Source organism: Pseudarthrobacter sp. Pseusp20 (assembly GCF_059492155.1).
This window is the reverse complement of the sequence record NZ_CP168521.1, coordinates 3,238,075-3,293,867: the sequence shown is the minus strand read 5'-3', so window position 1 is coordinate 3,293,867 and position 55,793 is coordinate 3,238,075. Positions and strand designations below refer to the sequence as shown.

57 protein-coding genes and 1 riboswitch (2 of these 58 only partly in view) are annotated in these 55,793 nt (G+C 66.9%); of the genes, 32 read left to right on the top strand and 25 right to left on the bottom strand.

The features are described from left to right. Nucleotides 1–1,477, top strand: the 3' portion of a protein-coding gene (locus ACEN9K_RS15170; RefSeq protein WP_018768612.1) for a dipeptide ABC transporter ATP-binding protein. Its footprint begins 230 nt before the window's first position; 1,477 of the gene's 1,707 nt are visible here — the last part of the coding sequence; its start codon lies beyond the left edge, outside the window; it ends in the stop codon at nt 1,475–1,477. 58 nt (nt 1,478–1,535) lie between these two features. On the opposite strand, the gene ACEN9K_RS15165 is transcribed toward ACEN9K_RS15170, so the two are convergent. Then, on the bottom strand, nt 1,536–2,399 hold the full coding sequence (locus tag ACEN9K_RS15165; RefSeq protein WP_495634610.1) for an SGNH/GDSL hydrolase family protein: 864 nt from the start codon (nt 2,397–2,399) through the stop codon (nt 1,536–1,538). A 268-nt stretch (nt 2,400–2,667) separates the two neighbouring features. Between ACEN9K_RS15165 and typA the strand changes: the two genes are divergently transcribed. After that, nucleotides 2,668–4,596 carry a translational GTPase TypA gene (gene typA, locus ACEN9K_RS15160; protein WP_495634609.1) on the top strand — a complete coding sequence of 643 codons (1,929 nt, stop codon included), beginning with the start codon at nt 2,668–2,670 and terminating at the stop codon, nt 4,594–4,596. 109 nt (nt 4,597–4,705) lie between these two features. Then, nucleotides 4,706–5,194 carry a putative endonuclease domain-containing protein gene (locus ACEN9K_RS15155; RefSeq protein ID WP_160144470.1) on the top strand — a complete coding sequence of 163 codons (489 nt, stop codon included), beginning with the start codon at nt 4,706–4,708 and terminating at the stop codon, nt 5,192–5,194. A 49-nt stretch (nt 5,195–5,243) separates the two neighbouring features. Here ACEN9K_RS15155 and ACEN9K_RS15150 read toward each other — a convergent pair whose 3' ends face one another. Beyond that, a complete protein-coding gene (locus ACEN9K_RS15150) occupies nt 5,244–5,483 on the bottom strand; it encodes a putative acetyltransferase (protein WP_043424755.1) in 240 nt (79 codons plus the stop codon). Between the two features lie 137 nt (nt 5,484–5,620). Between ACEN9K_RS15150 and fdxA the strand changes: the two genes are divergently transcribed. From fdxA to ACEN9K_RS15135, 3 genes are all read left to right on the top strand, one after another. Next, nucleotides 5,621–5,947: a ferredoxin gene (fdxA, locus tag ACEN9K_RS15145; protein ID WP_026265673.1), complete on the top strand. Its 327-nt coding sequence runs from the start codon at nt 5,621–5,623 to the stop codon at nt 5,945–5,947. Nucleotides 5,948–5,961: 14 nt separating this feature from the next. Continuing rightward, nucleotides 5,962–7,113: a succinyldiaminopimelate transaminase gene (gene dapC / locus ACEN9K_RS15140; protein WP_134163757.1), complete on the top strand. Its 1,152-nt coding sequence runs from the start codon at nt 5,962–5,964 to the stop codon at nt 7,111–7,113. A gap of 237 nt (nt 7,114–7,350) precedes the next feature. Continuing rightward, a complete protein-coding gene (locus tag ACEN9K_RS15135; RefSeq protein WP_018768605.1) occupies nt 7,351–8,637 on the top strand; it encodes a citrate synthase in 1,287 nt (428 codons plus the stop codon). A gap of 76 nt (nt 8,638–8,713) precedes the next feature. On the opposite strand, the gene galE is transcribed toward ACEN9K_RS15135, so the two are convergent. Continuing rightward, nucleotides 8,714–9,727 (bottom strand): UDP-glucose 4-epimerase GalE, encoded by a 1,014-nt coding sequence (galE, locus tag ACEN9K_RS15130; RefSeq protein WP_134163758.1) that lies wholly within the window; start codon nt 9,725–9,727, stop codon nt 8,714–8,716. A gap of 109 nt (nt 9,728–9,836) precedes the next feature. Here galE and ACEN9K_RS15125 point away from each other — a divergent pair, with 109 nt between their 5' ends. Then, nucleotides 9,837–10,445: a TetR/AcrR family transcriptional regulator gene (locus ACEN9K_RS15125; RefSeq protein WP_056394235.1), complete on the top strand. Its 609-nt coding sequence runs from the start codon at nt 9,837–9,839 to the stop codon at nt 10,443–10,445. 114 nt (nt 10,446–10,559) lie between these two features. Then, nucleotides 10,560–11,171 (top strand): hypothetical protein, encoded by a 612-nt coding sequence (locus ACEN9K_RS15120; protein ID WP_018768602.1) that lies wholly within the window; start codon nt 10,560–10,562, stop codon nt 11,169–11,171. A 30-nt stretch (nt 11,172–11,201) separates the two neighbouring features. Here ACEN9K_RS15120 and ACEN9K_RS15115 read toward each other — a convergent pair whose 3' ends face one another. Both ACEN9K_RS15115 and dapD read right to left on the bottom strand, forming a co-directional pair. Then, a complete protein-coding gene (locus ACEN9K_RS15115) occupies nt 11,202–12,059 on the bottom strand; it encodes a hypothetical protein (RefSeq protein ID WP_018768601.1) in 858 nt (285 codons plus the stop codon). Between the two features lie 7 nt (nt 12,060–12,066). Continuing rightward, a complete protein-coding gene (gene dapD, locus ACEN9K_RS15110) occupies nt 12,067–13,089 on the bottom strand; it encodes a 2,3,4,5-tetrahydropyridine-2,6-dicarboxylate N-succinyltransferase (RefSeq protein WP_018768600.1) in 1,023 nt (340 codons plus the stop codon). 51 nt (nt 13,090–13,140) lie between these two features. Here dapD and dapE point away from each other — a divergent pair, with 51 nt between their 5' ends. Beyond that, the gene (gene dapE / locus ACEN9K_RS15105) at nt 13,141–14,277 is read left to right on the top strand and encodes a succinyl-diaminopimelate desuccinylase (protein WP_056394095.1); all 1,137 of its coding nucleotides are present in this window, start codon (nt 13,141–13,143) and stop codon (nt 14,275–14,277) included. Nucleotides 14,278–14,350: 73 nt separating this feature from the next. Here the strand turns inward: dapE and ACEN9K_RS15100 are convergent, their stop codons facing one another. The 4 genes from ACEN9K_RS15100 to ACEN9K_RS15085 all read right to left on the bottom strand — a co-directional run bounded on the left by ACEN9K_RS15100 (nt 14,351) and on the right by ACEN9K_RS15085 (nt 17,636). Further along, nucleotides 14,351–15,190 (bottom strand): amino acid ABC transporter permease, encoded by an 840-nt coding sequence (locus ACEN9K_RS15100; protein WP_018768598.1) that lies wholly within the window; start codon nt 15,188–15,190, stop codon nt 14,351–14,353. Further along, a complete protein-coding gene (locus ACEN9K_RS15095) occupies nt 15,187–15,837 on the bottom strand; it encodes an amino acid ABC transporter permease (protein ID WP_018768597.1) in 651 nt (216 codons plus the stop codon). The genes ACEN9K_RS15100 and ACEN9K_RS15095 overlap by 4 nt, the downstream gene beginning before the upstream one ends. An 85-nt stretch (nt 15,838–15,922) precedes the next feature. Next, complete coding sequence (locus ACEN9K_RS15090) at nt 15,923–16,810, bottom strand: glutamate ABC transporter substrate-binding protein (protein ID WP_018768596.1); 888 nt, start codon at nt 16,808–16,810, stop codon at nt 15,923–15,925. A gap of 70 nt (nt 16,811–16,880) precedes the next feature. Next, entirely contained in the window at nt 16,881–17,636 is a 756-nt protein-coding gene (locus ACEN9K_RS15085) for an amino acid ABC transporter ATP-binding protein (protein WP_026265670.1), read from the bottom strand. Between the two features lie 104 nt (nt 17,637–17,740). Between ACEN9K_RS15085 and ACEN9K_RS15080 the strand changes: the two genes are divergently transcribed. The 4 genes from ACEN9K_RS15080 (at nt 17,741) to ACEN9K_RS15065 (ending at nt 20,676) form a co-directional block, all read left to right on the top strand. Next, on the top strand, nt 17,741–18,523 hold the full coding sequence (locus ACEN9K_RS15080) for an LOG family protein (RefSeq protein ID WP_018768594.1): 783 nt from the start codon (nt 17,741–17,743) through the stop codon (nt 18,521–18,523). Nucleotides 18,524–18,566: 43 nt separating this feature from the next. Then, nucleotides 18,567–19,022, top strand: a complete 456-nt coding sequence (locus tag ACEN9K_RS15075) for a DivIVA domain-containing protein (protein WP_056394094.1) — start codon at nt 18,567–18,569, stop codon at nt 19,020–19,022. Continuing rightward, nucleotides 19,019–20,275, top strand: coding sequence for a putative hexosyltransferase (locus tag ACEN9K_RS15070; protein ID WP_377204866.1), 1,257 nt, complete (start codon nt 19,019–19,021; stop codon nt 20,273–20,275). The genes ACEN9K_RS15075 and ACEN9K_RS15070 overlap by 4 nt, the downstream gene beginning before the upstream one ends. A 233-nt stretch (nt 20,276–20,508) precedes the next feature. Beyond that, nucleotides 20,509–20,676, top strand: coding sequence for a DUF3117 domain-containing protein (locus tag ACEN9K_RS15065; RefSeq protein ID WP_009357720.1), 168 nt, complete (start codon nt 20,509–20,511; stop codon nt 20,674–20,676). A 58-nt stretch (nt 20,677–20,734) separates the two neighbouring features. Here the strand turns inward: ACEN9K_RS15065 and ACEN9K_RS15060 are convergent, their stop codons facing one another. Further along, nucleotides 20,735–21,367 carry an O-methyltransferase gene (locus tag ACEN9K_RS15060; RefSeq protein ID WP_018768591.1) on the bottom strand — a complete coding sequence of 211 codons (633 nt, stop codon included), beginning with the start codon at nt 21,365–21,367 and terminating at the stop codon, nt 20,735–20,737. A 229-nt stretch (nt 21,368–21,596) separates the two neighbouring features. Between ACEN9K_RS15060 and sigE the strand changes: the two genes are divergently transcribed. The 3 genes from sigE to ACEN9K_RS15045 all read left to right on the top strand — a co-directional run bounded on the left by sigE (nt 21,597) and on the right by ACEN9K_RS15045 (nt 23,592). Continuing rightward, nucleotides 21,597–22,211 carry an RNA polymerase sigma factor SigE gene (gene sigE, locus ACEN9K_RS15055; RefSeq protein WP_026265669.1) on the top strand — a complete coding sequence of 205 codons (615 nt, stop codon included), beginning with the start codon at nt 21,597–21,599 and terminating at the stop codon, nt 22,209–22,211. 7 nt (nt 22,212–22,218) lie between these two features. Next, nucleotides 22,219–23,118 carry an anti-sigma factor gene (locus tag ACEN9K_RS15050; protein WP_144599988.1) on the top strand — a complete coding sequence of 300 codons (900 nt, stop codon included), beginning with the start codon at nt 22,219–22,221 and terminating at the stop codon, nt 23,116–23,118. Nucleotides 23,119–23,187: 69 nt separating this feature from the next. Next, nucleotides 23,188–23,592 carry a twin-arginine translocase TatA/TatE family subunit gene (locus ACEN9K_RS15045; RefSeq protein WP_018768588.1) on the top strand — a complete coding sequence of 135 codons (405 nt, stop codon included), beginning with the start codon at nt 23,188–23,190 and terminating at the stop codon, nt 23,590–23,592. Nucleotides 23,593–23,622: 30 nt separating this feature from the next. Here ACEN9K_RS15045 and ACEN9K_RS15040 read toward each other — a convergent pair whose 3' ends face one another. The 3 genes from ACEN9K_RS15040 to ACEN9K_RS15030 all read right to left on the bottom strand — a co-directional run bounded on the left by ACEN9K_RS15040 (nt 23,623) and on the right by ACEN9K_RS15030 (nt 26,801). Continuing rightward, on the bottom strand, nt 23,623–24,780 hold the full coding sequence (locus tag ACEN9K_RS15040; RefSeq protein WP_223992155.1) for an Mrp/NBP35 family ATP-binding protein: 1,158 nt from the start codon (nt 24,778–24,780) through the stop codon (nt 23,623–23,625). Nucleotides 24,781–24,841: 61 nt separating this feature from the next. Then, on the bottom strand, nt 24,842–25,534 hold the full coding sequence (locus tag ACEN9K_RS15035) for a DUF1003 domain-containing protein (RefSeq protein WP_018768586.1): 693 nt from the start codon (nt 25,532–25,534) through the stop codon (nt 24,842–24,844). Then, nucleotides 25,518–26,801 carry a magnesium transporter MgtE N-terminal domain-containing protein gene (locus tag ACEN9K_RS15030; RefSeq protein WP_026265667.1) on the bottom strand — a complete coding sequence of 428 codons (1,284 nt, stop codon included), beginning with the start codon at nt 26,799–26,801 and terminating at the stop codon, nt 25,518–25,520. Before ACEN9K_RS15030 ends, ACEN9K_RS15035 begins: the two co-directional genes overlap by 17 nt. Nucleotides 26,802–26,878: 77 nt before the next feature. Here ACEN9K_RS15030 and ACEN9K_RS15025 point away from each other — a divergent pair, with 77 nt between their 5' ends. Next, nucleotides 26,879–27,880, top strand: a complete 1,002-nt coding sequence (locus ACEN9K_RS15025; protein WP_495634608.1) for a YflT domain-containing protein — start codon at nt 26,879–26,881, stop codon at nt 27,878–27,880. A 140-nt stretch (nt 27,881–28,020) separates the two neighbouring features. On the opposite strand, the gene ACEN9K_RS15020 is transcribed toward ACEN9K_RS15025, so the two are convergent. After that, nucleotides 28,021–29,595 (bottom strand): aminopeptidase P family protein, encoded by a 1,575-nt coding sequence (locus tag ACEN9K_RS15020; RefSeq protein WP_056394082.1) that lies wholly within the window; start codon nt 29,593–29,595, stop codon nt 28,021–28,023. Nucleotides 29,596–29,675: 80 nt separating this feature from the next. On the opposite strand from ACEN9K_RS15020, the gene ACEN9K_RS15015 reads away from it, so the two are divergent. Beyond that, nucleotides 29,676–30,524, top strand: a complete 849-nt coding sequence (locus tag ACEN9K_RS15015) for a PHP domain-containing protein (RefSeq protein ID WP_018768582.1) — start codon at nt 29,676–29,678, stop codon at nt 30,522–30,524. Here the strand turns inward: ACEN9K_RS15015 and ACEN9K_RS15010 are convergent. The 4 genes from ACEN9K_RS15010 to thiE form a co-directional block, all read right to left on the bottom strand. Beyond that, entirely contained in the window at nt 30,521–31,393 is an 873-nt protein-coding gene (locus ACEN9K_RS15010; protein ID WP_056394077.1) for a DNA-methyltransferase, read from the bottom strand. The genes ACEN9K_RS15015 and ACEN9K_RS15010 overlap by 4 nt on opposite strands. An 8-nt stretch (nt 31,394–31,401) precedes the next feature. Further along, entirely contained in the window at nt 31,402–33,102 is a 1,701-nt protein-coding gene (locus ACEN9K_RS15005) for a DEAD/DEAH box helicase (protein ID WP_268003339.1), read from the bottom strand. A 289-nt stretch (nt 33,103–33,391) separates the two neighbouring features. Then, complete coding sequence (locus tag ACEN9K_RS15000) at nt 33,392–34,897, bottom strand: RNB domain-containing ribonuclease (RefSeq protein ID WP_144599985.1); 1,506 nt, start codon at nt 34,895–34,897, stop codon at nt 33,392–33,394. A gap of 36 nt (nt 34,898–34,933) precedes the next feature. Then, nucleotides 34,934–35,665 (bottom strand): thiamine phosphate synthase, encoded by a 732-nt coding sequence (gene thiE, locus ACEN9K_RS14995; RefSeq protein WP_495634607.1) that lies wholly within the window; start codon nt 35,663–35,665, stop codon nt 34,934–34,936. A 27-nt stretch (nt 35,666–35,692) separates the two neighbouring features. Then, nucleotides 35,693–35,811, top strand: a riboswitch (TPP riboswitch). Here thiE and thiO point away from each other — a divergent pair. The 3 genes from thiO to ACEN9K_RS14980 all read left to right on the top strand — a co-directional run bounded on the left by thiO (nt 35,805) and on the right by ACEN9K_RS14980 (nt 38,159). Further along, nucleotides 35,805–37,106 (top strand): glycine oxidase ThiO, encoded by a 1,302-nt coding sequence (thiO, locus tag ACEN9K_RS14990; RefSeq protein WP_134163765.1) that lies wholly within the window; start codon nt 35,805–35,807, stop codon nt 37,104–37,106. It overlaps the preceding riboswitch by 7 nt. After that, nucleotides 37,103–37,339, top strand: a complete 237-nt coding sequence (gene thiS, locus ACEN9K_RS14985) for a sulfur carrier protein ThiS (protein ID WP_056394066.1) — start codon at nt 37,103–37,105, stop codon at nt 37,337–37,339. The genes thiO and thiS overlap by 4 nt, the downstream gene beginning before the upstream one ends. A gap of 4 nt (nt 37,340–37,343) precedes the next feature. Continuing rightward, the gene (locus ACEN9K_RS14980; RefSeq protein ID WP_495634606.1) at nt 37,344–38,159 is read left to right on the top strand and encodes a thiazole synthase; all 816 of its coding nucleotides are present in this window, start codon (nt 37,344–37,346) and stop codon (nt 38,157–38,159) included. An 87-nt stretch (nt 38,160–38,246) separates the two neighbouring features. Here the strand turns inward: ACEN9K_RS14980 and ACEN9K_RS14975 are convergent, their stop codons facing one another. Genes ACEN9K_RS14975 through ACEN9K_RS14965 form a run of 3 tightly spaced genes read right to left on the bottom strand, consistent with a single transcriptional unit; the run spans nt 38,247 to nt 39,509 of the window. Further along, entirely contained in the window at nt 38,247–38,549 is a 303-nt protein-coding gene (locus tag ACEN9K_RS14975; RefSeq protein ID WP_018768574.1) for a hypothetical protein, read from the bottom strand. A 21-nt stretch (nt 38,550–38,570) separates the two neighbouring features. Further along, nucleotides 38,571–38,795 carry a DUF3107 domain-containing protein gene (locus ACEN9K_RS14970; RefSeq protein WP_018768573.1) on the bottom strand — a complete coding sequence of 75 codons (225 nt, stop codon included), beginning with the start codon at nt 38,793–38,795 and terminating at the stop codon, nt 38,571–38,573. 48 nt (nt 38,796–38,843) lie between these two features. Next, a complete protein-coding gene (locus ACEN9K_RS14965; RefSeq protein WP_018768572.1) occupies nt 38,844–39,509 on the bottom strand; it encodes a TetR/AcrR family transcriptional regulator in 666 nt (221 codons plus the stop codon). An 84-nt stretch (nt 39,510–39,593) separates the two neighbouring features. Between ACEN9K_RS14965 and moeB the strand changes: the two genes are divergently transcribed. Then, nucleotides 39,594–40,793, top strand: a complete 1,200-nt coding sequence (gene moeB, locus ACEN9K_RS14960; protein WP_488315861.1) for a molybdopterin-synthase adenylyltransferase MoeB — start codon at nt 39,594–39,596, stop codon at nt 40,791–40,793. 107 nt (nt 40,794–40,900) lie between these two features. On the opposite strand, the gene ACEN9K_RS14955 is transcribed toward moeB, so the two are convergent. Continuing rightward, nucleotides 40,901–42,226 carry a glutamyl-tRNA reductase gene (locus tag ACEN9K_RS14955; RefSeq protein WP_144599983.1) on the bottom strand — a complete coding sequence of 442 codons (1,326 nt, stop codon included), beginning with the start codon at nt 42,224–42,226 and terminating at the stop codon, nt 40,901–40,903. Between the two features lie 158 nt (nt 42,227–42,384). Between ACEN9K_RS14955 and hemE the strand changes: the two genes are divergently transcribed. The 10 genes from hemE to hemL all read left to right on the top strand — a co-directional run bounded on the left by hemE (nt 42,385) and on the right by hemL (nt 53,426). Then, on the top strand, nt 42,385–43,479 hold the full coding sequence (gene hemE / locus ACEN9K_RS14950) for a uroporphyrinogen decarboxylase (protein WP_043424792.1): 1,095 nt from the start codon (nt 42,385–42,387) through the stop codon (nt 43,477–43,479). 4 nt (nt 43,480–43,483) lie between these two features. Then, nucleotides 43,484–44,965, top strand: coding sequence for a protoporphyrinogen oxidase (hemG, locus tag ACEN9K_RS14945; RefSeq protein WP_495634605.1), 1,482 nt, complete (start codon nt 43,484–43,486; stop codon nt 44,963–44,965). 352 nt (nt 44,966–45,317) lie between these two features. Next, entirely contained in the window at nt 45,318–46,004 is a 687-nt protein-coding gene (locus tag ACEN9K_RS14940; protein ID WP_495634604.1) for a hypothetical protein, read from the top strand. A 113-nt stretch (nt 46,005–46,117) separates the two neighbouring features. After that, complete coding sequence (gene hemQ, locus ACEN9K_RS14935; RefSeq protein ID WP_495634603.1) at nt 46,118–46,819, top strand: hydrogen peroxide-dependent heme synthase; 702 nt, start codon at nt 46,118–46,120, stop codon at nt 46,817–46,819. Further along, nucleotides 46,816–48,063 (top strand): ferrochelatase, encoded by a 1,248-nt coding sequence (locus ACEN9K_RS14930; protein ID WP_134163770.1) that lies wholly within the window; start codon nt 46,816–46,818, stop codon nt 48,061–48,063. Before hemQ ends, ACEN9K_RS14930 begins: the two co-directional genes overlap by 4 nt. Further along, a complete protein-coding gene (hemC, locus tag ACEN9K_RS14925; RefSeq protein ID WP_018768564.1) occupies nt 48,060–49,058 on the top strand; it encodes a hydroxymethylbilane synthase in 999 nt (332 codons plus the stop codon). The genes ACEN9K_RS14930 and hemC overlap by 4 nt, the downstream gene beginning before the upstream one ends. A 7-nt stretch (nt 49,059–49,065) precedes the next feature. Continuing rightward, a complete protein-coding gene (locus ACEN9K_RS14920; RefSeq protein ID WP_495634602.1) occupies nt 49,066–49,947 on the top strand; it encodes a uroporphyrinogen-III synthase in 882 nt (293 codons plus the stop codon). A gap of 57 nt (nt 49,948–50,004) precedes the next feature. Further along, on the top strand, nt 50,005–50,988 hold the full coding sequence (gene hemB / locus ACEN9K_RS14915; protein WP_495634601.1) for a porphobilinogen synthase: 984 nt from the start codon (nt 50,005–50,007) through the stop codon (nt 50,986–50,988). Then, nucleotides 50,985–52,061 (top strand): LLM class flavin-dependent oxidoreductase, encoded by a 1,077-nt coding sequence (locus ACEN9K_RS14910; protein WP_018768561.1) that lies wholly within the window; start codon nt 50,985–50,987, stop codon nt 52,059–52,061. The genes hemB and ACEN9K_RS14910 overlap by 4 nt, the downstream gene beginning before the upstream one ends. Before the next feature lie 33 nt (nt 52,062–52,094). Further along, a complete protein-coding gene (gene hemL / locus ACEN9K_RS14905; RefSeq protein WP_018768560.1) occupies nt 52,095–53,426 on the top strand; it encodes a glutamate-1-semialdehyde 2,1-aminomutase in 1,332 nt (443 codons plus the stop codon). 136 nt (nt 53,427–53,562) lie between these two features. Here hemL and ACEN9K_RS14900 read toward each other — a convergent pair whose 3' ends face one another. The 3 genes in view from ACEN9K_RS14900 to ACEN9K_RS14890 are tightly spaced (at most 12 nt apart) and all read right to left on the bottom strand, a layout consistent with a single transcriptional unit that may run on beyond the window. Further along, nucleotides 53,563–54,300, bottom strand: a complete 738-nt coding sequence (locus tag ACEN9K_RS14900; protein ID WP_018768559.1) for an amino acid ABC transporter ATP-binding protein — start codon at nt 54,298–54,300, stop codon at nt 53,563–53,565. Then, nucleotides 54,297–55,061, bottom strand: a complete 765-nt coding sequence (locus tag ACEN9K_RS14895) for an amino acid ABC transporter permease (protein ID WP_018768558.1) — start codon at nt 55,059–55,061, stop codon at nt 54,297–54,299. The genes ACEN9K_RS14900 and ACEN9K_RS14895 overlap by 4 nt, the downstream gene beginning before the upstream one ends. Nucleotides 55,062–55,073: 12 nt before the next feature. Beyond that, a protein-coding gene (locus ACEN9K_RS14890) for an ABC transporter substrate-binding protein (protein ID WP_018768557.1) crosses the window boundary here: on the bottom strand, nt 55,074–55,793 show its 3' portion. It continues 234 nt past the right edge of the window; only the last 720 of its 954 coding nucleotides appear in the window; its start codon lies off the right edge, out of view; the stop codon is at nt 55,074–55,076.

Below are 55,793 nucleotides of genomic sequence, written 5' to 3'. Positions count from 1 at the left end.
CAGGGTCTCCGGCGGCCAGATCCTGCTCGACGGCGAGGACATTGCCCACGCCAGCGAGCAGCGCATGATCGAACTGCGCGGCAACACCATCGGCATGGTCCCGCAGGACCCCATGTCCAACCTGAACCCCGTGTGGAAGATCGGTTACCAGGTGAGGGAAACTCTGAAGGCGAACGGCCGTCCCAGCGGGCCGGACGACATCGCCAAGGTGCTCTCCCAGGCAGGCCTGCCGGATGCCAAGCGGCGGGCCAACCAGTACCCGCACGAGTTCTCGGGCGGCATGCGCCAGCGCGCGCTGATCGCGATTGGCCTGTCCTGCCAGCCGCGCCTGCTGATCGCGGACGAACCGACGTCGGCCCTCGACGTCACCGTCCAGCGGCAGATCCTGGACCACCTGGAAACCATGACCAACGAGCTGGGCACCTCGGTCCTGCTGATCACCCACGACCTGGGCCTGGCAGCCGAGCGCGCGGACAAGGTCGTGGTCATGTACCAGGGCCGCGTCGTTGAAGCGGGACCGTCGCTGGAACTTCTCCGCAACCCGCAGCACCCCTACACCAAGCGGCTCGTGGAGTCCGCTCCGTCGCTTGCCAGCCGCCGTATCCAGGTGGCCAAGGAGCAGGGCGTGGAGACGGCGGACCTCCTTGCGCCCGCCGCTGAAACGGTGAAGTCCGATACCTTCCTGCAGATCCAGGACCTGCGGAAGGTGTACAAACTCCGCCAGGGGCTGGGCAAGACCACGGACTTCGCCGCCGTCGACGGCGTGAGCTTCGACGTCCGGCGTGGCACCACGACGGCGATTGTGGGGGAGTCGGGTTCCGGCAAGTCCACAGTGGCCAAGATGGTGCTCCAGCTTGAGAAGCCGACGGACGGCAGGATCCTGTTCGACGGCGTCGACACCTCCGCCCTGAAGCCTGCCGAACTGTTCAAGTTCCGCAGGCGGGTCCAGCCGATCTTCCAGGACCCGTACGGTTCGCTCGATCCGATGTACAACATCTACCGCACCATCGAGGAACCGCTGCGGGTCCACAAGATCGGCGACCAGGCCAGCCGGGAAAAGAAAGTCCGGACGCTGCTGGACCAGGTGGCGCTGCCCCAGTCCGCCATGCAGCGGTATCCGAACGAGCTGTCAGGCGGGCAGCGGCAACGCGTTGCCATTGCCAGGGCGCTGGCGCTGGACCCCGAAGTCATCATCTGTGACGAGGCTGTCTCTGCGCTGGACGTGCTGGTGCAGGCCCAGGTGCTCAACCTGCTTGCCGACCTGCAGGCCAACCTTGGACTGACCTACCTGTTCATCACGCATGACCTTGCCGTCGTCCGGCAGATCGCAGACCACGTGTGCGTGATGGAGAAGGGCCGCCTGGTGGAAACCGGGTCCACGGACGACGTCTTCGAAGCGCCTAAGCAGGACTACACCAAAGCGCTGCTGAACGCCATCCCCGGTGCGAAGCTGATGCTTCCTCCTGAGGTGGCGTAGCGGAACGTTTTCGCTGAACGGCTTGAGCCGGGATCTTCGGGTCCCGGCTCAAGCTGTTTCACTGCTCCACTGCCGGTTTCCGGTCCAGTCCCAGTTCGCGCATCCTGTGCTCAAGAATCCCACCGAGCGCCACACGGCCTTCGGCGTTCATGTGGACGGCATCCGCCAGGTCTTTCGCCAGTCCGTACCGGGTGAGCCAGTCGCCCACGGAAACAAAGGGAAGTCCGTTGGCTGCTGCCACGGCACCCAGCAGAGCGTCCACCTCGCTGCGGCGCCCACCGCCGTCGTTTGCTCCCCGCGCCAGGGTGCCTATCATGGCAATCCTCGTGCCGGGATAGCGGGTCCGCAGTTCGGCAAGCAACCGCTGGGCGTTTCCTGCGATCTGCGCGTCGCCGGCGCCCCCGGCGGCGTCGTTCCCGCCACCCTCAATCACGATCAGTGCCGGCGTTCCGGCGGGAAGCAGCCAGTCCCCGCGCTGCAGGGCATCGATGTAATTGCCCGTGGAGCCGTTCGCCGCCACGAAGCCTGTGCCGCCGCGGCCGCAGAAGTAGACGTTGTAGCCGGCAGCGGCGAGGCCCAGGCGCGGCCAGCCATCCGCGGGTTCCGACTGTGAATCGCCAATCAGCAGCACGGTCCTGCTGATGTCCGGAACCACCGCCTCGAGCCGTCCGTTTCCGGGATTGCGGATCCGGGACGTGGCCACCACGGCCGGTTTCGCTCCTGCGCCGCCGGCTTGCCCCGCGGCCGCCTGTCCGTCCGCCGGTTGGCCGGCTGCCGCCCGTGCCAGGCCGCCCTGGGGAGAGTCCCCGGACAGCGCACAGCCGGCGAGTCCGAGCACTGCCGATACTGCGACCAGGCCGGACACAGCGGCGGCGGCAGCCCGGGCGGCACCCCGCGGTGTGCTGGCCTTGGCTGGGGGCATCGTTGTCTCCGGCGGTCTCGGAAGTGGGCTGTGTCACAGTCATCATGCCACGTACGCGGAAGTGGGAGTGAACTTAGTCACATGCCGGATCGGTTGGGCCTGATCGCGGCATTCCCGGCGCCGGCAAACCTGCCGGAATTTAGGCCAACAAATGGCTGGGCGGCTAGAATAGAGGAAGGCGCCCTGTGCCAAGGGCCTTGTCCGTCGTGCGTTCCAGTTGGAAATGTCGCGATACAACAGCTGACTCCACTGAATCGAGCCATTACGCATGTCTGAAACCACCACCAACACCGCGGTAGCCACTGCATCGCGCAGTGACCTGCGCAACGTCGCGATTGTGGCCCACGTTGACCACGGCAAGACCACCCTGGTCGACGCCATGCTCAAGCAGACCAACTCCTTTGCCGAGCACAACCACCTCGAGGACCGGGTGATGGACTCCGGTGACCTGGAGCGCGAAAAGGGCATCACCATCCTGGCCAAGAACACTACGGTGGCCTACAACGGTCCGTCTTCCAACGGCGAGACCATCACCATCAACGTCATCGACACCCCCGGCCACGCCGACTTCGGCGGCGAGGTGGAGCGCGGCCTGTCCATGGTGGACGGCGTCGTCCTCCTCGTTGACGCTTCTGAGGGCCCGCTGCCCCAGACCCGCTTCGTGCTGCGCAAGGCCCTTGCCGCGCACCTTCCCGTGATCCTGCTGGTCAACAAGACCGACCGCCCCGATGCCCGCATCGACGAAGTGGTCCACGAGTCCATGGACCTGCTCCTGGGCCTGGCCTCCGACCTTGCCGACGAGGTGCCGGACCTGGACCTGGACAAGGTCCTGGAAGTTCCCGTTGTCTACGCCGCCGCCAAGGTTGGCCGCGCATCGCTGGAGCAGCCCGCCAACGGTGCCGCCCCGGACAACGAGGACCTTGAGCCGCTGTTCAAGACCATCATCGAACACATCCCGGCTCCCACCTACAACCCCGAAGGTGTCCTGCAGGCGCACGTCACCAACCTGGACGCTTCCCCGTTCCTGGGCCGCCTGGCGCTGCTGCGCATCTACAACGGCACCCTGCGCAAGGGCCAGACAGTTGCCTGGGCCCGCGCCAACGGTGAACTCAAGAACGTCAAGATCACCGAACTCCTGGCCACCAAGGCGCTGGACCGCGTTCCGGCGGAATCCGCCGGACCGGGCGAAATCGTCGCCGTCGCCGGCATCGAGGAAATCACCATCGGTGAGACCCTGACCGACGCCGAGAACCCGCAGCCGCTGCCGCTGATCACCGTGGACGATCCCGCGATCTCCATGACAATCGGTATCAACACCTCGCCGCTGGCCGGCAAGGTCAAGGGCGCCAAGGTCACCGCCCGCCAGGTCAAGGACCGTCTGGACAAGGAACTGATCGGTAACGTCTCCATCAAGGTGCTCCCCACCGAGCGTCCGGATGCCTGGGAAGTCCAGGGCCGTGGCGAGCTGGCGCTGGCCATCCTGGTTGAGCAGATGCGCCGTGAAGGCTTCGAACTGACCGTTGGCAAGCCGCAGGTTGTCACCAAGACCGTTGACGGCAAGATCCACGAGCCGATGGAGCACATGACCATCGACGTGCCCGAGGAATACCTGGGCGCCGTCACGCAGCTGATGGCTGCCCGCAAGGGCCGGATGACCAACATGGCCAACCACGGCACCGGCTGGTGCCGCATGGAGTTCATCGTTCCCGCCCGCGGCCTGATCGGCTTCCGCACCCGGTTCCTCACCGACACCCGCGGCGCCGGCATCGCAGCGTCCATCTCCGAAGGCTACGAGCCCTGGGCCGGCCCCATCGAGTACCGCACCAACGGCTCCATGGTTGCTGACCGTGCCGGTGTTGTGACCCCGTTCGCCATGATCAACCTGCAGGAACGCGGCTCCTTCTTCGTGAAGCCCACCTCCGAGGTGTACGAGGGCATGGTCGTGGGCGAGAACTCCCGCGCCGACGACATGGACGTCAACATCACCAAGGAAAAGAAGCTCACCAACATGCGTGCCGCTTCCTCCGACACCTTCGAGAACCTGACCCCGCCGCGCGAGCTCACCCTCGAGGAATCGCTGGAATTCGCCCGCGAGGACGAGTGCGTCGAGGTGACCCCGGAAGCCATCCGCATCCGCAAGGTCATCCTGGACACCAACGAGCGCGCCAAGGCCAACCGCGCCCGCGCCAAGGCATAGCAACGCCTAAACGCAAAGAATGCCACCGGTATTGCACCGGTGGCATTCTGCGTTAAGCCGCCATGGCAGACCAATAGCCGGCTGTGTGGTGCACCGCAGCGACCTTCCGTTGACTCCTCTGGACGTCGTCTGCCAGTCTCTCCGCTGTCTGCCCCCTCTTGAGGGACTGACTATCGCGGAGTCCGCCGTCAAGAAAGGCCAAATCCAACTCGCGGAGCTGCGGGCGCGGTTTCCGGCCGCCCGTGAAAAGGCCCTGCTGAACCTGGTTGGCAGAATCCGACCCCAGTCCGGCTCCATCATCGAAACCATCGCCCGGTATCTGCTTGAAGAAGCGGGGCTTACAGTCGAGTTGCAGGTGCACATTCCTGGCATGGGCCACCTGGATCTCCTTGTTGATGGGCTGCTGGGCATTGAGGCGGACGGCTATGCCCATCACAGCAGCCGGGAGGCCTATCGGGAAGACAGGCGGCGTTGGAATGTCACCGTCATCAGGGGTGTCCCAACTCTCCGGGTGACGTTCGAGATGCTGGTCCGCGACCCCGCGGAGTTCGTTGGAATCGTCCGTAAGGCACTTGCCATGTACGGGACGGCGCGATGAAGCCCGGGATCAGCGCGCAGGAGCAGTCCGGGCGCACCGGGAGCGGCAGTCAGCGCACGGCCGGGCGGCGCGGGGGAGCAGGCGGGACCTCCTTGGCGGCCACCACCTGCCCAAGGGGAATAACGACGTCGGCCTGCCGGGTGCGGACGGTACAGGAACCGGCGTCGCACGCCAGCAGGTGACCCAGGGCGTCCGTGAGGCCTCCTTCGATCCGGTAACGCACCACCACGCGGATGCCGGGCGCAGCCGAGGCAAGGAAGCGGGCGGGTGCGGGTAGTGGCTGACTCACCAGTTCATACTAGGTGCGCCGGCTAGGTTCGCGGGAACGGGCTGGGGGATAATAGGCTCAGATGTCAACAGTCCGGCCGTGCTGCCGGATGCAAGAGCCGGCGGGAAGCCGGAACCCAACGTGGAGAGGCCAGGGACGTGACGTACGTAATCGCGCAGCCGTGTGTGGATGTTAAGGACAAGGCATGTATTGAGGAATGCCCGGTCGACTGCATCTATGAGGGCGAGCGTTCGCTGTACATCCATCCGGACGAATGCGTTGACTGCGGCGCCTGTGAACCGGTGTGCCCGGTGGAGGCCATCTACTACGAGGATGACACCCCCGAGGAATGGGCCGACTACTACAAGGCCAATGTTGAGTTCTTCGATGACCTCGGGTCCCCGGGTGGCGCGGCCAAGGTCGGCAACACGGGCAAGGACCACCCCATGATCGCCGCCCTGCCGCCGCAGAACCAAGACCACTGACGCGGACGCAAGCCGTGACCGCAGCAACGAATTCGTTTGGCCTGGATCTGCCCGACTACCCGTGGGAGGCCATGGCGCCGTACCTGGCGAAGGCTTCGGAGCATCCCGGCGGAGCCGTGAACCTGTCGATCGGGACACCTGTCGATCCCACGCCGCAGCTGATACAGGATGCACTGAAGGCGGCCGCGAATGCTCCGGGATATCCCACGGTGCACGGCACCCCGGCGCTCCGGGAAGCCATTGCGGGCTGGTTCGAGCGCCGGCGCGGCGTGTCCGGCCTTGATCCCCGGAACATCATGCCCACGGTGGGGTCCAAGGAACTCGTTGCGTGGCTTCCGCTGCTGCTGGGCCTCAAGCCGGGGGACGTCGTCGTACGCCCCAAGGTGGCCTACCCGACGTACGATATCGGCGCCACCCTCGCAGGCGTCACCTCCGTGGCAACGGACAACCTGGACGAACTCGATGACGCCACCCGCTCGCGCGTCCGCCTCATCTGGGTCAATTCCCCCGGGAACCCCACGGGAAGCGTCCGGGGCATCGAATCCCTTAAGGCGCTTGTGGAACAGGCGCGTGAGCTGGGTGCCGTGGTGGCCTCGGACGAATGCTATGCCGAACTCGGATGGGGGGACTGGGACGTCCAGCGCGGCGGCCGGCGCGTTCCCAGCATCCTGGACCCGCAGGTGGCGGGCGGCTCCCACCAGGGCCTGCTTGCCGTGTACTCGCTGAGCAAGCAGTCCAACCTCGCCGGCTACCGCGCGGCATTCGTGGCCGGTGATCCGGACCTGATGCCCAACCTGGTCAACAGCCGCAAGCACGCGGGCATGATTGTCCCTTACCCGGTCCAGGAGGCCATGCGCGTGGCCCTGGGGGACGACTCCCACGTCGAGGCCCAAAAGGACCTGTACAGGGGCCGGCGGGAGCGGCTGGTGCCCGCCCTGCTGGACTTCGGCCTGGAGATCAAGGATTCCGACGCCGGCCTGTACCTTTGGTCGACGGCGGGGGAGGACACGTGGGACACGGTGGCCCGCCTGGCTGACCGCGGCATTGTGGTGGGACCCGGCGTCTTCTACGGGGACGCCGGCAACGGCTATGTCCGCGTTGCCCTCACCGGATCCGACGAGCGGATCGATGCGGCCGTGGCACGCCTGGCCGGATCAGGCTCCTAAGGGTACGTAATAATCGTGTGACTCGCCCCACATCCGGCGCGTTTTAGGGTGCATTTGACGGCTGCGGATTAGTGACACCCGCCAAGGGGCGGTACTTTTTAAGTGACTATCAATGGTGGCTTTCTACAAGAAGGCAGCCCGGGTGTTGGAACCTGTCTCCTCAGGCTTCGTGCGCGGCTCACCTGATGTTGGATCAAGCTTTCGACAGAGGCCCAGAAGCCTCATGAAGGGGACTCCATGACTGAGACCAACAATGCTGCGACCCTGCTCCACGCAGGTGGCGAGCTGAAGCTCCCGCGCATCCAGGTTGTTGAAGGGAACGAGGGTTACGACGTCTCCAAGCTGCTGAAGCAGACCGGTGCCGTGACCTTCGACCCCGGCTTCATGAACACCGCAGCAACCACCTCGGCAATCACCTACATCGATGGCGATGCGGGCATCCTGCGCTACCGCGGATACCCCATCGAGCAGCTGGCGCAGCACTCCAGCTTCCTTGAGGTGTCCTACCTGCTGATCTACGGCAACCTGCCCACGCCCACCGAGCTGGACGAGTTCGACCAGAAGATCCGCCGCCACACCCTGCTGCACGAGGAGCTCAAGGGCTTCTTTGGCGGCTTCCCCCGCGACGCGCACCCCATGCCGGTGCTGTCCTCGGCGGTGTCCGCGCTGTCCACGTTCTACCAGGACTCGCTGGACCCGTTCAACGCCGAACAGGTGGAGGTCTCCACCATCCGGCTCATGGCCAAGCTGCCGGTCATCGCCGCCTATGCCCACAAGAAGTCCATCGGCCAGCCCATGCTGTACCCGGACAACTCGATGAACCTGGTGGAGAACTTCCTGCGCCTCAGCTTCGGCCTGCCCGCCGAGCAGTATGAGCTGGACCCGGTCATCGTCAAGGCCCTGGACCTGCTCCTCATCCTCCACGCTGACCACGAGCAGAACTGTTCCACTTCCACCGTGCGCCTGGTGGGCTCCTCCAACGCCAACCTCTTCGCGTCCGTTTCGGCGGGTATCAACGCCCTCTTCGGCCCGGCCCACGGCGGTGCCAACGAGGCCGTGCTCAAGATGCTCCGCCAGATCCAGGCCGAGGGCCTCAAGCCCGAGGACTACATGGAGAAGGTCAAGAACAAGGAAGACGGCGTCCGCCTCATGGGCTTCGGGCACCGCGTGTACAAGAACTACGATCCGCGCGCCAAGATCGTCAAGGCCACGGCGCACGAGATCCTCAGCAAGCTCGGCGGCAACGACGAACTGCTGGACATCGCCATGCGGCTGGAAGAGAAAGCGCTTAGCGACGACTACTTCATCCAGCGCAAGCTCTACCCGAACGTGGACTTCTACACCGGCCTGATCTACAAGGCCATGGGCTTCCCCGAGAAGATGTTCACCGTCCTGTTCGCCATCGGCCGCCTGCCCGGCTGGATTGCCCAGTGGCGTGAAATGATCAGCGATCCCAACACCAAGATCGGCCGTCCGCGCCAGCTGTACATCGGCGAGCCGGAGCGGGACTACCCGGTCCGCTGAAACCGGCCATAACGACGGCGGCCGCCCACCTTTCCAAGGTGGGCGGCCGCTTCGCGTTGTGCCACATTCAAGGGGACTACGAGGCGTAGCCCTGGGGGTTGTTTTTCTGCCAGCGCCAGTGGTCCTCGCACATCTGGTCCACCGTCTTGGTGGTGGACCAGCTCAGGTCCGCCAGGGCGGACGTGGCGTCGGCCCAGAAGGCGGGCAGGTCCCCTGCCCGGCGGCTGGTGATTTCGTAGGGGATGGGCTTGCCCACAGCCTTCTCGAAGGAGCGCAGGACCTCCAGAACGGAGGAGCCCTTGCCGGAGCCGAGGTTCCAGCGGAAGACGCCCGTCCGGCCGGCAATGTGGTCCAGTGCCGCGACGTGCCCTTCCGCCAGGTCCACCACGTGGATGTAGTCGCGCAGGCAGGTGCCGTCCGGGGTGTCGTAGTCGCCGCCGAAGACCATGAGCTTCTCGCGGCGGCCCACCGCCACCTGGGCGATGAAGGGAACCAGGTTGTTGGGGATGCCCTGGGGATCTTCGCCGATGCGTCCTGAGGGGTGCGCGCCCACCGGGTTGAAGTAGCGCAGCAGTGCTATGTGCCAGCGGGAGTCGGCTGCGCCAAGATCGGAGAGGATGTCCTCGATCTGTTCCTTGGTGCGCCCGTAGGGGTTGTTGGCGCCGATTTCCATCTTTTCCACATAGGGGATGGGGTTGTGTTCGCCGTAGACGGTGGCGGACGAGCTGAAGACAATGGAGCGGACGTCGTGCCGGTCCATGACGCGGATGAGGTTGAGCGTGCCCACCAGGTTGTTGTAGTAGTACTTGAGCGGCTGCTGCACTGATTCGCCCACGGCCTTGAGCCCGGCGAAGTGGATGACGGCGTCAATGCCGGCGCCGGCGAAGACCTTGTCGACGGCGGCCTCGTCCACCAGGTCGACGTTGTGGAACTCCGCGGTCTTGCCGCTGAGCTCAGCCACGCGGCGCAGTGACTCCTCGCTGGAGTTGACCAGGTTGTCGATGACGGCCACGTCGTGGCCGGCTTCCTGCAGGGAAAGAACAGTGTGGGAACCGATGTAGCCGGTACCCCCTGTGACCAAGATTTTCATGCCTCAACGCTATCCCACGGGAAGCGGTCCCCGCCCCTGCGTCCCGGATGGCGGGCGTCGACCGGACGGTGGAGGCGGCAGTGGAAGCACAAGTGTGCTAATAAGAATGGTGCCCAAAATAGTAGACGCGGATGCCCGGCGTCAGGATGTTGTCCAAGCGGTTCTGCGCATCATCGCCGTCGATGGGCTGGAACGTGCCTCGCTGCGCGAAGTGGCGGACGAGGCCGGCCTGGCAGTCGGTTCCGTCCGGCACTACTTCGCTGGCAGCGATGAACTGCTGGCCTTCTCGTTCGGCACCGTGGTGGACCGGGTGGTCGGCAGGCTGGGGGCACTGCTGCCGGGCGTGCAGGAGGCTGCCCAGGCCAGCCCTGAACAGCGGCAGGCGGTTCTGACCCTCCTGGGCGGCATGCTTCCGCTGGATGAGGAATCAGCTGTGGAGGCCTGCGCCTGGCTTGCCTTCAAGAACGCGGCGCGGATCAGGCCGTTCCTTGCCGCCGAGGCCGACCGCAGCCACCGCGAGGTGGCCGCCATCGTGGGCGGAGTGGTTGCCTCCCTGCTCCCCGATGATGAACCGCAGGAGAACCTGGTGGTGGAGGCGGAACGCCTTCTGGCCACCCTGGACGGCCTGTGCATGCATGCCCTGCTGCAACCGGGCTGGATGACAGCGCAGATGTGCCGCGACGTGCTTGAGCGGCACCTGGATGGACTGGCACGGTAGGCGCCCGGGTCCAATCCTGCACTACCGGGAACTGGCTGCGGGAATAGACTGATAGCCGGGTACTGCAGAGCGGGTCATGCCGCCCGGCATGGGAAGGCCAGGGAAGGACTTTGGATGCATCACGCAAGCGGTTCAGGGTGGCAGATCACCACCGACACGTCCGGGCCAATGATGATCGCACTGTACGTCCGGGATGCGGCCGGCTTGAACGGAGTGGGACAACCGATGCTGTCCCATGCGTCGCCGAAGGTCCGTTCGGCTGACCACTCCCACCTGACGGCCGACGTTGGTGGCATCAGCGCGCTGAAGACCGAGTGGGAGGCCTGGTGGGAGCAGCTGCTGAAGGCCCATCCGCACACATCGCCGGAACTCTCCCCGCCCAGTTTTGACGCGTTCGGCAACTCTCCGGCCCTGCAGCGGGTCCTGCAGGCCCATTTCGGCTCCGCCCTCACTTGGGCCAGGGAGCGCAGGAGCGAATACGCCGAGCTCGAGGCCGAACGGGTGGCCTCCGGAACGGACCAGCTGCTTGAGGACATGGTGGACGACAGGCTGATGGAAGTGGGGCGGGACTCGCGGGACTTCAAGCTGACCATCATCGAGCTGCCGCTGGACGAGCAGCGGGCTTGGTACCTGGAGCCCGACAAGATCATCATGAGCCAGGATTTGATGGGGCAGCCGGACCTCCTCCGCAGCTACGTCCAGCCGGTGCTGGAAATCCTGGTCTAGCCGCCCTTAAGGCAGGACGACGGCGGCCCTTCAGCTGCCGCCGTCGTCCTGCCGTACGGTGATGCGCACCTGTCCCTCCGGGGCCCCTGAAGCCTGCCATCCGTCCCCATCGGGACGGTGCCAGGTCCGGCCTGCCACCTCCACCTGGGTGACGGCCAGGTCCTTGGCGTTGGCAACCGCCCACTGGGCAACCGACCAAGCCAGCGCGCCGTCGGCGTCCACCACCAGGGTGGCGCCGTCAACCTGTGAGTCCACGCCGCCGTAGGCCTGGTCCAGGTCGGTGGCCACCGATGCTGTTGTCCCGCCGGCCGCCGGGGAGCGGAGCGTGCACTGCACTCCGGCCGGCGTCTGTCCGGTGAGTCCGGAGGCAAAGGCCCGGCCCATGTCCTCGTGCTGGGCATATGCCTTGGGGTAGGCCGACTTCTGGACCCGCTGAGCTGCATCGGTGATGTCGAGCGCCTCGTAGCCCGGAATTTTCACCAGCGCGTCATAGAAGGCATTAACGGCATAGTAGGGGTCCATGATCTCGGCCTCCGTGCCCCAACCCTGGGACGGACGCTGCTGGAAAAGCCCCCGCGAGTCCGGACCGGCCTGGTCGCCGTGCCCGATGTTGCGCAGCTTCGACTCCTGCATGGCAGTGGCGATGGCAATGGTGGCGGCGCGCGCCGGCAGTCCCCGCCTGACGGCCGCCGCCGTAATCAGCGCGGCGTTGGCCGCCTGGTCCGGCGCAAGTTCACCGGTCCGGTTGCCGGCCGCAGCGGTGCAGCGCTCCGAAACGAGGGTTTCGGAACGCTGCACGAAGAACACTGCTGTGTAAATTCCGCCCGCTGCCAGTGCGAGGGTGAGCAGCAGCACCGCCAGGCGGCGCAGGCCGCGTCTGCGTGCCACGAAGGGATCAGTTGGCGTGCAGGGCGTCGTTCAGTTCAACGGTCTGGCCCTTGCGGGGCAGGGCCTCCACCGCCCCCGTGGTGGAGTTGCGGCGGAACAGCAGGTTGGGCACGCCGGAGAGTTCGGCGGCCTTGACGATCTTGGTGGTGTCATCGCCCACCTCGTCCTTGGGGCCCGGAACGCGGACCCGGGTGCCTGCCGTGACGTAAAGCCCGGCTTCCACCACGGAATCATCCCCGATGCTGATGCCCACGCCGGAGTTCGCACCGAGCAGGACGCGCTCACCGATGGTGATCTTTTCCTTGCCGCCGCCGGACAGGGTGCCCATGATGGAGGCGCCGCCGCCAACATCGCTGCCGTCGCCGGCCACGACACCTGCGGAGATACGGCCTTCCACCATGGAGGTGCCCAGGGTGCCGGCGTTGAAGTTGACGAAGCCCTCGTGCATGACTGTGGTGCCGGCGGCGAGGTGCGCGCCCAGGCGGACCCGGTCGGCGTCGGCAATCCTGACGCCGGAGGGGACCACGTAGTCCACCATGCGCGGGAACTTGTCCACGCCGTAGACGGTGACGGCGCCCCGGCGGCGAAGCCTTGCGCGTGTCAGTTCGAAGCCCTCGACGGCGGCCGGGCCGAAGTTGGTCCACACCACGTTGGGAAGCTTGCCGAAGATGCCGTCCAGGTTGATGGTGTTGGGCTGGACCAGGCGGTGCGAGAGGAGGTGGAGGCGGAGGTAGGCGTCCGCGGTGTCCGCCGGGGCTTCATCGAGGTTGATCTGGACAAAGACCACCTTCTGCTCGGTGCCGCGGTCCTCGTCAGTGCCGTTCTCGGCGATCTGCACCAGGGTTTCATCCGCGTTGTCCACCGTGCGGAGGTTCTCCGCCGCAACTCCCAGTGCCGGCGCGGGGAACCAGACGTCCAGGACGGTGGCGTCGCCGGTGGCAATGGTGGCTACGCCAAAACCGTAGGCGGAACGGTCATCAGCGTTGGAGGTCAGGGTTTCGGGCACGGCAGAGGAAGCGGTCTCAGTCATGTGCTCCAGTCTATCGAGGGCGGGGCATGGGGTTCGAACTAGACTGGCTTCGTGACTGCTGAAACCGCCCCAGACTCTTCCGTGTCCACCCTTGACCTCCGCCAGGACGTGGCGCTGCTGACCGCAGCGCTCATGGACATCAACAGCGTGTCCGGCAATGAAAAGCAGCTCGCGGACGCCGTCGAGTCCGCCTTGCTCGGGATTCCCCAGCTGGCCGTGGTGCGCGACGGCGACGCCATCATCGCCCGGACCGAACTTGGACTCGCTGAGCGTGTGATCCTTGCCGGCCACCTGGACACAGTGCCGCTTCCGCTCACCGAAGGATCCCGGGGCACCGTTCCCTCCAGCTGGGAATCGGGTGTTCCGGGCGAGGGCGTCCTGTATGGCCGCGGGGCCACGGACATGAAGGGCGGGGTGGCGGTCCAGCTCGCACTGGCGGCAGGATTGTTCGACGGCGGCGCGCAGCCCAAGCGGGACGTCACCTTCGTCTTCTATGACCACGAGGAAGTGGAGGCCGTGAAGAGCGGACTGGGACGCCTGGTCCGCAACCACGGCGACCTGCTGAAGGGGGACTTCGCCATCCTGCTGGAACCGACGGACGGCACGGTGGAGGGCGGCTGCAACGGCACCAGCCGGTTCGAGGCAAGCACGGTGGGGGAGGCCGCCCACTCGGCCCGCGCCTGGATGGGCAGCAACGCCATCCACGCGGCGGCACCGATCCTTGCCCGCCTGGCGGCCTACGAACCCCGGACCATCAATGTCGACGGGCTCGATTACCGGGAAAGCCTCAACGCGGTGAAGATCAACGGCGGCACGGCCGGGAACGTCATCCCGGACCGCTGCGTCGTCGAGATCAATTACCGGTTCGCCCCGGACAAGACGCCGGACCAGGCCGAAGCCCACGTCCGGGAGCTGCTGGCGGGCTTCGACGTGGTCCGCACCGATGCCGCCGCCGGCGCGCGGCCCGGACTGCAGCACCCGGCTGCCGCCTCGTTCGTGGCCGCCGTGGGAGCCGAACCCAAGCCCAAATACGGCTGGACCGACGTCGCCCGCTTCAGTGAGCTGGGCATCCCGGCGGTGAACTTCGGCCCGGGGGACGCGCTGCTGGCGCACAAGGACGATGAGCACGTCCACGCCGACGCCATCCGCAAGTGCCTGGCCGCCCTGGAGAGCTGGCTCGCTGCCTGACGGTCCACGAACAGGAAAGGTCCGGAACTCCCCACGGGAGCTCCGGACCTTTCCTGTTGTGGGCTCTTGGAAGCTACGGAGCCGCAGCTTCCAAAACATCGGGTTCGGCCTTCGCCATGCCCCCGGCTGCCTTCTTGGAGCCGCGGCGCTCGATCCACACGGCAAGCCGCGAGACCGAGATGTTGATGGCGATGTAAATGGCCGCCGCCACGAAGAAGATGGGGAACAGGTACTGCGTGCCAAGGAAGTCCGCCATGACCTGCACCGCGCGCAGCAGCTCGCCGTACGCCACAATGTAGCCCAGCGAGGTGTCCTTCAGCAGCACCACCATCTGCGCCACGAGGGACGGCATCATGCGGCGGATCGCCTGCGGCAGCTCGATCAGCATGCGGGACTTGTAGCTGGTGAGGCCGATGGCCAGGCCGGCTTCCCGTTGTCCCTTGGGCAGGGACTGGATGCCGGCGCGGATGATCTCGGCAAAGACCGCAGCGTTGTACAGCACCAGGCCGGCCACGACGGCGATGAACGCCGAGGTGCCGAACCCGAGCAGGATGAAGAGCATCATGAGGACCACGGGCATGCCGCGGAGGAATTCCAGGATGATCCTCATGGGAATCCGGATGAATGCGGCATCCGAAATGCGGAGCAGGCACAGCAGCAGGCCCAGCGGGAACGCGATGACTGCCGCCAGTGCGGCTGCGGAAAGCGTGGACCCCAGCCCTTTACCGAGCAGCTGCCACACGTCGCCGCGGGTGAAGATTTGCCAGCGGCGCGCCTCGAAGATGCCCTGCTGGGCGAGGATCGTGACCACCCAGGCCAGCAGGCCGAGAATCAGCAGGCCGCCGATGATGGAGGCAATGAGGGAGACCCGGCGCGCTTTGGGGCCGGGGACGTCGTAGAGAACCGAGCTCATCGGGCAATCGCCACCTTTCGTTCCACCGTGTTGGCGAGGATTCCCAGCGGAACGGTGAGGAGCAGATAGAAGAACGCAGTGCCCAGCAGGACGGTGATGACGGCGTCGCCGTTGGCGTTGGCCAGCTGGCGGCCGTAGCCGAACAGCTCCAGGACGAAGAAGGCGCCGGCCACCGAAGAGTTCTTGACGAGCGCGATCAGGATGTTGATCAGCGGCGGGATCACCGTCCGCAGGGCCTGGGGGAGGATGATGAGCGAGAGCACCTGGCCGAACTTCATGCCGATGCTGCGCGCTGCCTCGGCCTGGCCGACAGGCACGCTGTTGACACCTGAGCGGACAGCTTCGGCGATGAACGCGGCGGTGTAGGTGCTGAGGGCGATGATCGCGGCGATCTCGAACTGTTCGAACTTGACTCCGATACGGGGGAGCACGACTGCTGCAAAGAAGAACGCGATGGTCAGCGGGGTGTTGCGGAGGACTTCCACGTAGACGGTGCTGAAACCGCGGAGTGCCGCAACCGGGGAGACGCGTGCCGCGGCCAGCAAAGTGCCAAGGATCAACGCGAAGATACCGGAGACGACGGAAAGGAAAAGAGTGCGGAGAAAACCCTCCCAGTACAGGGGCAGGTTTTCAAAGATGACGTCCATAAGATCCTTCGGCTGTAAGCGTGGACGGATTGAAGGCTGTGCTGCCGGGGCCGTTGAGGGGCCCCGGCAGCATGGCGGACGCTACTTAGTAACGGTTGATGGCCGGGAGGCTGGGCGCGGTCTTGATAACCGAACCTGCGGTGGCTTCCCACGCCTTCTTGTACGAGCCGTCCTTCCCGAAGGATTCCAGCTGGTCGTTGATCCAGTTGCGGAACTCGGTATCACCCTTCTTCAGGCCGATGCCGTAAGGCTCCTTGGTGAAGGTTTCCTCTGAGGCGAGCTTGAAGGCATCCGGCTCCTTGTCAACGAAACCGGCGAGGATCACGTTGTCCGTGGTGACGGCTTCAACCTGCTTGTTGCGAAGCGGCTCCAGGCAGGCGGAGTAGGTGGCGGCCGGAACCAGTTCCGCGCCGTACTTGTCCACGATGGTGGCGGCCGGGGTGGAGCCCGTCACGGAGCAGACCTTCTTGCCCTTGACGTCCTCGGGCTTCTTGATGGAGTCGTTGTCCTTGTTCACCATGAGGGCCTGGCCGGCTTCGTAGTACGGGCCGGCGAAGTCGACAACCTGCTTGCGCTTGTCGCTGATGGTGTAGGTGGCAATGACCAGATCCACCTTGCCCTGCTCAATGAAGGGCTCGCGGTTGGCCGAAACGGTCTCGGACCATTCGATCTTGTCCGCGGCGATGCCCAGCTTGGCGGCGATCAGCTTGCCGATTTCAACGTCGAAACCGACGGGCTTGCCGTCCAGGCCAACCTGGCCGAACAGTGGCTGGTCGAACTTGGTGCCGATCTTGATGGTGCCGGCGGAGGACAGCTTTGCCATGGTGGTTCCGGCAGCGAACGACGGCTTCTCAACGGGGCTGGGGTTGCTGGAGCCACCCGAGTCTCCGCCGCCACAGGCGCTGAGGGACAGGGCGAGGGCAGCGGTGGCCGCCACGACGAAGGATTTCCGCCTGGACATAAATGCCTTCATGACATTCCTTTCATTGGTGGCCGTGGGTTTCCGGCCTGGATGCGAACTGACGTGTGATGGTTCGAATAACTCAGTGGGTGAGGAGCTTGGACAGGAAGTCCTTGGCGCGGTCGCTCTTCGGGTTGGTGAAGAATTCCTCCGGGGTGGCGTCCTCGACGATCTGGCCGTCCGCCATGAACACCACGCGGTCGGCGGCCTTGCGGGCGAAGCCCATCTCGTGCGTGACCACAATCATGGTCATGCCTTCCTTGGCCAACTGGACCATGACGTCCAGGACCTCGTTGATCATTTCGGGGTCCAGTGCGGATGTGGGCTCATCGAACAGCATGACCTTCGGCTTCATTGCCAGGGCGCGGGCAATCGCCACACGCTGCTGCTGGCCGCCGGAGAGCTGGGCCGGCAGCTTGGGCGCCTGGTGGCCCACGCCCACCCGTTCGAGCAGGGCCATGGCGTCCTTTTCCGCGGCCGCCTTGGACACGCCCTTGACCTTGATGGGCCCCAGGGTCACGTTCTCGAGGATCGTCTTGTGGGCGAAGAGGTTGAAGGACTGGAAAACCATTCCGACGTCGGCACGGAGCTGCGCGAGCTCCTTGCCTTCCTCGGGGAGGACTTTCCCGTCGATGCTGATGGTTCCGCCCTCAATGGTTTCCAGGCGGTTGATGGCCCGGCAGAGGGTGGACTTACCGGATCCCGAGGGTCCGATGACCACAACAACCTCGCCCTTGCGGACCTGCAGGTTGATGTCCTTCAAAACGTGCAGCTGGCCGTAATGCTTGTTTACGGCGTTCAGGGAGACGAGGGCATCGCCGGGCACATGAGTAGTCATAGGAACGAATCTAGCGAAGAACCGTGCGTTATGACGCCAATCACCCCAAGTTCCTGCTGATCGTGATTCAAGAGATACCTGGAGTGGGAGGTTAGCCTAGGGGAATGAGTATCAACGCAGATCCGGCCAAGAATTCCCAGCCCCGCCGTAAGGGGCCCCTTGAGCTGCGGCGCAAGCAGGCGGCCGTGGAGATGTCGGACCAGCACCTGCTTGATACCAAGGGTCCGGGCCAGTTTGTCCACACCGATCCGTGGCGGGTCCTGCGGATCCAGAGTGAATTCGTCGAAGGTTTCGGTGCCCTGGCGGACATTGGAAAAGCGGTCAGCGTTTTCGGCTCGGCGCGGACCAAACCGGGCAGCCAGTACTACGAGATGGGTGTGGAGGTGGGCCGCAAGCTCGCCGAAGCCGGAGTCGCGGTAATTACCGGTGGCGGGCCGGGCTCCATGGAGGCGGCCAACCGGGGGACGGTGGAGGGCAACGGCGTATCGGTTGGCCTTGGCATCGAGTTGCCGTTCGAGCAGGGCCTGAACCAGTGGGTGGACCTGGGCATCAACTTCCGGTACTTCTTTGCCCGCAAGACGATGTTCGTCAAATACGCGCAGGGCTTCATTGTGCTCCCCGGCGGGCTGGGCACCCTGGATGAGCTGTTCGAGGCCATGGTCCTGGTCCAGACGCGCAAGGTGACCTCGTTTCCCATCGTGCTCCTCGGCGTCGAATTCTGGGGACCGATGATCGACTGGATCAGGGGCACCCTGGTGGCCGAAGGCATGGTCTCGGAAAAGGACCTGGACCTGATCCAGCTCGTGGACGATCCCGCGGAGGCAGTGGACCGGGTCCTGCATGCAGGCGTGACACCGTCCCTGAATGGGGAACAGCGGCCGGAGTAGCTGCAGGCCAAAGTCCGGGCCGCCGGTCTGGCACGATGGAACCGTGAGCTTCTTCCTCGTTTTCCTGGCCGTCGTGCTGGTGGCGGCCGTCCTTTGGGCCGGCCTGGGCCGGCGCGCCCGCAAGACCGGTGGGGCTGCGCTGCCCGCCCTTTTGGACGGGGGATTCGACGAGCCGCCCGCCAACCTGCCGCCCGTGCTGCTTCCGGAGCGTGCCGCTCCGGAAGACGTTGAGCAGATCCGCTTTTCGCTTGGCCTGCGCGGCTACCGGATGGACCAGGTGGACCAGGTCCTGGACGAGCTGCGGGACCAGTTGACCGCAAGGGACACCGAGCTGGCGGAGCTGCGTATCCGGCTGGCTGCCATGGAGCAGGCGGGGGAGCAGGCTTCCGACGGCGGACCCGCGGCACCCGGCGGGAGGGCACCTGAAGTGCCAGGCAGCGGGAACGCCGGGAGTGGGGAGGCCGACGAGGTTGCCGTGCCAGGACAGGGCGGCCTGTGAGCACGGTGGCCCCCCGCAACGCTCCGCCCTCTGCCGGCACCCTGGCCCGGCGCCTGGCCTCAGCCGTCCGCAACTGGCCGTGGTGGCTCCAGGTCACCGGCCTGTATGCCGCCGCACGCCTCGTTTCGGCCTGCATCTTCATGGCCGCGGCGCTCCACCAGGGCGTCAACCCCTGGTTCCCGCCCAAGCCGGATTACTGGAACTTCATCAACATCTGGGACGCCCGCTGGTACGCCCAGGTCATCGCCAACGGCTACCCGTCAATCCTTCCCACGGATGCCGCCGGCAATGTGCAGGAAAATACGTGGGCTTTCTACCCGCTCTATCCTGCACTGGCCGGTGGACTTAGCCGCCTCACCGGCTTGAACCCTGCCGCCTCGCTGACCCTCATCGCCATGCTGGCCGGCTGGGCGGCCGCCCTGGTGGTCTACACGCTCTTCCGGCAGAAGGCCGCACACGTGCCGGCCATGTGGGGGGTAGCGTTCTTTTCGACTTTTCCCGTCTCCGCCGTGCTGCAGGTCCCGTATGCCGAGCCGCTGTCACTCCTGCTGCTGGCCGCGGCCCTGCTGTTGGTAGTACGCCGGCAGTACCTCTGGGCCATCCCCGTGGTGTTCCTGCTGTGCCTGTCCCGGCCGGTGGGCGTCCCCTTCGCCGCCATGGCGGGGCTGCTGCTGGTCTTCCGCGCCGCCGCGCACGTCCGGAAGGGGCGGCAGCGCGGCGCGGATGAAGCAGCCCATTCCCTCCGGGACCTGGCGGCACTGACGGGGCTCACCGCCGTCGCAGGCGTTTCCGCGCTGGCCTGGCCCGCCGCCGCCTGGGCAGCGACGGGCGACCCGCAGGCCTATACGAAAACCGAGACGGTGTGGCGGGGCCAGGACCTGGTCCCGTTCCAGCCGTGGTTCGACACCGGCGTCGAACTCTTCGGCCCCGTGCTGGGCCTTCTGGCCCCCGTGGTTTTCGTGGCACTGTTCATTGCCATGCTGTTCCTTCCCCCGGTGGTGCGGCTCGGCGTCGAACTGCGGCTTTGGTGCGCCTGCTACATGGGTTACCTGCTGATGTTCCTCCATCCGCAAACCAGCACCTTCAGGATGCTGCTGCCGCTGTTTCCACTGGCCCTGGGGGCGGCGTTCCTGTCCCGTTCCAGGGCTTACCGGGGCACGGTGGTGGTGATGTTCCTGCTGCTTCAGATGGTCTGGATCGTCTGGCTCTGGGCCTGGGCGCAGCTTCCCGGCGGAGGGGATTATCCGCCTTGACAAATCAGGCTTCCGCGCAGGTCAGCCGGGAAATAACAGTTGCCGGAAAATGTCCATCGATTAGCTACGTACGGGTAATTCCGCGATAATGATAGGTAAGCAAGGACAAAAGCATTCAGAAAACGCGCAGCCTTGGCGGTGGCACCACCACCCCGCCATAGCGGCCTGATCGACATGCGGACACAGCCCGCCCGGGCTGATCAGTCCTGGGACAAAATGGAGGGGAATTCCTCATGGCGGCTATGAAACCACGCACCGGCGACGGCCCAATGGAAGTCACCAAGGAGGGCCGCAGCCTGATCATGCGCGTCCCGCTCGAAGGCGGCGGACGCCTGGTGGTCGAACTGAACGCTGCCGAGGCAGCCAACCTCAAGGAATGCCTGGTAGGCGTTACCGAATAGTCGTACCGGACAGGGTGCGCGGCCCGCGGGCTGCGCACCCTGTCCTTTTTTGGGAGACTTACTTCTTGACTGCCACCAGCAGGCCATCGCCGGTGGGGAGCATTGCCGACGCCAGCCTGTCGTCGTCGCGGATTGCCCTGCCCACCTGCCGCAGGACCACCGTGGTGGCCTCCCGGCCCGCCGGGTTGGCAACCTTGTCCTTGTCCAGCGCGTCATTGATGACCAGCAGCCCCGCGGGCTTCAGCAGCCGGATGGCCTGCTCCACATAGCCCGGAAGGCCCGGCTTGTCCGCGTCGATGAAGACGAGGTCGTAGGCGCCATCGGTCAGCCGTGGCAGGACGTCGCCCGCACGGCCGGAAATGGTGCGGGTGCGGTTGGCGGGACTGCCGGCCTCCGCAAACGCTTCGCGGGCGGCCCTCAGGTGCTCCACATCCACGTCGATGGTGGTCAGGACTGCGTGCGGTCCCAGGCCCCGCAGCAGGCAGACGCCGGAGACGCCGGCGCCGGTGCCGATCTCGACGGCGGTCTGGGCTTTGGAGGCGGCGGCCAGCACCGTCAGGACGGCCCCCACGCCGGGGCTGATGGCGCTTACTCCCAATTCAAATGAACGTTCCCGGGCCCGAAGCATAACCTCATCCTCAGCGGGCAGATCTTCTGCATAGGACCAGCTGCTGGATTTGTCGGCGCTCATGAATTATCGCTTTCTGGGCGTAAGGGGGGAATGTCTCCTCAAGCCTACTGTGTTCGGGCCGGCCGGCCGGGAAAGCGGCCGTTGCGCCGAAGGCTGAAGTTTGCCAATGGTCAGGAAATTCCCAGCCAAGTTTGACATGATTGATATCCGCTCATCCAAAAGGTGACCGGCGCCGAATCAGAGATGTCAACAGTATCCGGGCGTTAGCATTCCACGAGGGGAGTGGACGATGTCATCTTCAGTTGTGGCACCTGTCCCTGCAGTAAACAATCCCGATGATGAGTGGGTCCGTCCCACCTGGGAAGAAGTGGTCACCAACCATTCCGCAAAGGTGTACCGGCTGGCGTACCGCCTGACCGGAAACAAGTACGACGCCGAGGACCTCACCCAGGAGGTGTTTGTCCGCGTCTTCCGGTCGCTGGAGAACTTCAAGCCAGGAACACTCGATGGCTGGCTGCACCGCATCACCACCAACCTGTTCCTTGACCAGGCCCGGCGCAGGACCCGCATCCGTTTCGACGCCCTCGCGGAGGACGCCGAGTCCCGGCTGCCCGGCCGTGAGCCGGGGCCGGAGCAGAGCTTCGAGCTGAACAACCTGGACCTGGACGTACAGGCCGCGCTGGAGGAACTGCCGCCGGACTTCCGTGCCGCCGTGGTCCTGTGCGACCTCGAGGGGCTGTCCTACGACGAAGTCGCCGAGGCCCTGGGCGTGAAGCTGGGCACCGTCCGCTCACGCATCCACCGCGGCAGGACCATGCTCCGTGAAAAGCTGGCCCACCGCGACCCCCGCCCGCAGCAGTCCCGCCGCAAGCTTGCGATGCCACGCATCGCCGGCATCCTCTGAACGGCACATGAAGTCCCAGTTTCCTTTCGGCGGCAGGCATCAGCGCAGCGGCAGCCACCTTGAGGCCTGCCAGGAGTGTGCTGCGGCCGTGCGCCGGGAACGGCAGTACCTTGAGCGTCTGCGCGATGCTCCCATTCCGCCCGCCAGCCAGGACCTGACGGCGCGGCTGCTGACCCGCACCCACGAATTGGCAGCCCAGCCGCCCGCCCCTGCCCATCAGGGCGGGACCTCCCGTGTGGCCGCCCGGGCACTTGCATTCACCGCGGGCGGAACCATGGCAGCGGCCGGAGTGCTGGCCGTAGGGGCCTTCACGGCAGCGGGAGACCCTGCGGCCGGGGAACGGGCGGGGACCGAAGCAGCCTTTTCGCACGTCTCGTCCCAGACCCCTGCGGACGGCCGGACCTTGACCGCCGCGCAGCTGGCCACGTTGCGCTCCGAGGGGTGGGCCTGCCCCGAACTGCAGGCCATGGGATTCCATGTGGAAGCGGCCAGGGCGCTGGTGGTTGACGGGCAACCTGCAGTGGAGCTGCGGCTCACCGACGGTACCCATCACGCCACCGTCACGGAACAGCACCCGGTTGATCATCAACCGGCCGGCAACGCCACACCGGCTCCGGGCGGCCCGGCGGGGGAGGGCACCGCCGGCCAACGTGGTCCAATGCAGGTTTCGAGCACCTCTCCCTGGTCCGCCACCTACCGGGCAGCCGGCCTCACCATCACTTACCGCTCCGATCTGCCCCCCGAGCAGGCAGATGATGCCCTGCCCATGCTCAAGCAGTACGCCGATACCGCGGCGGAAGGGGTTGCCGCCGCCGTGCCCGACACCACAGTGACGCCGGCACCGGAGCCCCTGGAGTCGCGGCTGGAGCGCGGGATCAACAAGATAGCTGCCCTGTTCACCCAGTAATGCAGACTGTTTTCCCGTCCGCCGGACGGGAATCGTCACTCGCAGCCCGGAGAGGGTAATCTTCCTAAAGTGTTTGGAATCAACGGCCCGGAGTTCATCCTTCTGCTGATCATCGGCGTGCTGGTGATCGGCCCCCAGCGGCTGCCGGAATATACCCAGAAGCTGGCAAACCTGGTCAAGGAACTCCGCCGCATGGCTTCCGGGGCGCGTGAACAAATCAAGGAAGAAGTGGGCATCGACATTGACGATGTCGACTGGAAGAAGTACGACCCCCGCCAGTACGACCCCCGCCGCATCATCAAGGAAGCACTGCTCGACGACGACACCAAGCCCGTCAGCGCAAATGCTCCGGCCGCCGTGGCAGCAGTTTCCGGCGCCGCGGCCGTGGCGGATGCAGCCCCGCAGCGGCCTGAAAGAGTCGTGCAGAGGCTGGCCCCTGGCGATGCAGCCCCTTTCGACACCGAAGCCACCTAGGGTTTTCGCGCCCCGCCAGTTCCGGCCCGGTCAGCGCGGCTGCAGTCCCAGCTTCATCCCTGCAAGGCCACGGGGTTTTGCGGCCAACTGCCCTGCGATGCCGGCCAGCGCCACAGCGCCCGCCGAAGCAGGTTGGCCCAGCACGATCGGAACCCCCGAGTCCCCGCCTTCGCGCAGCTGGATGTCCAGGGGAATCTGGCCCAGCAACGGTACCTCCGCCCCGACCGTGGCGCTGAGGCGTTCGGTGAGGACCGCCCCGCCGCCGCTTCCAAACAGTTCCATCCGGCCGCCGTCGGGCATCTCCAGGTAGGACATGTTCTCGATGACGCCCGCGATCTTCTGACCCGTCTGGGTGGCGATGGCGCCAGCGCGTTCGGCAACGTCCGCCGCCGCCGCCTGGGGCGTGGTGACCACCAGGATTTCGGCCTTGGGCAGGAGTTGGGCCACGGAAATGGCGATGTCACCCGTACCCGGCGGGAGATCCAGGAACAGGGCGTCCAGGTCGCCGAAGTAGACGTCGGTGAGGAACTGTTCCAGGGCCCGGTGCAGCATGGGTCCCCGCCAGGCAACCGGCTGGTTGCCGGTGACGAACATGCCAATGGAGATCACCTTCACGCCGTACGCAACCGGGGGCAGGATCATGTCGTCCACCTGGGTGGGTTTCTGGGTGATGCCCATCAGCGCAGGGACGGAGAAGCCGTAGACGTCTGCATCCACGATGCCCACACGCAGGCCTTGGGCAGCCAGGGCCGTGGCCAGGTTGACGGTGACCGAGGACTTGCCCACTCCGCCCTTGCCGCTGGCCACGGCGTAGACCCTGGTGAGGGAATCGGGCTCATTGAAGGGGATTTTGCGCTGGCCGCCGGCGCCGCGCAGCTTCTCCTTGAGGGCATCGCGCTGGGCCTGGTCCATCACCTTGAGCTCGACGTCGACGGCGGTGACGCCGGGGACTGCGAAAAGGGCCTTTTGCGCATCGGCGGTGATGGTGTCCCGCAGCGGGCAGCCGGCAATGGTGAGCAGGACCGCCACGCTCACCTTGCCGTCGTCGGAAACCTGGACGGAGTCCACCATGCCCAGTTCGGTGATGGGGCGCCGGAGTTCGGGATCGATCACGGTGGCGAGGGCGCTGTTGACGGCCTGTGCCAGTGCCGGTTGGGTGGAGTCAGCGGGATCGATGGGGGCGCTCATGGGAGGAGCCTCGGCTTTCGTACGGATGCGGCGGCGGGCCTGCCGGAGGGCGGCCTGGCGGTCATTGGGCAGAGTGGCCCGGTTTCACCCGGGGGATCTGCTGGGTGCGCGGGCTGCGTTGCCGGTCCCGCTGTTCGCGCAGCTTGTCCTTGACCTTGTCCCGTGGGGATTCGTGCGAACCGGGGCCCGTGTCATCGTGGGTCCGGAGTTCCTCCTGGGCTTCCAGCAGGTCTTCAAGGAGTGAGCGCAGCTCGGCGCGGACGTAGTCGCGGGTGGCTACCTCGCGCAGGGCGATCCGCAGGGAGGCCAGTTCCCGGGTCAGGTACTCGGTGTCGGACAGGTTGCGTTCGGCGCGCTGGCGGTCCTGCTGCACCGAGACGCGGTCGCGGTCATCCTGCCGGTTCTGCGCCAGCAGCAGCAGGGGCGCGGCGTAGGAAGCCTGCAGCGACAGCATCAGGGTCAGCAGGGTGAAGCCAAGGTCCCTTGAATCGAACTGCCACTCGACGGGCGCCCACGTGTTCCAGCCCAGCCAGAAAATACAGAACACCGTCATGTAGACCAGGAACTGCGGGGTGCCCATGAACCGGGCAAAGCCCTCGGTGGCGTGGCCGAATGCGTCCGGATCCGGGGAGAACTTGGGCAGGATCCGCTGCCGCGCGCTCAAGGGAGTATCGAGACTGCCTTTTGATTCCGCGTTGGCCAGGTTCCGCTGGCTGGGGTTCTTCGGGGCGCTGTTATCAGCCAATGCGGCCACCGAGCTTTCTTATCGGGGCTTCGCCATCATGGGCGCGCCAGTCGTCCGGCAACAAGTGATCCAATACGTCATCAACAGTCACCGCCCCCACAAGCCGGCCGGCGTCGTTGACCACCGGGAGGGAGTTGAGGTTGTAGGTGGCCAGGGTCCGTGCCACTTCGCTGATGTGGGCCTGGTCGGACAACGGCTCGAGGTTCTTGTCCACCAGGTTTCCCAGAGCCTCGAACGGCGGGAAGCGCAGCAGCTGCTGGATGTGCACCACACCCAGGAAGCGGCCGGTGGGGGTTTCCAGCGGCGGCCGGGCAATAAAGATCGACGACGCCAGCGCAGGGGAGAGCTCCTCCCGCCGGACGTGGGCCAGGGCTTCGGCAACCGTGGCTTCCGGCGGCAGGATGACCGGTACCGGAGTCATCAGGCCGCCGGCGGTGTCCTCGTCGTATTCAAGCAGGCGGCGGACGTCCTCCGCGCCTTCGGGTTCCATCAGCTGGAGGAGTTCCTCTGCCTGGGCGGAGGGGAGTTCGCCGAGGAGGTCGGCGGCGTCGTCGGGGTCCATCTCCTCGAGGACGTCGGCGGCGCGCTGGACATCCAGCGCGGAGAGGATTTCCACCTGGTCGTCCTCGGGAAGCTCCTGGAGGACGTCGGCCAGCCGCTCGTCCTGCAGTTCGCTGGCCACTTCGAACCGGCGCTTGTCGCTCATCTCCTGCAGTGCCTCGGCGAAGTCAGCGGGCTTGAGGTCCTCGTGGTTGGCCACGAACTGTGTGGCTGCCTGCGGCTCGGTGCGTGGCCCCTGCTGGGCGTCCGCCCAGTCAATGATCAGTGTTTCGTTGCGGCGCAGCCGGCTCAAGGGGGACAGTGAATGGCCGCGCCGGACAAAGAGCTTGCTGACGAACCAGTCGCGGGACCGGTGCTGGTCGATGGCGATGTCCTCGATGGTGGCGTCCCCGCTGCCGTCACGGAGGGTGACCCTGCGGTCGAACATCTCCGCCACCACCAGCGTTTCGGCTCCGCGCTGTTCAAACCGGCGCAGGTTGACCAGGCCCGTGCAGATGATCTGGGTCTGGTCGATCGAGGTAATGCGCGTCATGGGCACGAAGACGCGCTTCTTTCCCGGTACTTCCACCACGATGCCCACCACGTGGGGGGCTCCCTGGGTTCCGCGGGACAGCACAACAACATCGCGCAGCCGGCCCAGCCGGTCGCCCAGCGGGTCGAAGACATCGAGGCCCAGGAGGCGCGCCACGAAGACGCGAGTAGGTGTTGTGCTCACCACTACAGGCTACCGAGTCTGCTCTCTTTTAGCTGAATTTACAGGCAGCACCCACCTTGATGGGCAAGAATGGGGTTATGTCGAACATTTTTGGTCCTCCCAGGGCCGGCGCCGCGAACGGACCGGACGATGCCCGGGCTGTTCCCACCGGCGACACCGTTGGCTCCTACACTTCCTACCTCGACGCCCAAAAAGCGGTTGACTACCTGGCGGACCAGCAGTTCCCGGTCCAGATGGTCTCCATCGTGGGCAATGAACTGAAGATGGTGGAGCGGGTCACCGGGCGTCTCAGCTACCCCCGGGTGGCGCTGTCGGGGGCGTTGAGCGGCATGTGGTTCGGCCTGTTCGTCGGCGTCATGCTGTCCTTCTTCGCACCCTCGCCCGGCTACTTCTCGATCATGACGTCGGTGCTGATGGGTGCGGCGTTCTTCATGCTCTTCGGCATCGTCACGTACGCCATGCAGCGCGGCAAGCGGGACTTCACGTCCACCAGCCAGGTGGTGGCAACGAGCTATGACGTGATCGTTGCGCCGGAGGCCGCCCACGAGGCGCGGCGCCTGCTGCAGCAGCTGCCCATGACGCGTTCGGACGCGGCAGCGGGCCAGCGGCCGTACACACAGCACGACTACTACAACCAGCCGTACCAGCACCAGCAGCAGCCGGGGCAGCAGCAGGGCCCTGCCCGTCCCGCCGGATGGAACGATCCCTACGGCCAGCGGTCCGCCGGCACAGCCGCCGAGGATGGATCAGCCCAGGACGGAAGCGGCTACGAAGGCGACGCCGGCCAGCAGCACAGTGGTCAGCAGCACAGTGGGCAGCAGCACGGTGGGCAGCAGCACGGCGGGCAGCAATACGACGGCGGCCAGCACCAGCCGGCGCAGCCGGCAAGCCCGGTCCGGGCCGTCCGCTACCCGGACCTGCCGGATGGCCGCCCGCAGTACGGCGTGCGCCTGCCGCAGGGTCCCGGCGCCGGACAGCCAGAGCCCCGACAGCCTGCGCCAGGACAGAACGCGGAACACCAACCCGACGCCCGGCATGGCCAGGACGGGGACCAGCACCACGGCGACCACCGGCAGTAGGACGGCCGGAGCAGCCAAGGTCCAGGAAGCCTGAAAGCCAAGGAAACCTGAAAGCCAAGGAAACCTGGGAGCGCCAACGCAAAGAGCGGGGCCGCCGGAACGAATCCGGCGGCCCCGCTCTTTGCTGTTTCCGGCCGGGGTCAGGCTTCTTCGGTCCGGTAGATGCCGGCCATCCAGTCCTCCACGTCTTCCGGTTTCCGCGGCAGGGCGGCACTGAGGTTCACGGGGCCGTCAGCGGTCATGAGGATGTCGTCCTCGATCCTGATGCCGATGCCGCGGTATTCCTCGGGAATCGCCAGGTCTTCCTTCTTGAAGTACAGGCCTGGTTCGATGGTGAAGACCATGCCTTCGGTGAGGATGCCGTCCAGGTAGAGTTCGCGTTTGGCCTGCGCGCAGTCGTGCACGTCCAGTCCCAGGTGGTGGCTGGTGCCGTGCGGCATCCACCGGCGGTGCTGCTGCCCCTCGGGGCTGATGGCCTCCTCCACGCTGACCGGCAGGATGTCCCATTCGGCCAGGCGTTCTGCCAGCACGGTGGTGGCGGCGGTGTGGATGTCACGGAACTTGGTTCCCGGCCGGGCAGCGGCGAACCCGGCGTCGGCAGCATCAAGGACTGCCTGGTAGACCTTGCGCTGGATGTCGCTGAAGGAGCCGCTGGCCGGAAGCGTCCGGGTGATGTCTGCAGTGTAGAGCGAGTCGGCCTCGACACCGGCGTCCAGGAGCAGGAGCTCGCCGGCGTGGATGCGTCCGGTGTTGCGGGTCCAGTGCAGCACGGTGGCGTTGTTGCCGGATGCTGCGATGGTGTCGTAACCCAGTTCGTTGCCCACTTCGCGGGCGCGGGCGAAGAAGGCTCCCTCCACCACCCGCTCGCCGCGGGCATGCGTCAGTGCCCGCGGAAGTGCCTTGACCACTTCTTCGAAGCCTTCGACGGTGGCCGCCACCGCGATCTTCATTTCCTCGATTTCCCACTCATCCTTGAGCAGGCGCAGTTCGGAAAGGGCCTCACTGAGCTTTTCGTCCAGGGCATCAAGGACGCCAAGGTCCAGGTTCTCAGGGTCCCTGGCCGTGTTGTACCGGGCCGTGTCCACCAGTGCGTCAATGTTCTCGTCCACTTTGCGGACCAGGCGGATGGAGATTCCGCCGATCTCCGGGGCGCCCACATCCTTGGTGATGGCCGTTTCCAGTTGGTCGATGTGCGCGGTGGCCAGTCCCAGGCGGGCCTCGAATTCCTCCAGGGTGGGGCGGGCCCCAATCCAGAACTCGCCGGAGCGGGAATCGGCGTAGAACTGTTCGGTGTCCCTGCCGGCCAGCGGCCGGAAGTACAGCGTCGCGCGGTGGTTCCCGCCGTCGTCGCCCGTTCCTTCTGCCACGGGTTCCAGGATCAGGACGGCATCCGGTTCGTGGTCCAGGCCCAGCCCGGTCAGGTGGGCGAAGCCGGAGTGCGGGCGGAAGCGGTAGTCGCAGTCGTTGGAACGGACTTTCAGGGGCCCCGCGGGGATGATCAGGCGTTCGCCGTTGAACAGGGCGGAGATCGCCTTGCGCCGGGCAGCGGCGTATCCGGCGACGGCGTCCCGCTGCGGAAGCTCCTGGCTGGACGGCGCCCAGTTGCTGGCCATGAAGGCCTTGAAAGCGTTGGAACTGGGCCGCTGCGAGCGGTTGTTGACGCGCTCCTCCAACGGCTGGGAAGCAGAGTTTTGGGTGTTTTCGGCATCGTTCACGGCACCATCGTCTCACCAGCATCCCGGCTAAGCGAACAGGACAGCCGGGTCCCGGGGCCGTGGTCCACTACGCTGGACCAGTGAGGATTGACCTGCATGCCCACTCCAATGTTTCCGACGGTACCGAAACGCCCGCCGATGTCATGGCGTCCGCCGCGCGTGCCGGCCTTGATGTGGTGGCCCTGACCGACCACGACTCCACGGCAGGCTGGGCGGAGGCGGCAGCGGCCGCAGCAACCTGCGGGGTGGCACTGGTACCGGGCATGGAGGTTTCATGCCGGACGGAGGAGGGCATCAGCGTCCACCTGCTGAGCTATCTGCATGATCCCACCCATCCCGGCCTCCTGGAGGAAATCACCAAGGCCAAGGATTCCCGCCTCACCAGGGCCGAACGGATGGTCACCATCCTGGCGGAGGACTACCCGCTGACGTGGGATGACGTGATCCACCACGTGGCACCCGGCGCCACCCTTGGACGGCCGCACATCGCAGACGCCCTCGTCGCGGCGGGCGTGGTGGAGGACCGTTCGGAAGCCTTCGCCTCCATCCTCACCTCCCGGTCCCGGTACTTCATCCCGCACTATGCTCCGGACCCGGCCACCGCCGTCGAACTCGTCCGTGCCGCCGGCGGCGTGCCCGTGTTCGCCCACCCTGTGGCGTCCGCACGGGGACGGATCGTGGGGGAGCGGACCTACCGCGACATGATCGACGCCGGGCTGGCCGGCCTGGAGATCGACCACCGGGACAACCCGGAAGAGGGCCGGGACTTCCTGCGCAGGCTCGCGGCCAAACACGGCCTGCTGATTACCGGTTCCTCCGATTACCACGGCACCGGCAAGCCCAACCTGCTCGGCGAAAACCTCACGGCACCCGACATGCTCGCGCGGATCGAGGCACTCGGCACGGGAGCCGCCGTCGTCCGGCCCTAGCTGGGCTGGAACGAGGCAACGGTGGCGTGCGCGCCCAGCCGCTTGGCCATGATGTCAATGGCGGGCTGGTTCTGGTCCACGCACACGAACTTCCGGCCAAGCTTGGCGGCAACGGCCCCCAGCGTTCCGGAGCCGGCGAAGAAGTCCAGGCACCAGTCACCGGGCCGGCTCGAGGCGGCCACCACCCGCCGGACCAGGCCCTCCGGCTTCTGCGTGGGGTAACCGGTCTTCTCCTTGCCGGTGGGTGAGACGATGGTGTGCCACCAGACGTCGGTGGGCAGCTTTCCCAGCTCGCGCTTGGCAGGCGTTACCAATCCAGGCGCCATGTACGGCTCGCGGTCCACCTCGGCGCTGTCGAAGTGGTACTTCGCCGGGTTCTTGACGTACACCAGGATGTTGTCGTGCTTGGTGGGCCACCGGTTTTTGGCCCGCGCGCCGTAGTCGTAGGCCCAGATGATCTCGTTCAGGAAGCATTCGCGGCCAAAGATCGCATCAAGCATCACTTTGGCGTAGTGCACCTCGCGGTAGTCCAGGTGCAGGTAGAGGGTTCCGTCGTCGGCCAGCAGGCGCCATGCCTCCACCAGCCGGGGTTCCAGGAAGGACCAGTAGTCGCTGAACGCGTCATCGTAGCGGTGCAGGGCGCCCTTGATGGTGTCGTAGGAGCGGCCCTTGAAGCCCACGCGGTCCCCGCTGCCGCCGGCGTTAACCACCATCCTGGTTTCCTGGCGCAGCTGCGGCCTGCCCGTGTTGAAGGGCGGGTCCACGTAAATCAGTGTGAAGGCGCCGTCCGGCAGCGTGGGGAGGTACTCCGCGTTGTCAGCGTGTACCACCAGGCTGCCGCCGTCCGGCGCCCAAACAGTGTCAGTCATCGGGGCAGTTAGCCCTCTGACGTGCCAGGCTGCGTGCCCGTGTCGGCGCCTGCCACCACTTCGCCGTTGCGGCGGCGGGTGCGGGTCCGGGGCCTGCGGGTGCGTGAAGGCTGTTCGCCGCCCGTTGCGGGTGCGGCAGCCTCGGCCGCGGGAGCGGCGGCGGAGTCCGGCGTCCGACGGCGGCGCTCGCCGCTGCGCGCGGTGTCGCCTCCGCTGCGGCTTCCTTCGCTGCGGGAACCTTCGCGGCTGCCAGTGCGGCTTTCCCGCCCACGGCCGTCCCGTTCCCGGGACCGGCCGCCGTCGCGGCTGCCGCCGCGGCTGTTCTTCTTGCCGGTTTCGCCCAGGTCCTCAAGCACCTCGGCGTCGACGCCAGCCAGGGTCCGCTTGTCACGCGGCAGCCGGCCCTTGGTACCCACGGGGATGTCGAGGTCCGCGAAGAGGTGCGGCGAGGAGGAGTAGGTTTCGACAGGTTCGGGCACATTGAGGCCCAGCGCCTTGTTGATCAGCACCCAGCGGGGAACATCGTCCCAGTCCACGAACGTGACAGCGGTGCCCTTGTTGCCCGCGCGGCCGGTGCGGCCCACCCGGTGCAGATAGATCTTTTCGTCTTCCACGCACTGGTAGTTGATCACGTGGGTGACGTCCTCGACGTCGATGCCGCGCGCCGCGACATCGGTTGCCACCAGGACGTCCACCTTGTTGTTGCGGAATGCCCGCAGTGCCTGTTCACGGGCGCCCTGCCCCAGGTCACCGTGGATGGCAGCGGCAGCGAAGCCGCGGTCCACCAGTTCCTCGGCCACCTTTGCGGCGGTGCGCTTGGTCTTGGTGAAGATGATGGTCCGTCCGCGGCCGCGGGCCTGCAGGATGCGTGCCACCACTTCGATCTTGTCCATGCTGTGCGCACGGTAGATCAGCTGGCGGATATCGCGCTTGGTCAGGCCCTCGTCCTCGGGGTCCGCGGCGCGGATGTGCGTGGGCTGGGTCATGTAGCGGCGGGCCATGGCGATGACCGGACCGGGCATGGTGGCGGAGAACAGGAGCGTCTGGCGGACTGCGGGAGTTGCCGCGATGAGCGTCTCGACATCCGGCAGGAAGCCAAGGTCCAGCATCTCGTCAGCTTCGTCCAGCACCACGATCTTGACGTTCTTCAGGCTCAGGTGCTTTTGCTTGAAAAGGTCGATCAGCCGGCCGGGGGTACCCACCACAACCTCGACGCCCTGCTTGAGGGCCTCCACCTGGGGCTCGTAGGCGCGGCCGCCGTAAATGGTGGCGATCCTCGCGTTGCGCTTCCGGGAAGCGGTCACCAGGTCACCGGCCACCTGCACCGCCAGTTCGCGGGTGGGGACGATGACCAGGGCCTGCGGGGCTCCCGGGACGGCCAGCTTGGCGTAGCCGGGGTCGTCCTGCCCGATGACCCGCTGCAGTGCGGGGATGCCGAAGCCCAGGGTCTTGCCGGTGCCTGTCTTGGCCTGGCCGATGATGTCGTGGCCGCCCAGCGCCACCGGAAGGGTCATGGCCTGGATGGGGAACGGGTGGGTGATCCCGGCGTCAGCCAGGGATTCCACGATGTCCTCGCGGACGTTGTAGTCGGCAAAGGACTTCTCCGCGATCTCGTGCGGGGTCTCGTCGGAGATGATGGTTTCTTCCGGCTCGATGGTTTCCGTGCCGGTCTCATCGCTCAGGAGCTGGTGGGTATGCAATTCACTCACGGGGGAGTTTCCTTATTCATTTGGGCAATGGCGCTGCCTGCTCAACGGGCCGGCCAGGACTGGCCGTTCCGGAGCACGCTCAGGCGCGCAAGCGATTCCAGTGGAAGCCGATCGCGGGCTATCTAATGCTGGCACTGGTGACCAACGGGCAAATCTCAAGATCGCGTAGGGGCGGGCTTGTTGGTTTCAAATCAAGGAAATCAACGACCGGGCATCCATTTCTACCCTCTCAGTCTAGCTGCAAGGTCGCAGAAACACGTTTCGGCCCGCCTGCCGCGGCCGCCGCCGCTTACGGGATGAGCTCGAAATGGATCTCGCGGGTGGTGATGTCCGAGGAAACCAGCCGGACCCGGACCTTGGTACCCGACTCCAGCTCGCCGGCACACCGGGCAGTGACCGCGGGCTCGGCAATCTGGATAATGCCCGAACTTCCGCTGCCGTTTCCGTTCTTCCCGTTGCCGTTTTTCACCGTCCCGGTCCCGTTTCCATTCCCGTTTCCGTTTTGCGGCCGGGAGCCGGAAATCACGATCGCATCGAACTCCTGCCCGATGTGGTTCAGCAGCAGCGCGGCCTCAACGGTGTCCAGGGCCAGTCGTTCCATCCTGGACGCGAGCTGGTCCGATCCGGCCATGATGCCCGGCAGGAGCGGCAGGGCTTCCCGCGCCCAGTCCGGAACATCCCCGCCATTGCTGAGGGCCTCGCAGATCACCAGCACAAAGCGGTCCACCAGGCGGCGGAGCGGCGCGGTGGTGTGGGCATAGGCCGCGCCGATGGCAGACTGCACGCCGTCCTCGGGGACCGTTCCGTCAAAGGCGGTATAGGAGGCGCCCCGGAACAGCATGCCGGCGGAATGCATGATGGCCAGCTGGCGGGGATCGGTGGGATCCAGGGAACGCAGGTATTCGCCGTAGCTGACTTCACCGTCCCAGGGCCTGCCCAGCACCTCGGTCTGCAGCCGGAAATGCTTCAGCGACCGTTCGTCCGGGGCGGGCATGGTGCGCAGGATTCCCACCTTGCCCTCCAGCATGAGCTGCGCGGCGGCCATCCCGGTCATCAGGGAAATCTGCGCGTTCCAGTCCTCCACGGGAAGCTGCGGTACGGCAGCAATGCGGTAGCCGCCGTCGGGCAGCTGGACAATTTCCTGCTCGGGCATGTTGAGGCTGGCCCCGCCGCGTTCCCGCTCCAGGGCCACCCGCTTCAGGCCCACCTCGCGGAGGAGCCGCAGCACCGGCGAGGCCGTCCCGGCGTCGAGGTCTTCCTGCGCACCCTTGTAGCTGAGCTTGTCGCGGCTGCGGACCCGCGCCCGCCTGACGCCCACCGACACAACCGTTGCGTCGCCGTCGAGCGTGAAGTCCCATACGAAAGCCGAACAATCCTGGCCCGGCAGCAGGCTTCCTGCCCCCTCGCTGATCACTTCCGGGTGCAGCGGAATCCGGCCGTCCGGAGCGTAGAACGTCTGGCCGCGGCGCCGGGTCTCGGCGTCCAGGGGACCTCCCGGCGCAACAAACGCCGGCACATCGGCGATCGCGTACATTACCCGGTAGCCGTTCCCGTCCGGTTCGATGAACACCGCCTGGTCCAGGTCCGTGGAGGAGGCCGGATCGATGGTCACGAACTGGACGGCGGTCAGGTCGTAGGACGGAAGCTTCAGCGCTGCCACAGCGGCCCGGGCATCCGCCACTGCCTCAGCCGGGTACGGTCCCGGCAGTTCAAGTTCGGTGCGCAGCAGGCCCAACGCCTCTTCCAGGGCGTTCCTGTGGTCATGGACGTTTGGAGCCAGCCGATGATGTGACACAAAAGTCAGCGTAGCTCCAAGTCCGCCGATATGGCATCAGGCGGCGGCGTCCAATGCGTCGAGGAGGGAGGCGGCAGCGGCGGCGGGATCGGAGGCCTCGGTGATGGCGCGCACCACCACGATCCTGCGCGCACCGGCTTCCGCCACCTGGTGGACGTTTCCGTGGTCAATGCCGCCAATGGCGAACCAGGGCACGGGGTCCGCCGCCTGCCGTGAGGCCTCGGCGGCATACTTCACCAGGTCAGTGCCCACGGCGGACCTGCCGGGTTTGGTGGGGGTTGCCCAGACCGGACCCACGCAGAAGTAGTCCAGCCCGGCTGGTCCGGCAGTTGCTGCCAGGGCGGCGTCCACCTGCCCGGTGGTGTGGCTGGAGAGCCCGATGGCGGCGTTGCCGTTGACCAGCGTGCGCGCCGCCGCCAGCGGCAGGTCCTTCTGGCCGATGTGGAACACCGGTGCCCCGGAGAGGACGGCGATGTCCGCACGGTCATTGACCGCCCACAGCTTTCCGTGCCGTACCGCGGATTCCTTCAGCACCGCCAGGAGGTTCAGTTCCTCGGCCGCCTCGATGGTCTTGTCGCGCAGCTGGATGATGTCCACGCCACCGGCGAACGCGGCGTCAACGAACTCCGCGAAGTCGCCGCGGTCCCGGCGCGCATCGGTGCAGAGGTACAGGCGGGCTGCCTTCAGGGCGTCGTTGTCCCGTGAATTGACGACTTCGGTGGCTGGAGCGTGGTGGCCGGCGGGAAAGGATGGGGTGGACACATTCATGCGTGCAAGCCTAGTTCCTCTAAACTGGGCTGGTACTGCGGGAGCCCGCGGCGGCTGTCACAAAGCGCCGGGCTGAGAGGGCGTCAGAGCCGACCGCTTGACCTGATCCGGTTAATGCCGGCGTAGGGAAGGAACCCACATGCGTACCCCCTTCACCCATCACCCCGGGTCCGCCCGCAGCTCCATTCCCTCCACCCTCCGGGCCGACGTTGCCGTCATCGGCGGGGGAGTGGTGGGGCACGGCATTGCCTGGGAGGCGCAGCGTTCCGGGCGCTCGGTGGTCCTCATTGATGACGCGCCCGGTACCGGCGCCAGCTGGGCGGCGGCCGGCATGCTGGCTCCCGTCAGCGAACTGCATTACCAGGAGGAAGAGCTCCTGGAACTGATGCTTGACGCATCATCGCGCTGGCCCGGGTTCGCCGCCGGGCTGGGCAGGGCAACGGGCGCGGATTCCGGATACCTGACGACGCCGACCCTCGCCGTGGGTGCCGACGCGGCCGACCGCCGGGCGCTGATGGACCTGCGCACAGTCCAGCAGGCCAACGGGCTGGCGGTGGAACCCCTGACCGTGCGGGAGGCCCGGAAGCGTGAGCCGCTGCTCAGCCCGGCCATTGCGTGCGCACTTGATACCCCGGCGGACCACCAGGTGGATCCCCGGCGCCTGGTGGCCGCCTTGCGGCTGGCCCTGGCCGGCGCGGCGCAGGAGCAGCCCCAGCTGGCGGTTGCCGGGGCAGTGGAAGGTTTTGCCGTGCCGGAGCGGGCAGCCGGGCTGCTGTGGGAGGGCGGAACGGTGTCCGGGGTCCGCCTGGCCGGCGGCGGCACGGTGCTGGCAACGGAGACCGTGGTGGCCAATGGCCTGCAGGCGGGGGCGCTTGACGGCCTGCCGGACGGCCTTGAGCTGCCGCTGCGGCCCGTGCACGGGGATATCCTGCGCCTTGCCGTTCCCCGCCACCTTCAGCCCTTGGTGACGTCAACGGTGCGCGGCCTGGTCCACGGCATCCCCGTGTACATCGTTCCCAGGCAGGACGGGACCGTGGTGATCGGAGCCACGCAGCGGGAGGATGCCCTCTCCGATGCCGTGAGTGCCGGCGGCGTCTACCAGCTGCTGCGGGATGCGCAGGCTCTGGTGCCCGCCGTCGCTGAACTCGAACTCCTGGAATGCACCGCCCGCGCCCGCCCCGGTACCCCTGACAACGCGCCGCTCCTGGGCCGGGTGCCGGCCGCTCCGGGCGCCGGGGGAGGACAGGCCGGGCACGTCCCCGGACTCATCATCGCCACCGGGTTCTTCCGGCACGGAGTCCTGCTCACTCCCGCCGCGGCGGCCATCTGCAGGGAACTGCTGGACGGCAGGGCCGATCCCCGCTGGGGTCCCTTCAGCCCGGACCGGTTTTCCAGGCCGGCAACGGCAGCAACAAGCCCCCACATCAAGGAGACTGCGTGAACATCACCCTTAACGGAAACCCGCACACGGTGGCCGACGGAGCTTCGATCACCACGCTGGTCAGCGAGGTCACCGGACGCCCGCTGGCGGACAACGGACAGGCGACCGACGGCGGGAAACTCGGCGTCGCCGTCGCGCACAATGCCCAGGTGGTGCCGCGCAGCCAATGGTTCGCCACCGCGCTCGCCGACGGCGACGACATCGAACTTGTTACAGCAGTACAGGGAGGCTGACGCCATGACCGAAACCAGCACCATCAACCCTGCAGGAAACGCCGGTGCCGGCGTCGCCCTGGTGATCGACGGCGTCGCGCTGGGTTCCAGGCTCATCATGGGCACCGGGGGAGCGCCCAGCCTCGATGGCCTGGGCGCGGCGCTCCTTGCCTCCGGCACCGCACTGACCACCGTGGCCATGCGGCGCTACTCCACGGCTGAAACCGGCTCGCTGTTCCAGCTGCTGGTGGATCATGGAATCCGGGTCCTGCCCAATACGGCCGGCTGCTTCACGGCCAGGGACGCGGTCCTTACCGCGGAACTGGCCCGGGAGGCCCTGGAAACAGACTGGGTGAAACTGGAGGTCATCGCCGATGAACAAACCCTACTGCCGGACGCCGTGGAACTGGTCGAGGCCACCGAGCAGCTGGTCAACCGCGGCTTCAAGGTCTTCGCCTACACCAACGACGATCCTGTGCTGGCCCTGCGGCTGGAGAACCTTGGAGCCACCGCCGTCATGCCGCTGGGTGCCCCGATCGGCACCGGCCTGGGGATCCTGAACCCGCACAACATTGAGCTCATCGTTTCCCGGGCCTCCGTGCCCGTGGTCCTGGATGCCGGCATCGGCACGGCATCCGACGCCTCCCTTGCCATGGAGCTGGGCTGCGACGCCGTGCTGCTGGCCACGGCCGTGACCCGCGCCCAGAACCCCACGCTCATGGGAGAAGCCTTCAAGCACGCGGTGATCGCGGGCAGGATGGCCCGGGCGGCCGGGCGCATCCCGCGCCGGGAGCATGCCCTCGCCTCATCCGCCATGGAAGGCCGGGCCGAGTTCCTCTAGGCATCGGCCATTCACTTAAAGGGCTGTGGCCACCACCCGCCTGGGTGGTGGCCACAGCCATATGCCTGGGAGCCTGCCAGCGACGGCTCAGCGCCGCAGGATCGCAGTGAGCCGTTCCGCATCATGGCGCGCCCGCGTACGGCCAAAATAGGCGACGGCGGCGATGGCGGCAGCAATGCCCAGAACGATGGGCAGGACCCAGGGAAGCCAGGTCAGCCCGGGCAGGTAGCCGAAACCGGCCGCCATCAGAATGATCCACACCAGCGCCGCAGCACCCGCGGCGACGCCGGCCGGAAGCGCCGCACCGTACTTGGCGTGCCGCTTGTCATTGGCCCAGACGACGAAGCCGCCGGCGACAGTGGCCAGCACCACGATGGACAGCGAAAGCATGGATCTCCTTGGAACCGGGGACTAGAACTGGCCGAAACCTACGCGCCGAACCTCTTCGGCACCGATTTCCACATAGGCAAGAGCGTTGCCCGGAACAATGATCAGGCGTCCTTTTTCATCCTTCAGGCGAAGTTCGTTGCCTCCGGTGATGGCTTCGCCAACAACCTTGGCCACAGTCTCCGCGTCCTGGTCCGATTCCAGCACGATCTCGCGGCCAACGTTTTGAACGCCGATCTTAATTTCCAAGGGGGCCTCCCAGCCTGTGAAGTTCGTCGATGATGTCTTATTTGTAGTCTAGGACTCTTTGGGGAAGCGAGAGATTCCGCGCCAAGCTAAACGGTAGATGAGGTCACTGGCCACGTTGAGGTCCAGGTTGCCGTCCGTTTCCAGCCAGTACCGCGCGCTGACCTGCGCCATTCCGGCCAGTCCGCGGCCAAGGAGTTCGGCCTCGAGGTGGGGGAGCTTGGTGTCCTCGGCAATGACCCTGGCGATGGCGTCGGCGAAGGTCCGGTTGAAGGTTTCCAGCCTGGAGCTGACGTCGGGGTCGTTGATCAGGTCGGACTCGAACACCAGGCGGTGGGCCTGGTCGTCGCTGGCGATGAAATGGAAGTAGGCGCGCATGACGGCCTGGACCCGTTCATCGTTGTCCGTGGTGGAATTCAGGGCACCCAGCATCAACTCGGTCAGGGACGCAAGGTGGCTCTCGAGCAGTGCGAGGTAGAGTTCCCGCTTTGACGGAAAGTGCTGGTACAGCACCGGTTTGCTGACATGGGCGGTCTCTGCAATTTCATCCATGGCCGCGCCGTGGTAGCCGTTGGCCACGAACACCTCCTGGGCGGCGGCAAGCAGCTGTGCGCGGCGCTCATCCCGGGGCAACCGGGCGGACCGATGGCCTGCGGGGCGGGAGGGAGTTTGCGGTTCGGCGGCGGGCGGGCGGTCAGCCCGTGCTTCAGGGACCACAGTTGTCCTTCTTTCCATTGCAGTTACCTTCACTTTACTGCGGGGTAATATGACCCGGCGGTATCCCGGGGCATACATTGAAGTATGGCTTCGTCTTTCACCGCAAATGTTTCAACCCATTCCCTGGATCCGCTGGTGGAACCGGCCGCCGGTCTCACCCCTGCCGAGGTTGAACGGTACTCCCGGCACCTGATCATTCCCGAGATCGGTGCCCTGGGCCAGCGGCGGCTCAAGAACGCCAAGGTGCTGGTGATCGGTGCCGGCGGCCTGGGCGCCCCGGCCCTGCTGTACCTGGCCGCGGCAGGCGTTGGAACCATTGGAATCGTCGACGACGACGTGGTGGACCTGAGCAACCTGCAGCGGCAGGTGATCCACGGCGTCAGCGACGTGGGCCGGCCCAAGATCGAGTCGGCACGCGATGCCATCGCGGAGCTGAATCCGCTGGTGGATGTCCGGCTGCACAACCTGCGCCTTGACGCGTCCAACGCCCTGGAGTTGTTCCGGGGGTACGACCTCATCCTTGACGGGGCCGACAACTTCGCCACCAGGTATCTGGTGAACGACGCCGCGGCCATCCTGGGCAAGCCTTACGTGTGGGGTTCCATCTTCCGGTTCGACGGCCAGGTCAGCGTGTTCTGGGAGAAGCACGGGCCCACCTACCGCGACTTGTATCCGGAGGCTCCCCCCGCGGGGTCCGTGCCGTCGTGCGGCGAGGGCGGTGTGTTCGGCATGCTCTGCGCTGCCGTGGGATCGCTCATGGTGACCGAGGCAGTGAAGCTGATCACCGGCGTCGGGCGTTCCCTGCTGGGCCGCGTGGCCCTCTTTGACGCCTTGGGCGGCAGCTGGCGGGAGATCCGGGTGTCGAAGGACCCCGCGGCGGAACCCATCACCGAACTCACTGACTACGAGGCTTTCTGCGGCATTGCTCCCGCCTCGCAGGCGGACACGGAACATACGGTCACCGCCACCCAGCTGGCCACTATGCTGGCGTCGCGGAAAGCCGGACTCAAGGATTTCGAGCTGGTAGATGTCCGCGAGGCCGGGGAATACGACATTGTCCGGATCGACGGGGCCAAACTGATCCCGCAGGGACGGATCCTTGCCGGGGAGGCGTGGGACGAACTTCCGCAGGACCGGGACATCGTGTTCCACTGCAAGGCCGGCACCCGGTCCGCGAACGTGCTGGCAGCGGCACGGCAGGCCGGCTACCAGCGGGTCAGCCACCTTGACGGCGGGATCCTGGCCTGGGTGCGTGAGGTGGAACCCCAGAAGCCCCTCTACTGACGGGACGCTCCATCACTTCCCGCGCCCTTTTGGAGTACGCCCCATCACTTTCCAGAAGAAAGTGATGGGGCCTTGCCGTAAATAGTGCAGGTAGTGATGGGGCGTGGTCAGGCGGTTTCGCGGCCCTGGTGGTCCACCGGGCATTCGGCCTCGACGGCGGCAGGGGCGGCGGTGGCGGGCTGTTCGACAGTGATGCCGTACAGGGCCTCCAGCGCAGCAACGTAGTCGTCCTGTTGGCCGTTCGCAGCGAGTTCGCGGGCGCGGACCGTGGGTACGTGCAGCAGCTGCTTGACCATGCGGCGGAGGGCGAACTCGACTTCCTCGGCGGCGGCGGTGCAGCCGTGGCGGGCACGGACCTTTTCCATCTCCGCGTCCAGGACGTTCATGGTGTGGCGCCGCAGGGCAACGATGGCTGAATCGACGGAGCGGGCTTCACGCTCCTGCTCGAAGGCCTTGGCGGCACCCTTCACGATGCCGCTGGCCTGGGCCAGCGATTCCGCCTGTTCCTGCGGCGCGGCCAGGCGGACTGATTCCAGGGTGAGCAGTTCCACGCCGTCCAGCTCGCCGACGGCGGGGTCGAAGTCGTGGGTGAGGGCAAGGTCGATGGCGATCAGGGGCTGCGGCGAATCGGCGCGCACCTGGGCGAGCTCGTCGGCTTCGACCCGGGTGTCCGACCCACTGCACCCGATCATGACGTCCGCAGCCGCCACTGCGGACCGCAGCGAGTCCACGTCCAGGGCGGTCCCGCCGCGCGAGGCGACAAATCCTTCGGCCCGGCCGGACGAGGAGTAAACGGAGATGTCCGTGCAGCCGCGTTCACGCAGCAGTGCCATGGTGGCCCCGGCGTAGGCGCCGGTCCCGAACAGCACAACCTTCTTGGTTGTCCAGTCCGGGTTTTCGGAAAGATCGGTGGCAAGGTCCAGTGCCACCGAGACGATGGACAGGCCGCGGGAACCGAGCGCCGTCTGCGCGCCAACATCCTTGGCTGTCTTGGAGGCGGCCTGGAAAAGCCGGATGAGGCCGGCGCTGGCAGTGCCGTCGTGCTGGGCGGTAATCAGTGCCCGCCGCACCTGGCCGGCGATTTCGCGTTCACCCACGACGGCGGAGTCCAGTCCCGCGCTGACGGCGAACAGGTGCTGGGTCACCTCGGGTCCGGTGCGTGTGCTGAAGGAACGTGAGACGAGGGGTTCGGCCAGTCCGCTGGCCTCGCTGATCCGGGCCACGAGTGCCGCCCGGGCTGCTTCGACGTCGTTGGGGTTGGCAGCTTCGCCGTAGATTTCGTAGCGGTTGCAGGTGGCCAGCACCACTGCCCCTGCCACGGCGGGGGATTCGGTGAGCGCGGATGCGGCAATCCCGGAGGAACCGTTGCTCAACTGAGCAACGGTTTCAAGGTCGATGTCGGCGTGTGTAGCCACCAATGAGAAAAGAACCACAGCAGACCAATCATAGCTTTTTCGTTGCCTGGTAGAACAACCACCGGAAAGGATAACCGCCACATTCCACCGTGATCCGCGCCACCTCCCCCTGGCCCGCGTTGCCAGCGACAGGTTGTCGTTATCTTTTGCAGCTCTTTTTCGGCACAATCAAAAGCATGACTCCTAGCCCTGCCGTCTCCGCTGCCGGCGCCCTTGCCGCAGACCATCCACTGATGGACGGCCGCACAGCGGATTCACCGCTGATCACGGCCTACCGCGGAGGCAAGCCGTCCCGCCGTCCCGTCTGGTTCATGCGGCAGGCGGGCCGGTCGCTGCCGGAATACCTTAAGGTGCGCGAGGGCATCGCCATGCTGGACTCCTGCCTCCGGCCGGAGCTGGCCTCCGAAATCACGCTCCAGCCCGTACGCCGCCACGATGTGGACGCGGGCATCTTCTTCTCGGACATCGTCATCCCGCTGAAGCTCGCCGGCGTGGGCGTGGACATCGTTCCCGGGGTGGGCCCGGTCCTTGACATGCCGGTGCGTACGGCGGCCGACGTTGCCGCCCTGCCCCAGCTCACCTGGGAAGCCCTGGAACCCATCCGCGAAGCCGTCCGCCTGACCGTGGCCGAACTGGGCAAGACGCCGCTGATCGGGTTTGCCGGCGCACCGTTCACCCTGGCCGCCTACATGGTGGAAGGAAAACCCAGCCGTGACCACCTCGGCCCGCGGACCATGATGCATGCGGATCCGGAGACGTGGACCGCCCTGGCCAACTGGGCTGCCGATGCCTCGGGCATGTTCCTCCAGGCCCAGCTGGAGGCAGGCGCGTCCGCCGCCCAGCTCTTTGACTCCTGGGCGGGTTCGCTGGGACTGGCCGATTACACCAAGTACGTTGCACCGGCGTCGGCCCGCGCCCTGGACCATGTCCGCCACCTCGGGGCTCCGCTCATCCACTTCGGCACCGGCACCTCCGAACTTCTCGTTGCCATGCGCGACGTGGGTGTGGATGTGGTGGGCGTCGACTACCGGCTGCCGCTCGATGAGGCCAACCGCCGGCTGGGTGGAACCGTCCCGCTGCAGGGAAACATCGACCCCGCACTGCTGGCGGCTCCTTGGGACATCCTCGAGGCCCATGTCCGCGAGGTCATCGCCGCCGGCTCCGCCGCCCCCGGCCACGTCCTGAACCTGGGACACGGAGTGCCGCCCGAAACCGACCCGGACGTCCTGACCCGGGTGGTGGAGCTCATCCACTCCATCTCGCCGGAGTAGCCACATGGGCAGTTCTGCGGCGAGGCCCGGCACGGCACTGGTGGTGGGCGGAGGAATCTCCGGGCTGCTGTCCGCCCGGGAACTCGCCGCGGCCGGCCACGAGGTGACGGTCCTGGAGGCGGGCCCGGCGTGGGGCGGCTGCGTGGGCAGCCACACGGTAGCGGGCCTCACGCTGGACAGTGGCGCCGAGTCGTTCGCCACGCGGTCCGACGCCGTCGCGCGGCTGTGCGCAGAACTTGGCCTGGGCGCAAGGATCGTTCCGCCCCGCCCCGGAGGTGCGTGGGTGCAGCTTCCGGATGGTGCCCGCGAACTTCCCAGGACCGGCGTCCTGGGCATCCCCGCCAACCCCTGGGATCCTGAAGTCCGGCGCACCCTGGGTACCCTGGGCTCGCTGCGGGCCTCCCTGGACAGGCTGCTGCCCGCTTCCGTGGGCGCCGGTGCGGGCGTCACCAGCGTCTCCGCGCTGGTCAGGGCCCGGATGGGTTCGCGGGTGCTGGAGCGCCTGGTCTCGCCGGTGGTGGGCGGCGTCCACTCCGCAGATCCCGGGCTGCTCGACGTTGACATGGTGGCTCCAGGGCTGCGGGCAGGGTTGCGCCGGCACGGTTCCCTCGCTGCCGCGGTTTCGGCCCAGCGGCGCGGGGCCGGTGAGAATTCCGGGGCAGCCGGCGCCGGCACCCCACTCCAGCCCGGCCAAGCAGGAAAACCTGCCAAGGCCGGTTCCGCAGTCGCGGGCCTCGAAGGCGGCATGCACACCCTGGTGGATGCACTGGTGGAAGATCTCAGGCGACGGGGCGTCGCCCTGCTGGCGAACACCGCTGCCACCTCTGTATCCCGCACCCCTGAAGGCTGGCTGGTGGAGGCCGGCGGTGCAGCCTTCCGCACCGCCCTGCTGGTGGTGGCCGTGGATGGCCCGGCCGCCGTCGGACTGCTGGAACATGCCGTCCCGCTGATCGCAGGGAAGAAGCCTGCGTCCGGACCTGACGTCAAGCTGGTCACCGTGGTCCTGGACAAACCGGACCTTGACCGGCGGCCCCGGGGGACAGGAATCCTGGTGGCCCCGCAAACGCCGGGCATCGAGGCAAAGGCGCTGACGCATGCAACGGGAAAATGGGACTGGCTGGCGGCTGCTGCCGGCCAGGGACGCCACGTGGTGCGCCTTTCCTACGGCCGGGTGGACGGCGCTTCGGTGCACCAGCCTGCCGGACCGGAAACCGATGACGAGCTCTTCGCAGCCGCCCTGCGGGACGCTTCCGCTCTCCTGGGCGTCCAGATCGCCGGCGGGGACGTGCGCGGATGGGACGTTGTCCGATGGCGCGGCTCGCTGCCGTTCGCAGCCGTGGGGCACCGCGCCCGGGCAGCAGAGATCCGCCAGGCCTGCACCGCCGCCGGTGGCCTGGCAATCGTGGGCGGCTGGGTGGCCGGAAACGGCCTCGCCGCCGTCGTTGCCGACACACGTGAGCAAATCGGCCAATTAACCGCCGCCTAGGCATCGGTGCTGGTCAGCCCGGCGCGTCGGGTTCTTGGCAGTATCCACCCGCACGCCCCGCGGCCCTTCCCGGTTTTCAATCGGCCATCCGTTCTGGTTAGGGTCGATGACTATGGTTCAACACAGGTCCGAGCTTTCCATGTCCCGGACCGGTATCCATGGGGGACTCCGACGCGGTACTGCAGCCGCTGCGTTCGGAGCGGTACTGGTTCTTTCCACCGGCGTGCAGGCGTCCTTGGCTGACGACGCGGTTCCCCCTCCCCAAGACTCCCCAGCGCAGGCGTCCCCGGCCGGAACGGCCGCTGACGGTTCAACTGCCACCCCTCGTGGCAAGGTTCCGACCATCCCTGCCGTGCCGGGAGCATTGCTGCCGGCCGTGAAGGCTTCGCTCGCACCCGGTTCGACGACGGCGACGGCACAGGCCACAGCGCAGGCTTCGATGACGGGACTGCCGCTTCCGGACGTCCCGCTGCCCACAGTCTCCGGAACGCCTTTGGTGACCGGCGGCCCGACCACCTCGACTGCGGCGCCGGCCGGCGGAGCATCCTCCACGGCAACCCGACCAGGATCCGGCACCCAGCCGGGGCCCACCTCAGCCACCGCGCCAGGGGTTGCCCCCGCGGCCGGTACCTCCCCGGGGGGCGGCGCCCCGGCCCCGACGCCTCCCTCGCCTGGAACAGAAGCGGCAGGCCAGGCGTCCGGTTCACAGGATGCCGTAGCAGCCCCCGGCGGGGCGGCAGGTACCGCCACCGATGGAGAGGCCGGTGGAGATGCGGCCGGGCCGGCCGCGAGTGGGGGAGCGGTTGCGCCTTCTCCCACCCTGCCCACGTCGCTGCCCACCGCGCTGTCCATCAATGCACGCCAGTCCCAGCCCACCCGGGTGCCGCAGGCTGCCGCTGCACCCGCGGGCCCGGGCCGCGCTGTTTCCTCCACCGGCCCCCTGCCGGACATGCCGGATGCCATGGTGTGGCTGGGCGCCGGACTGGTTGGCGTGGGTGCCGCCGCCGGGTTGGTCTTCCTGCGCATGCGCCGCCCCTGAGGATGCGGCGCCGGAAGCCCTCCACGACAGGCAAACGTGACTTTGCTCACTTCTACGAGTTGTAGAACTCTTCGGTTTCGCCTTGGGGGCAGCGAAGGGGCAAACTTGTAACCATGAGCCACACTTCTGCCGAATCTGTCACTAAAACCGAAGAATCAGCCGAGCAGTTCTTTACCCTCTGGACGGTATTCAAGCGGTCAAAGTCAGTGGTCCGCAGCGCCGATGCCGCCGCCGACTTCGAAGCGCTGCTGGAGCGGCTCGCCGCGGCCGGCGTCACGCACCGGGGCAGCTACGACGTCTCGGCCATGCGCGCCGACGCCGACGTCATGGTGTGGCTCCACGGCCCCAAGCCCGAGGCGCTGCAGCAGGCCATCCGCGACATCCGCCGCAGCCCCCTCTTCGCGGGCACGGAGATCGTGTGGTCCGCCATGGGCGTCCACCGCGAGGCGGAGTTCGCCAAGAACCACACGCCCGCCTACTCGCGGGGCGTCGCTCCGGCCGAGTGGCTGTGCGTCTACCCGTTCGTGCGCTCCTACGAGTGGTACATCCTGCCGGAGGCCGAGCGCGGCAAGATGCTCCGCGACCACGGCCTGCTGGGCAGGGACTTCCCCCAGGTCATCTCCAACACCGTCTCCTCCTTCGCCCTGGGGGACTGGGAATGGATCCTCGGCCTGGAAGCACCCGAACTGGTGGACCTCGTGGACCTGATGCGCCACCTGCGCGCCACGGAGGCCCGCAACCATGTCCGCGAGGAAGTTCCGTTCTACACCGGACGCCGGATCACCGCCGAAGAAGTAGCAGAGGTGCTCGCATGAACCCGCTCGACCCCACACTTGCCACCGCCGTGAACCCCGTCACCGAGGCCGGGCGCATGGCCCCCAAGAATTACGACGCCGTCCTGCTCGCCTCCTTCGGCGGTCCGGAAGGCCAGGAGGACGTCATCCCGTTCCTCCGCAACGTCACGCGCGGCCGGGGGATCCCGGACGAGCGGCTCGAGGAAGTCTCGCACCATTACCGCGCCAACGGCGGCGTGAGCCCCATCAACCAGCAGAACCGGGAACTCAAGGCAGCGCTGGAAGCCGAACTGGCTGCCCGCGGCATCGACCTGCCCGTGCTGTGGGGCAACCGGAACTGGGCGCCGTACATCCCCCAGACCCTGCAGGAAGCGTACGACGCCGGCCACCGCCGGGTGCTGATGCTCACCACGAGTGCCTACTCCTGCTACTCCAGCTGCCGCCAGTACCGCGAGGACATCGGCATGGCCCTGACGGAGACCGGCCTGGACGGCCGGCTGGAAGTGGACAAGGTCCGCCAGTACTTCGACCACCCCGGTTTCGTGGAGCCGTTCGTCGAGGGAACTGCCGCAGGACTGGCCGATGTCCGCGCCAAGCTTGCCGACGCCGGAAGCCCCGACGCGCCCGTCCACATCCTGTTTGCCACCCACTCCATCCCTACCCGGGATGCTGAGGCCGCGGGGCGGTCCGAGGGTGAGCCGCGTGAGTTCGAGGAAGGGTCCGCCTACGTGGCGCAGCACCTGGCCAACGCCGCGGCCGTCATCGGGCGGGTCCAGGATGAAACCGGCCTGACCGCACCGTGGTCCCTGGTGTACCAGTCCCGTTCGGGCGCCCCGCACGTGCCGTGGCTGGAACCGGACATCAATGACGCCATCGAGGAACTCGCCGGGCAGGGCGTCAAGGGCATCGTCATCGTCCCCCTGGGCTTTGTCAGCGACCACATGGAAGTTGTCTGGGACCTGGACACCGAGGCCATGGAAACGTGCGCAAACCTCGGCCTTGCGGCCACCCGCGTCCCCACCCCCGGTACCCACCGCACGTTCGTTAACGGACTGGTGGACCTCATCTGCGAGCGGACGGTGGCCAACAACATCAGCGACCGTCCCGCCCTGACGGATCTTGGCCCCTGGTACGACGTCTGCCGCCCGGGCTGCTGCGCCAACTTCCGCGGGGAAAAACCCACGATTGCAGGAGCCGACACCACCGTGGGCACGGGGCATGACCCTTATCCCTCGGGGGATGCCGGCGAGACGGCGCAGCCGTGACGGTCCGGATTGGAACCCGCGCCAGCAAACTGGCGCTCACCCAGACCCAGCAGACCGCGGACCAGCTCGCCGCCGTCGGGGGTTTCCCGGTGGAACTGGTGCACATCCGCACTGACGGTGACGTCCTCACCGGGTCGCTGTCCCAGATGGGCGGCACGGGCGTCTTTGTTGCGGCCCTGCGCGACGCGCTGCTGCGCAGTGAGTGCGACGTCGCCGTCCATTCGCTCAAGGACCTGCCCACCGGTGCGGCCGTAGGACTCAGCCTTGCCGCCACGCCGCGCCGGGTGGACGTCCGCGACGTCCTGTGCGCCCGCGATGGGTTCAAGCTGGCCGACCTGCCTGCCGGAGCCCGGGTCGGCACCGGGTCGCCCCGCCGCGCTGCACAGCTGCGGGCGGCCCGCGCCGACCTGGACATTGTCGACATCCGCGGCAACGTGGACACCCGCCTGGGCCGTGTTCCCGGCCTGCCAGGCAACTCCACTGACCAAGTGGTCCCCGGGAAATCCTGCGACCTGGACGCCGTGGTTCTTGCTGCCGCCGGCCTTGAGCGCATTGGCCGGCTGGACGCCGTCACCGAGTACCTCGAAACGGACGTGATGCTGCCCGCCGCCGGACAGGGATCACTGGCCATCGAGTGCCGTACTGCCGACGCGCCGCCCAAACCGGGATCGGATGAAGGATCCCGTGAGGTCCTGGCCCAAGCCCTCGCTGCCCTGGACGACCCCGACACCCGCCTTGCCGTGACGGCAGAGCGCGCCCTGCTGGCCCGGCTCGAAGCAGGCTGTGCAGCCCCGGTAGGCGCCTATGCCTACCGGAAGGGCAGCATGCTGCACCTGGAAGCCGTGGTGTGCGCCGTCGATGGCACCGCAACGGTCCGGGACAAGCGCGCCACGGACGGACTCACGGAAGTCGGGGCCACCCTGCTGGGCATCGAGCTGGCCGAAGCGCTGCTTGCCGCCGGAGCCGCCGACATCGCAGACCTGCAGGCGTCCTGACCCGGCGATGACGCAGCCTTCCCGCAGGTCCGGACCGCAGATTCCACCCAGCCAATCCCTGCTGGGCGGAGCCCGCGTCCTCGTCACGCGCAGCCCGGAGCGGTCCGGTGCCCTGGTGGAGGCCCTGGCCGGAGCCGGCGCAATGCCGGTGCTGCTGCCGCTCATCGACTTCGAACGGGCCCCGGACCAGCACGCGCTCGACGTCGCCTGCGACGCCCTGGCGGCAGGGGCCTTCGACTGGCTGGTGGTCAGCAGTGCCACTACCGTGCATGTCCTGATGGAAAAGGCCGCCGAGCGTGGCCTTGGCCTGGGCCAGTTGGTCCCCTCCGGTACCCGGATCGCCGCGATCGGCCCCGCCACGCGGAGGCTGCTGTCGGCGGGCGGGCTGGATGCCGCCCTCACCCCCGCGGGCGAACAGTCGGCCGCCGGCCTCCTCGCGGTATGGCCCGGCGGCGGCAGGATCCTGCTGCCGCAGGCGGACATCGCAGCCGGCACACTGGCAGAGGGCCTCGCTGCCGCAGGCAGCGCCGTCACCGCCGTAACGGCCTACCGCACCGTCGACTATCCGGCGGCAGCCGACCGCAGGCTCGCCGTGCAGCCGGAAGACGGCGACGCCGGCCAGCACCCGCCGTCGTACTCCCTCCTGACGCCCGAAACGGCCGCCGCGGACATCGCCGAAGGGCGCATAGCGGCCGTGATCGCCGCCTCGCCGAGCGCCGTACGCCGTATTTCCGCCCTTGGTCCCTTGGGCGGCTGCCGGCTGGTGGTGATCGGCCGTTCGACGGCGGACCAGGCTGCTGCCCTGGGCCTGGACGTGGCTGCGGTGGCGGCTGAGCCCACACCGGACGGGCTGGTGGCGGCCGTCGCGAAGGCCCTCAACCCGCCCTGACCGCCCCGCCCCGGTATGCCCCCTCAAGCTTCAAGAACAACGCGAAGGACAGGACCCATGACTATCCACAACAAAAGCCACCGCCGCCTGCGCACCACCCCCGCCATGCGCCGGCTGACCGCCGAAACCCGCCTCTCGCCGGCGGAACTCATCCTTCCGGCCTTCATCCGCGAGGGACTGACCGAACCCAACCCCATCACTTCCATGCCGGGGGTGGTCCAGCACACCACCGACACGCTCAAGCGGGCCGCGGCGGAGGCCGTTGAGCTCGGCCTGGGCGGCATCATGCTCTTCGGCATCCCGGAAACCCGTGACGCCGAAGGCTCGGCATCACTCGACCCGGAGGGAGTGCTGAACAAGGCCATCCGGGACGTCCGCGCCGAAGTGGGCGATGACCTGGTGGTCATGAGCGATGTGTGCCTGGACGAATTCACCGACCACGGCCACTGCGGAGTCCTCGACGCCGACGGGTACGTGGACAACGACCGCACCGTGGAGATCTACGCCAGGATGGCCGTTGCACAGGCGGAGGCCGGCGCGCACATGCTGGGCCCCTCCGGCATGATGGACGGCCAGATCGCCGCCATCCGGTCGGCCCTGGATCAAGCCGGATATGCCAACACCTCCGTCATCGCCTACGCCGCCAAGTACGCCTCGGCGTTCTACGGGCCGTTCCGCGAAGCGGTGGACTCACAGCTCAAGGGCGACCGGCGGACCTACCAAATGGATGCCGGCAACCGCACCGAAGCCCTCCGCGAGGTTGAACTGGACCTCGCCGAGGGCGCGGACATCATCATGGTCAAACCGGCCATGAGCTACCTGGACATCGTGGCCGACGTTGCCGCGATGAGTCCCGTCCCGGTGTCCGCCTACCAGATTTCCGGTGAATACGCCATGATCGAGGCCGCCGCCGCCAACGGCTGGATCGACCGCCGCGCAGCCATCACCGAGTCCGTCCTGGGCATCCGGCGGGCCGGGGCCCACATGGTCCTCACGTACTGGGCCGCCGAACTGGCCGGCTGGCTGAAGGAAGCCCGGTGACAGCCGGGCAGGCCGCGGAACCCACCGCGCCGGTGGGGGAGGACCGCATCCTCCTCGGCCTGAACACCTTCGGTGACGTTGGCGAGGCTCCGGACGGCAGCCAGCAGCCGCACGCCCAGGTCCTGCGCCAACTGCTGGAACAGGCGGAACTTGCCGACGCCGTCGGGCTCCATGCCTTTGGCGTGGGTGAGCACCACCGCAAGGACTACGCGGTGTCAGCGCCGGAAGTCTTCCTGGCCGCCGCTGCCGCCCGCACAACCCGCATCCGGCTGGGCTCCGCCGTAACAGTCCTGAGCTCGGATGACCCCATCCGTGTCTTCCAGCGCTTTTCCACTGTGGACGCCATTTCGAACGGCCGCGCCGAAGTGATGCTGGGGCGCGGATCCTTCATCGAATCCTTCCCCCTGTTCGGCCTGGACCTGGCCGACTATGAGGTCCTGTTCGAAGAGAAACTCGAGTTGTTCGACAAGGTCCGCGCGCAAAAGCCCGTGCACTGGGAAGGCCGCACCCGGCCCGCGCTGCACGGCCTGAGCGTCTATCCGCCCCTGGAGCACCACCTGCTGCCCACGTGGATCGGGGTGGGCGGAACACCAGAATCGGTGCTGCGCTGCGCCCAGTACGGCTATCCCATCATCTTTGCCATCATCGGCGGCCAGCCGCGCGGCTTCCGGCCGCTTGCCGACCTCTACCGGGAGGCGATGGCCAAGTACGGGCACCCCATGCAGCAGATGGCCACGCACTCGCCCGGGCACGTGGCCGACACCGATGAGCAGGCCCGGGAAGAACTGTTCCCGCACTGGCTGAAGCTGCGCAACAAGCTCGGCGCCGAACGCGGATGGGGACCGGCCGGCCGGGGAGAGTTCGACGCCCTGTGCTCCGCGGAAGGCGCCCTCTACGTCGGATCGCCGGAAACGGTGGCCCAAAAAATCGTCCGGCTGAAGCGGAACCTGGGTGTGGACCGCTTCGACCTGAAATACAGCAACGGACCGCTGCCGCACGCGGCCATGATGCGTTCAATCGAACTGATGGGCACCGCGGTGGCGCCCCGGGTGGCAGAGCTGCTCGCCGGCTGACTGCGCTTCCGGCTAACTGAGAGAATAGAAACCATGACTTCCAGCAATCCTCGCAACGAGGCACTCTTCGACCGCGCCCGCCAGCTGATGCCGGGCGGAGTCAATTCGCCGGTCCGGGCCTTCGGCTCCGTCGGCGGGACGCCGCGCTTCATGGTCTCCGCCAAGGGGCCCTACCTGACCGACGCCGACGGCAAGGAATACGTGGACCTGGTCTGCTCCTGGGGCCCGGCGCTGCTGGGGCACGCCCACCCGGCCGTGCTGGATGCCGTCCACGCCGCCGTCGACCGCGGCCTCTCCTTCGGCGCTTCCACCCCGGACGAAGCGAACCTGGCCGAAATCGTGAAGGAGCGCGTCCCCGCCGTCGAGCGCCTCCGCATGGTCTCCACCGGCACCGAAGCCACCATGACGGCGGTCCGGCTGGCCCGCGGGTTCACCGGCCGCAACCTCATCATCAAGTTCGCCGGCTGCTACCACGGCCACCTCGATGGACTCCTGGCCGCTGCAGGCTCCGGCGTGGCAACCCTCGCCCTGCCCGGTTCCGCCGGCGTCACGGAAGCCACCGCCGCCGAAACCCTGGTGCTGCCCTACAACGACCTCCAGGCCGTCAAGGAAGCCTTCGCCACGCACGGATCCAATATCGCGGCCGTCATCACCGAAGCGGCGCCCGCCAACATGGGTGTGGTCACCCCCGCCGAAGGGTTCAATGCAGGGCTTTCCCGGATCACCCGCGAGCATGGCGCGCTGCTCATCGTCGACGAGGTCCTGACCGGTTTCCGCACCGGCTACTCCGGCTACTGGGGCCTCACCGGAGGCGCGCCGGATGCCGAGGACCCCTGGACTCCGGACCTGCTCACCTTCGGCAAGGTCATCGGCGGCGGAATGCCGACGGCGGCACTGGGCGGACGTGCCGACGTCATGGACTACCTGGCCCCCACCGGCCCGGTCTACCAGGCCGGAACGCTTTCCGGGAACCCGGTGGCCATGGCGGCAGGTGTGGCAACCCTGACGCACGCCACGCGGGACGTTTATTCCTTCATCGACGTCCGGTCCCTCGAACTGTCCTCCGCGCTGTCCAACGCCCTGGATGCCGCCGGGGTGGACCACTCCATCCAGTTCGCCGGCAACCTGTTCTCGGTGGCCTTCGGAACCTCGGCCCACGGCGTCCACAACTACGCCGACGCCCAGGCCCAGGAGGCGTTCCGCTACGCGCCGTTCTTCCACTCCATGCTGGAGTCCGGCGTGTACCTGCCGCCGTCGGTCTTCGAGGCCTGGTTCCTCTCCGCCGCGCACGACGATGATGCCATGAACCGGATCTACGACGCCCTTCCCGCGGCAGCCAGGGCCGCAGCCGCCGCCCAGGGGTAGGAACAGCGAAAAGGTGCGTCCCGGCGTCGTGAACCTGCCGCCGGGACGAAAAATCCCCGCCTTCCGGACAAATCCCACTGCATGCGAGGGGAAAGTCCGGGAAGCGGGGATTTTCTGTCTGTGCGTGCCTTCGGCCCTAGAGGACGTCCGAGAGGAAGCCCTTGAGCCGGTCCGTCTTCGGGTCGGTGAAGAGCTGCTCCGGCGGACCGGACTCCACCACAACACCGGCGTCCATGAACGTCACGGCGTCGGACACGTTGCGGGAGAAGCCCATTTCGTGGGTTACCACCACCATGGTCATGCCGCCCTTGGCGAGGTCCGCCATCAGCGACAGCACGCCCTTGACCAGCTCCGGGTCCAGGGCAGAGGTTGCCTCGTCGAAGAACATGACCTCCGGCTTCATGGCCAGCGCACGGGCGATGGCCACGCGCTGCTGCTGGCCTCCGGAGAGGTTGGCCGGGCGGGAATCGGCCTTATGCCTCAGGCCCACCAGGTCCAGCTGCTCCAGTGCCTCACTGCGCGCCTCCTCCTTGGAGAGCTTGCGCAGCTTCCGCAGGGCCAGTGAAACGTTTTCCTCCACCGTCTTGTGCGGGAACAGGTTGAACTGCTGGAATACCATGCCGATCCGGCGCCGCAGCTCGTCCGGGTTGTCCTTCAGGACTGACCGCCCGTCCAGCAGGATGTCCCCCTGATCCGGTTCGATCAGGCGGTTCATGACGCGCAACAGCGTGGACTTGCCCGAACCCGACGGTCCAATGACGGACGCCGTGGTGCCCTGGGGAACGTGCAGGTCGATGCCCCGCAGGACGTGGTTGCTGCCGAAGGAAAGGTGGATGTTCTTGGCGCTCAGTGTTCCCGACGCAAATTCGCTCATGCCTGGGCTCCCTTTCCAACGACCGCTGCGGCCTCGTCCGGTTCTTTCTTTTCGGGCCTGCCGGTGCGCAGCCGGGCATCGATCCAGTTCACGAAGTGGGTCAGCGGGATGGTCAGCGCCAGGTAGAAGACGGCTGCCGCCACGTAGGGCGACAGGTTGCCGGTGGTGGCCGCCGCATCCTTGCCGATTTGGAAGATCTCGCGCTCACTTGCCAGCAGTCCCAGGAGGAAGACAAGGGATGATTCCTTGATCAGCGCAATGAACTGGTTGACCAGGGCCGGAAGCACCCGCCGGATGCCCTGGGGCACCACTACAAGGCGCATGGACGCACCGTAGCCGAACCCCAGGGCGCGGGAAGCCTCGAGTTGTCCCTTGTCGACGCTCTGGATGCCGGAGCGGAAGATCTCGCCGATGTAGGCGCCGGACATCAGCGAAAGCGCCGCGACAGCCATCGGGTAGGGGCTCGTGGAACCCGTGAATTCGCGGACGATCGGCCCGAACCCGAAGCCGATGACCAGGATGGTCAGGACCGGCGGGAGGCCGCGCAGGATGTCCGTGTAGATCCGCGCGACCCAGCGCGCTGCTGCGTTCCGGGAGATCCCCATCAGGGCGAGCAGCATCCCCAGGGCTGTCCCGATGATGCCCGAGATGATGGCCAGCACGAGGGTATTCGGCAGGCCGACGGCGAACATCTTGGGGATGACTTCGCCCATCGCCTTCCAGTCAAGGAAGGTGTCAGCGAGTTGCTTGAGGATATCCATGGAACGCCCTGGTTACTTGGCGGCCGGGATCTGGACGGCCTTGCTGCCCGGCTTCCAGCCCTGCGGGGTCTGTTCAGCGGCGGTGGGGCGGTCCTTGTACCACTCGGACGTCAGCTTGGCCCAGGTACCGTCCGCGATGACCGCGTCCAGGCCGGAGTTCAGGGCGTCGATCAGGGGCTGGTTGTCCTTGTTGACGGCGTAGGCGGTGAAGTTCTGGGTGTTCACAACCTTCTCGGCGATCTTGGTGTTGTCGCCTTCCTTGACCTGGCCGGTTGCCTGCTGGGAGGGTGCCACCCAGGCGTCGATCTGGCCGTTCTTCACGTTGCCGTACACGGTGTTGTAGTCCGGGAAACGGACAGGCTCCAGCTTGAGGGTGTTGGTGACGTAGTCGTCCTGGACGGTGCCCTGGACGACGCCGATCCGGACGCCTTCCTTGAGGTCGGCGAAGCCGTTGACCTTGGAGCCGTTCTTGGTCACCACAGCCATGTAGCCGAAGTCGTAGCCGTTGGTGAAGCCAACGGTCTTGCGGCGGGCGTCGGTGGTGGAGATCGAGGAGGATCCGACGTCGAACTGCTTGTTGGCCACCTGGGACAGCAGGGCCGAGAAGTCGGTGGAGGCGAACTCAACCTTGAGGCCCAGCTTGTCGGCAATGGCGCGCAGCAGCTCGTTGTCGTAGCCGGTGAACTTGCCCGAAGGGTCGATGAAGATGTTGGGCGGGGCGTCCGAGAGGGT

Bases quoted from the DNA above. Each gene is read 5' to 3' on its own strand.
- ACEN9K_RS15165 (WP_495634610.1), bottom strand. From the start codon at position 2,399: ATGCCCCCAGCCAAGGCCAGCACACCGCGGGGTGCCGCCCGGGCTGCC.
- typA (WP_495634609.1), top strand. From the start codon at position 2,668: ATGTCTGAAACCACCACCAACACCGCGGTAGCCACTGCATCGCGCAGT.
- ACEN9K_RS15135 (WP_018768605.1), top strand. From the start codon at position 7,351: ATGACTGAGACCAACAATGCTGCGACCCTGCTCCACGCAGGTGGCGAG.
- galE (WP_134163758.1), bottom strand. From the start codon at position 9,727: ATGAAAATCTTGGTCACAGGGGGTACCGGCTACATCGGTTCCCACACT.
- ACEN9K_RS15120 (WP_018768602.1), top strand. From the start codon at position 10,560: ATGCATCACGCAAGCGGTTCAGGGTGGCAGATCACCACCGACACGTCC.
- dapD (WP_018768600.1), bottom strand. From the start codon at position 13,089: ATGACTGAGACCGCTTCCTCTGCCGTGCCCGAAACCCTGACCTCCAAC.
- ACEN9K_RS15100 (WP_018768598.1), bottom strand. From the start codon at position 15,190: ATGAGCTCGGTTCTCTACGACGTCCCCGGCCCCAAAGCGCGCCGGGTC.
- ACEN9K_RS15095 (WP_018768597.1), bottom strand. From the start codon at position 15,837: ATGGACGTCATCTTTGAAAACCTGCCCCTGTACTGGGAGGGTTTTCTC.
- ACEN9K_RS15090 (WP_018768596.1), bottom strand. From the start codon at position 16,810: ATGAAGGCATTTATGTCCAGGCGGAAATCCTTCGTCGTGGCGGCCACC.
- ACEN9K_RS15085 (WP_026265670.1), bottom strand. From the start codon at position 17,636: ATGACTACTCATGTGCCCGGCGATGCCCTCGTCTCCCTGAACGCCGTA.
- ACEN9K_RS15080 (WP_018768594.1), top strand. From the start codon at position 17,741: ATGAGTATCAACGCAGATCCGGCCAAGAATTCCCAGCCCCGCCGTAAG.
- ACEN9K_RS15065 (WP_009357720.1), top strand. From the start codon at position 20,509: ATGGCGGCTATGAAACCACGCACCGGCGACGGCCCAATGGAAGTCACC.
- ACEN9K_RS15060 (WP_018768591.1), bottom strand. From the start codon at position 21,367: ATGAGCGCCGACAAATCCAGCAGCTGGTCCTATGCAGAAGATCTGCCC.
- sigE (WP_026265669.1), top strand. From the start codon at position 21,597: ATGTCATCTTCAGTTGTGGCACCTGTCCCTGCAGTAAACAATCCCGAT.
- ACEN9K_RS15050 (WP_144599988.1), top strand. From the start codon at position 22,219: ATGAAGTCCCAGTTTCCTTTCGGCGGCAGGCATCAGCGCAGCGGCAGC.
- ACEN9K_RS15040 (WP_223992155.1), bottom strand. From the start codon at position 24,780: ATGAGCGCCCCCATCGATCCCGCTGACTCCACCCAACCGGCACTGGCA.
- ACEN9K_RS15025 (WP_495634608.1), top strand. From the start codon at position 26,879: ATGTCGAACATTTTTGGTCCTCCCAGGGCCGGCGCCGCGAACGGACCG.
- ACEN9K_RS15010 (WP_056394077.1), bottom strand. From the start codon at position 31,393: ATGACTGACACTGTTTGGGCGCCGGACGGCGGCAGCCTGGTGGTACAC.
- thiE (WP_495634607.1), bottom strand. From the start codon at position 35,665: ATGAATGTGTCCACCCCATCCTTTCCCGCCGGCCACCACGCTCCAGCC.
- thiO (WP_134163765.1), top strand. From the start codon at position 35,805: ATGCGTACCCCCTTCACCCATCACCCCGGGTCCGCCCGCAGCTCCATT.
- ACEN9K_RS14980 (WP_495634606.1), top strand. From the start codon at position 37,344: ATGACCGAAACCAGCACCATCAACCCTGCAGGAAACGCCGGTGCCGGC.
- ACEN9K_RS14975 (WP_018768574.1), bottom strand. From the start codon at position 38,549: ATGCTTTCGCTGTCCATCGTGGTGCTGGCCACTGTCGCCGGCGGCTTC.
- moeB (WP_488315861.1), top strand. From the start codon at position 39,594: ATGGCTTCGTCTTTCACCGCAAATGTTTCAACCCATTCCCTGGATCCG.
- hemE (WP_043424792.1), top strand. From the start codon at position 42,385: ATGACTCCTAGCCCTGCCGTCTCCGCTGCCGGCGCCCTTGCCGCAGAC.
- hemG (WP_495634605.1), top strand. From the start codon at position 43,484: ATGGGCAGTTCTGCGGCGAGGCCCGGCACGGCACTGGTGGTGGGCGGA.
- hemQ (WP_495634603.1), top strand. From the start codon at position 46,118: ATGAGCCACACTTCTGCCGAATCTGTCACTAAAACCGAAGAATCAGCC.
- ACEN9K_RS14930 (WP_134163770.1), top strand. From the start codon at position 46,816: ATGAACCCGCTCGACCCCACACTTGCCACCGCCGTGAACCCCGTCACC.
- ACEN9K_RS14920 (WP_495634602.1), top strand. From the start codon at position 49,066: ATGACGCAGCCTTCCCGCAGGTCCGGACCGCAGATTCCACCCAGCCAA.
- hemB (WP_495634601.1), top strand. From the start codon at position 50,005: ATGACTATCCACAACAAAAGCCACCGCCGCCTGCGCACCACCCCCGCC.
- hemL (WP_018768560.1), top strand. From the start codon at position 52,095: ATGACTTCCAGCAATCCTCGCAACGAGGCACTCTTCGACCGCGCCCGC.
- ACEN9K_RS14900 (WP_018768559.1), bottom strand. From the start codon at position 54,300: ATGAGCGAATTTGCGTCGGGAACACTGAGCGCCAAGAACATCCACCTT.
- ACEN9K_RS14895 (WP_018768558.1), bottom strand. From the start codon at position 55,061: ATGGATATCCTCAAGCAACTCGCTGACACCTTCCTTGACTGGAAGGCG.